This window comes from Streptomyces sp. ISL-87 (genome assembly GCF_018614095.1).
Taxonomy (GTDB): domain Bacteria; phylum Actinomycetota; class Actinomycetes; order Streptomycetales; family Streptomycetaceae; genus Streptomyces.
This window is the reverse complement of the sequence record NZ_JAGGOY010000035.1, coordinates 1-57,671: the sequence shown is the minus strand read 5'-3', so window position 1 is coordinate 57,671 and position 57,671 is coordinate 1. Positions and strand designations below refer to the sequence as shown.

Genomic DNA, 57,671 nt, shown 5'->3' with positions numbered 1-57,671 from the left:
GATGGTCCATGGGCATGACACGGTGGGCGCTCGCGAAAATCGTGCTCTCCACTGGTCCATACCCATTGGTGAGCTCAATTGCCGGATGCGCTTCGAGGAACCTGCGTACGTGGTCGACGGAGAGCCGCTCGCCGCCGACCATCACCTGCGACAGTCCGGCGAGGGCACTGAGGTCCTCGTCGACGATCATATTGAAAACACTGCTGGTCAGCCAGACCGTGTTCACTCCGTCTTCGGAGATGACCCGGCGCAGCAAGTCGGGCGTCAGGAACGGCTCTTCGATGATGACGCTGGTTCCGCCCCGCAGAAGGCTGCCCCAGAGTTCCAGAGCGAAGGCGTCCCAGGGCGTCGCCGCCGCCAGGGTCATGACCGTCCGGCGGTCGAAGCACGCGAACGTGTCGTCGACGAACAGCCGGGAAATCGAGCGGTGCGGGACGACAACACCCTTGGCTCGTCCGGTCGTTCCGGACGTGAAGAAGACACAGGAAGCCTCGTCGGAGCCTACCGCGACCGGAAGGAAGTCGGTGGACCGGCTTGTTCCACCGGCGGATTCACGACCGAAGTCCGTCAAGTCCTCGTCCGGCGGCGTCCACACGGACAGCCCCAGGCCGTTCGCGGGATCGTCGTCGACGACCACCGTCGCTTCGAGGTCGCGGATGACCGACAGAAGACGGGGCTGTGGCCATTGGGGGTCCAACAAGGCAAATGCCGCACCGGACTTGAGGACCGCTAGCAAAGCCGTCACGAGTCTCACGCTGCGCGGCAACAACACCGGAACGAGCGTTCCGGGTCCGATGCCGCGCGAAGCGAGTTCCGCTGCCCACCGAGTCGATGCCTCATCAAGCGCGGCATAAGTCACGTCGCGGCCATGTGCACGCAATGCGACACTGTGCGGCGAACTCGCCGCCACCCGCGCCACCATCTCGTGAAGTCCGCCGTCCATGACCAACTCTGCCGTATCCGTTGAGACTTGCGCCCCGTCATCCGGCGTCATTGATACGCCCCCCGCGGTATAGCAATGTCGGATTTGGTAGTAACTGCCTCATCAAACAAGGCCGTTGATAGACCGATTTAAGTTACAGTAACACTCATGATGCGCGATACCTCCCTCGATGTTGCTGTGGTTGGCATGGCCGCTCGCTTGCCCGGCCCAAGCGACTTCCGGCAGTGGTGGGACGGGATTGTCGAGGGCCAGACGTTCCTGGCCTCGATACCCCGTGACGATCTACTGCGGCGCGGCGTTCCGGCTCACCACGTAGACGACCCCGATTACGTCCCGGTTCACGGCGTACTGGAGGGAGTGGACAGGTTCGACAACGACTTCTTCCGCATAAGCCCGCGCGAGGCGGAGAGGATGGATCCGCAGCACCGACTCGCGCTCGAAGTGGCGTGGCAGGCCCTGGAGGACGCCGGTGTGCGGCCGAACGGCGGCGCACTCCGGACAGGAGTGTTCGCCTCCAGCACCGGAAGCACGTACCTGCGGTGGATCCTAGCCCGACAGCAGCCCGATCCGGGTGCCATGGACGATCTGATCCACGGCACCGAACCGGACTTCCTCGCCAGCCGAATCTCCTACAAACTCGGTCTCACCGGACCGGCCATGGCCGTCCAGACGGCCTGTTCCTCCTCGCTCGTCGCGGTCCACCTCGCCGTCCAGTCGCTGATCAACGGCGACTGCGAGCAGGCCGTCGTGGTCGCCACCGGCATGAACTACCCGCAGGCCGGCTACATCCACCTGCCCGGCGGCGTCCAGTCCAGAACCGGCCGTTTGCGGCCGTTTGACAGCGAGGCCGACGGCGTCGTCGGCGGCTCCGGAGCCGCCTGTGTCGTCCTGCGCCTCCTGAGCGACGTCAACGACGACGAGGTCGAGCCGCACGGTGTGATCCTCGGCACGGCGATCAACAACGACGGCTCTGGCAAGGCCGGTTACTACGCGCCCTCGCTCGAAGGCCAGGAGCGCGCGATCCGTGAGGCGATCCACACCGCGGACATCGACGCCTCCACCCTCGGCTACCTGCAGATGCACGGCACCGGCACCTCGGTCGGCGACCCCCTGGAGTGGAGCGCGGCCAGCTCGGCGCTGACGGCGGAAGGTGCCGTTCCCGGGCAGATCGCGGTCGGCGCGGTCAAGGCGAACGTTGGGCACCTGGACGCATGCGCCGGTCTGGCCTCCCTGGTCACCACCCTGACAGTGCTCAAGACCGGTACGGTGCCTCCCATCGCCGGTTTCCGCGAGCTCAACCCCCTCATCGCCGACCCGACGTCGCCGCTCTTCGTCCCGGACGAGGCGACGCCCTGGACCGCTGCGGAACCCCGCCGGGCCGGGATCAGCGCCTTCGGCATCGGCGGCACCAACGCGCACGTCATCGTGGAGGCCGCGCGCCGGTCGCCCGAGACCGCCGAGGCACCCCGGTCCGACAGCACGGACGGTCCCCTCGTCCTGCCCGTGTCCGCCGCGAGTGCCGTCGCCCTGACCCGTACCACCGAGGCACTCGCCGACTGGCTCGACGCCGAGAAGCCCGCGCTCGCTGAGGTGGCGCGGACCCTGGTGACGGGCCGCGCCGAGCTGAACCACCGGCGGGCCGTCGTCGCGTCCACCGTCCAGGAGGCCGCGAGCCTGCTGCGCCGGCGGCCGGACGAGGCCCCGCAGCCGACGACGACCCCGCCGCTGATCTTCGCCTTCCCCGGCCAGGGGGCGCAGCGCCCCGGCATGGCGAAGGCCTACCAGCAGGTGCTGCCGGGGTTCTCCGCCGCGCTCGACTCGGTGCTCCAGGCCCTGCCGCTCCCCCTGCGGGACCGCGTGAGCCGGGCCCTCAACGACAGCGAGTTCCCGGCGGACCAGCTCGACCAGACCGACCTCGCCCAGCCCGCTGTCTTCTGCCTCCAGGTCGCGGCCGTGTCCGCGCTGCGCGAGCTCGGCGTGAAGCCGTCCGCCGTCCTCGGGCACAGCCTCGGCGAACTGGCCGCAGCCACGGCGGCCGGGGTGCTCGACGTCGGCGCGGCCGTCGCCTTCGTGGTCGAGCGCGGCAAGGCGATGCAGGCGTGCCCGCCGGGCAGGATGCTGGCGCTCGCCTGCTCCGAGAGCCAGGCTCGGGAGCTCATCGCGGGCACGGAGCTGGAGATCGCGGCCGTGAACGGCCCCGAGGCGTGTGTCGTCGCGGGAACGGAGGAGGAGATCCGGCTGCTCTCCGAGCGCGTCGACGCCGGGACGTTCCAGCGCGTCCTGCGGACGACCCGGGGCTTCCACAGCCGGCTCGTCGACCCGGCGCTGGACGCGCTGCGGGACGCCGTGTCCGGGCTCACGAACCTGCCCGCGACATGTGTCTTCGCCTCCGGGCTCCGCGCGGGCGTGTCCGAGGTCGGCGAGGTCCCGGACCCGGTCACGTGGGTCGACGCGGCCCGGTCCGAGGTGCGCTTCGGGGACGCCCTCGCGGCTCTGGCGGTACGTTTCCCGGGCGCGGTCGCCGTCGAGATCGGCCCCGGGCGGCCCCTGGCCTCCCTCCTGGAGGCGGCGGACCTGCGGACGGCCGCGCTCGGCTCGCCCAAGCCGGAGACGTCCGAGCTCGCCCTGCGGACCGGGCTCTTGGACCTGTGGGCCGGCGGATACCCCGTCGCGCTCGCCGACCTCACTCCCCCGGCCCGCGCCGTCCACCTGCCCGCCTACCCGTTCGCCGGGCCCCGGCACGTCCCGCAGGTGGCCGCCGACGCCCCCATCATCACGACGGCGGCTGCCTCCACGGGCACCCCCGCGACCGGTGCGGCCGAGGCCGGGCAGCCGGCCGAGCCGGTCATGACGGACCCCGCCACCCTCGTCCAGACCAGTTGGCGTGAACTCTTCGGTCACGAGAACCTGACCGACTCGACCGACTTCTTCGACGCCGGAGGCGATTCCCTCCTGATCACCCGGTTGGTCAGAAAACTCAACCAGGCCCTCGGCATCCGGATCCCCGTCCGCGATCTGCTGCGCGCGCGGACGCTCAGCGGACACGTCACCGTCGTCGCCGAAGCGCTGCAGAAGCAGAACTGATGCGCTAACCCCCTTACATTTCCGAGGAGTTCCGAACCGCCGTTGCCCGCGCCCCATCGCGCGGGCGACGGCGGCCTCGGACGTGCGCGCGCACTTTCATGAACAAGCATCAAACGGTCTTTTTCGTTCCGCTTCAACTGGCCTTTGCCGAGGTCAAATTGACCGTTACAGTTCGCTCACCCCTATGGTTGAATGCCCCCATGACCGATCAAGATCAAACTGAGCCACGAGTCCAGTTCGGTCGGGGAGAGCTTCTCCGTCAGCCGCAGTTCCGGATCCTGTTGCTCGCCCGAAGCATCTCGTTCTTCGGTGATTCACTCGCCCCGATCGCCATACCCTTCGCGGTGCTCGCCGCCGGAGGCAGCGCGGTCGACGTCGGCATCGTCCTCGGCGCGGGCACCGTGACCAACCTGATCCTCCTCCTGACGGCCGGAGTCATCGCCGACCGCATGCCCCGGCGTCTCCTGCTCATCACGAGCGACGCGCTCCAGGGCGTCGTCATGACGGCGATGTGCGTCGTCCTGCTGACGGACAACTACTCGCTCTGGCTGCTGGTCGTCCTGCAAGTCCTCTTCGGCGCCGGAATGGCGCTCAACATGCCCGCGTTCACGGGCATCCTGCCGCAGGTCGTCGACCCGTCCCACGTCCAGGCGGCGAACGGGCTGCTGTCCGTCACGCAGTCCGCGGCCCAGATCGGCGGCCCGGCCTTCGCCGGCATCCTCGTGGCCGCCGGGAGCCCCGGCATCGCGCTCGGGGTCGACGCCGCCACCTTCTTCGTCTCGGCGCTCCTGCTCCTCGGACTGCGCGTCTCCACCGAACGCGCAGCCGAGCCGATGCGCTTCCTCCGCGACCTGAAGGAAGGCTGGCAGGAGATGACCCGCCGCCGCTGGTACTGGGTCAGCCTGCTGGCCCACTCCGGCTGCAACTTCTCGATCGGCGTCTTCTCGGTCCTCGGCCCCGTCATCGTCAGCGGGAACGGCGGCGCGACGGGCTGGGGCCTGATCAGCACCGCGGGCGCGATCGGCAGCCTCATCGGCGGCGTGGTCGTCATGAGGCTGTGGCTGCGCCGCCCGATCGTCTACGGCAACCTGGCCGTGGTCCTCTACGCGCCGAGCCTGCTGCTGCTCGTCCAGCCCTCGCCGGTCTGGGCCATCATGATCGGCGCCGGAGTCGCGGCCTTCGCCATCTCGATCCTCAACGGCGCCTGGAACTCTGCGGTCCAACAGCTGATCCCGGAGGCGATCCTCTCTCGGCTCTCCTCCTACGACTGGCTCATCTCCTTCGCGACCCTCCCCCTCGGCTACACGCTCGCCGGGCCCCTGTCGGAGGCGTTCGGCCAGTCCAACGTCCTGGTCGGAAGCGCGCTCCTGCTGGCCCTGCCCTGCGCGCTCACCGTCCTCGACCCGACCATCCGCGGGGTCCGCGCCGACCGCAACGGACAGATCATCAAGGGCGAGCCCATCGCCGAGCCCGTCAAGGCAGTTTGAGGAAGGCCGCTCATGGCACCCTTCGCGGTATTCGATCTCGACGACACACTGGTGGACTACGCGGGCTCCATCGACGCCGCCTTCGTCGCCCTCGCCGAGGAGCGCAGACTCGGGCCGGAGGGACTGGAGTTCCTTCGTGCCGAGCAGGAGAAGCCCGGCACCCCCGAGGAGTCCTGGAAGGCGATAGCCGACCGCTTCGGCTTCCCGGAGTCGCCCGAGGAGCTCACCCGCGCCTTCGCCGACCGCCTGCCGGCGCTCTGCCGTCCGTACGAGGGGGCCATAGAGGGCCTGCGCGCGCTGCGCGCGGCGGGCTGGCGCATCGCGCTGCTGACGAACGGCTCGGAGCCCGCGCAGCGCATCAAGATGAGCACCGGCTTCGAGGGCCTCTTCGACGCGCACTGCTTCACCGACGAGGAGACCGCCCGCAAGCCCGACCCCAGCGTGTTCCACCTCGTCGCCGAGCGCACCGGGGCAGAGCTGGAGGGGGCGTGGATGGTCGGCGACTCGCTGAGCGCCGACATCGCCGGAGGTGCCGCCGTCGGCATGCGCACCCTGTGGGTCTCCGGGGGCCGCGCCCCGCGCGCCGGAGGTCCGACGCCGGACATCACCGTGCCGGTGATCGCGGAGGCCTTTCCCCTTCTTCTGCGCCTCGACGCGCATTCCCTGAGCAACTGACCCCTCACCCGACCGACAACCGATGGAGTTCGACAGCCGTGTCATTGCTGGACAGTGAGTTCACCGAAGCGGAAACCCGTGTAGGGCCGATCGTGGTCCGACGGCTGGCCGGATTCATCGGCGCCGAGCTGGAGGGCGTGGACGCCTCCGCGCCGCTTTCCGAAGAGACCGTGGCGACCGTGCGCTCGGCACTGCTCGCCCACAAGGTGATCTTCATGCGGGGCCAGAGCCTCGATTACGAGAGCCTCAGCGCCTTCGCCGGTCAATTCGGCCCGCTCACCCCCGGGCACCCCATTTACCAGGCGCCTGCCGACCAGCCGCACGTGCGCGTGATGGACTCCCGGGGTGACGGCACCCGGGCGAACTACTGGCACACCGACCTCACCTTCATCGAGGCGCCGCCGGCGTTCGCGTTCCTGCACAACATCGTCTGCCCGCCGGTCGGCGGCGACACGATCTGGGCCAACACGGCCGCCGCCTACGAGGCGCTGCCGCCGGAGCTCAAGGCGCTGGCGAACGACATGCGCGTGGTGCACTCCAACAACTCGGACTACACCGAGGCCACGTACGCGCACAACCCGAGGGCCCGCGCCGAGTACATCAGCCACACCATCGAGGCGAACCACCCGGCCGTGCGGGTCCACCCCGAGACGGGCGAGCCGAGCCTGCTGCTCGGCGGTTTCGCGCGGTCCGTCGCCGGTCACCGCCCGCGTGCGGGCCGCGACGTCATCGGCGTCCTGGAGGACTACGCCACCCAGCCGGAGTTCACCGTCCGCTGGAAGTGGCAGGCCGGCGACGTGGCCATCTGGGACAACCAGGCGACCATGCACTACGCCGTCCTGGACTACGGCACGCAGCACCGCAGCGGCATCCGGGTGACGGTGCAGGGCGAGGCTCCCCTCGGGCTCGACGGCCGGAAGGGGTTCGCGCTCTCCTCGCCCCTCGACCCGGGCGCCGCTGCCTGATGCCTCCTGGAGGTCAGCCCGCCGAGGGACGCCAGACGACCTCCAGGGCGAGGAGGCCGTCGACCCCGAGCAGGGGCCGGGGAACGGCCACCTCGTCCATGCACGCCACCAGCGACAGCTGCGAGGCGTGACACAGCACGGCACGACGCTTGGCCTCCCACAGCTTCCCGGTGACCGGGACGCCGCGCGGGAGGTCGAGCCCGTGCCCGTACCGCTGCCCGAGCTCCGTCACCTCGGACGGCCACGCCTCCGGCGAGGTGAGGTACGCGCCTCCCTCGTCGGCGTAACCGGGCAGGGCAGCGGTGTACGGCAGGTCGGCGTAGAAGTACGGGCGGATGCCGCCGTCCGTCCCGAGCGCGGCTATCGCCTGGTCACGGACGCGGGCGTGGTCCGGCTGGTTGATCCCCGCGGGCAGGTAGAGGTCGGCCGTCGCGGCGACCTGGCGGACCAGCTCGTCCAGGCCGACGAGCGGCTCGGTCTTCTCCCGGTAGGGGCCGTCCGGGTTCGCCAGGAGGATCTGGTCGGCGCCGAGCGCCTCACAGGCGAGGGCGTCCTCCCGTACCCGCGTGTCGTAGGCGTCCTCGGCCGTCGGGAATCCGCAGTCGTAGTCCCACTCCGACACCTCCACCCCGGCGGGCGGCCGACCACCGTGCACCGTCACGACGGCGACCGGTCCGGGCGCGGCCTGAAGAACCCCGCCCAGCGACAGGGCGGCATCGTCGAAATGCGGCGACACCACGACCGTTCGATAGCGACTGAGATCCATGCTCGGGGCACTCATCATTTACTCCGGATTCGGTCATCGGCTTTGGACAACTGATTCTACTCACCGCTTCACACACAACAGCGCCTAGGCGAGAGAGAATTGATGAAACTCAGCGTATGCATACCCTATAAGGCGCGACTGGACAATCTCCGTATCGCGCTCGAAGCTCTGGCACACCAGACGATGGACTCCTCCGAGTTCGAGGTCGTCATCGGCGCAATGGAATACACCACCGATCTCACGGAACTGTGCGCCGAGTTCGACGGCCGTCTGGACATCATCACGGTGAACTCGTCGCGGGAATTCCATATTCCGCTGGCGCGCAACCTCGCCATGCGCAGCGCGACCGGAGAGGTCGTCGTCCAGATGGACGCCGACACCCTGCTCCCGCCGTCGGCGCTGCGCGACCTGTACGACCGGCACTTCGCCTTCGGGCAGCAGATCTGCGTGATCGGGCAGGTCGTCGGCTACGCGAACAACGAGGACGGCCAGGTCGAGACTGTCGAACTGCGGTCGTACGGCGACCATCTCGCCGCCCTCGAAGAGCTCGCCTCGGCGCCCGGCTGGCCGGCCGACCCGCGCTTCCAGGTCCCCCACAACATCCCGTGGGCCTTCGCCTGGACCGGTCTCATCGCCGTCCCGAGGGCGGCCGTCGTCGCCCGGAACCTGTACTTCGACGAGACCTTCCGCGGCTGGGGCGTGGACGACCTGGAGTGGGGCTTCCGGGTCTGCGCCAGCGGTCTGCCCATCACCCTGTCCCCCCAGGTGTACGCGCTCCACCTGCCGCACACCCGGGACGCACTGGCCAACCAGCGGACAGAGGAGCGGAACTACGAACGCTTCCTCGCCAAGTGGCCGCGCCGGGAGGTGGAGTTGTGCCGGTTCATCGGTGACACGCGCGCCAACTCGGCATGGCCGGAGTACCTGGACGCGCTGGCCGCCGCCGGTGGCGCCGCGACGCTCGGCGTGGCCGTGGGCACGGTCAAGGGCGAGCGGTCGGCCCGCTTCGGCGTCCCGCTCGACCGGGCCGGCAAGCCGCTGGACGACGGGTACACCACGGGCTTCGACGCCCCCGAGAACGTCACCGTCCTCCCGCTGACCGGGCTTTCGACGCCCTTCCGCACGGAGGAATTCGCGACCGTGTGGCTGGAGGAGTCCCTCCAGCGGCTGCCGGAGCCGTACCGGTCGGGTGTGGTCACGGAGGCGAAGCGGGTGACGCGCTCGGGGGCGTGAGGGCCCGATCAGCGGCGTGATGGCCCGATCAGTGGCGTGGCACCGCGCCCCGGGCGACGGCCCGCCGTACCGCCTGCTCCGGCTCGGGACCGGCACCCAGCCGGTCGAGTCCGAGCAGGACGGCGCCCGCCAGGGGGTCGGTGTCGGTCACGACGACCGTCGAGGAGGGCGAGAACGCCGCGACGCCCTCCTCGATCGCCGACAGCAGGACGGGGTTGCGCGCGGCCAGCACGCTCCCGCCGAGGACCACCGTCGTCCCCCGCTCCGTGACGCCGAGTCGCTCCATGGCCACCCGGGTCATGGAGCAGATCTCCTCGCCCTGCCTGCGGACGAGTTCCGTCGCCACCGGATCGCCCTTCGCGGCGACGTCGAGCAGGACGGGCGTGCAGTGGCGCACGTCCAGGGAGGTGAGCCGGTCGTCGCGCAGCCGGAGGGCCACCTCCCGCATCGAGCCGAGGCCGAGATGGTCGAGCAGGGCCCGGACCAGCTCCGTCGGCTCGCCCCTGCCGTCCTCGGCCCGCATCGCGTGCCACAGGGCGGCCATGCCCAGGTCGTTGCCGCCGCCCCAGTCACCGGACCGGTCCCCGAACGCGAGGAACCGGGCCTGCCGTCCGTCCGCCCCGACACCGGCGCAGTTGATGCCGGTGCCGCAGACCACCGCGACCCCCTCGCCCGGCACGCCGGCGCGCAGCACCGCCAGGGTGTCGTTCCGCACCAGCACGTCGCCCGCCCAGGGCTTCGTCCGCAACAGGGCGGCGAACTCGTCCTCCTCCTCGGGGAGATCAAGATGCGCCATACAGGCACTGACGACGGTACGCTCGTCAGTGCCGCCGACCCGGGCGACGAGGTCCTCCAGGCGATCGAGCCACACGGACCTCGGCTCGTCCTCCCGCATGCCGGCGCCACGGGCGGTCGCCAGGACGGTCCCCCGCGCGTCGACGAGAGCCACGTCCGTCTTCGTTCCCCCCGCGTCTATGCCGATTACCTTGCTGAATTCGGCGGGGTGCTGCAGCGGTTGGGGCACGGAACCATCCTCGTGGGAGTCGCGGGAGATCGATGGCGGTTCCGGCGGACACGGGAAGAGGAAGAAGAGAGAATCCGGAACCACCCACACACTACTGAAGCCGGAAGCCCTTCAGCGAACAACTACCCTTGTGCTGAACACATGTGACTGCCAGTTCGCACCCATCGATGGAGCTTTATGCCCCCGATCAATCTTGGAATCCTGGCGCACGTCGACGCCGGGAAGACAAGTCTCACCGAACGTCTCCTGTTCGAGGCGGGAGTGGTCGACCACATCGGCAGCGTGGACGACGGCACCACCCGTACCGACTCCATGGATCTGGAACGCCGCCGGGGCATCACCATCCGTGCCGCGGTGACCTCGCTCCAGATCGGTGACGTGCCCGTCAACATCCTGGACACGCCGGGGCACCCGGACTTCATCGCCGAGGTGGAGCGGTCCCTGCACGTGCTGGACGCGGCGGTGCTCGTGCTGTCCTCCGTCGAGGGCGTGCAGCCGCAGACCGTCATCCTCTGGCGGGCGCTGCGCCGCATGAACGTGCCCACCGTGCTGTTCATCAACAAGATCGACCGTGGTGGCGCCGACGCGGACCGGGTCGTCGAGCAGATCCGCCGCCGCCTCTCCCCTGCCGCCCTGCCGCTGAGCCGGGCGACCGGCCAGGGCCGTGCGGAGGCACGCGCCGAGGCGCTGCCCCTCGACGACGCGTCCCTGGTGGAGACGGTCGCCGACGTGGACGACACGGTGATGGAGGCGTGGCTGGAGGGCGAGGAGATCGCACCGGAGCAGATCCGCGCGGCGATGCGGCGCGCGGTCCCGGCCGGGACGCTGTTCCCGGTGCTCTGCGGCTCGGCCTTCACCGGCGCGGGGATCGAGGACCTCCAGGATGCGATCACCTCGCTCCTGAAGCCCTCGGAGGAGCACGTGAGCGGGTTCGCGGAGGGGGCCGTGGCGGGGACGGCGGAAGGGGCCGAGGAGGATCCCGAGGAGGGGTACGCCGACGAGTCCACGGGCAGGCCCGGCACCGCCCGGTCGGCCACCGTCTTCTCCGTCGACCACGACGCGCGCGGCAGGCGGGTCTGGATGCGCCTGTGGGGCGGCGAGCTGGCGATCCGCGACACGATCCCGGTGTCGGCGACCAAGGCCGAGCGCGTCACCGAGCTCTGTATCCCCGGTCCGGGCGGACTCGCCGTCGCGCGGCGGGCGTTCAGCGGCGACATCGTCGCGGTACGCGGTCTGTCGACCGCCCGCATCGGACACGTCATCGGCACCCCACCGCCGAGGCTCCCCCCGAAGTTCCCCCCGGCGACGATGGTCGCGGCGCTGGAGCCCGTCGACCCCACCCAGCGCGGCGCGCTGTTCACCGCGCTCAGCGTCCTCGGCGACGAGGACCCGCTCATCGAGCCGAGGCTCGACGAGCTCGACGGCAGCGCGCGCATCCGCATCCACGGCGAGGTGCAGAAGGAGGTCGTCGTCACCGTCCTGGAGGAGCGTTTCGGCGTCCGCACAGTCTTCCGCGACACCTCGGTGATCTGCATCGAGCGCGTGCTCGGCTCGGCGACCGCCGTCGAGGAAATGGACAAGGACGGGAACCCCTACCTCGCCACGCTCGGCCTGCGGCTGGAGGCCGGCGAGACCGGCAGCGGGATCACCTTCCACCCGGGCATCGAGCGGGGAAACCTGCCCGCGGCCTTCATCAGCGCCTGCGAGGAGGGCGTGCGGTGGGCCCTCGAACAGGGCCTGCACGGCTGGCCCGTCACGGACTGCAAGGTGACCATGACGGCCTCCGGCTACTGCCCGCGCCAGAGCCACGCGCACCAGAGCTTCAACAAGGCGATGTCCACGGTCGGCGCCGACTTCCGCAACCTGGCGCCCGTCGTCGTCATGGCCTGCCTCGAGAAGGCGAGGACGCAGGTCTGCCAGCCGATCGAGCGGTTCGAGCTGGAGACGCCCGAGCCGACGCTGCGGATGCTCATGAAGACGCTCGGGCGGCTCGGCGCGACCACGGAGTCCGTCACGGACTCCCTCGGCTACACCCGCCTGGTCGGCTTCATCCCTTCGGCACGCATCTCGGAACTCGCCGCCACCCTGCCCAACATCACCGGAGGCGAGGGCGTGCTGACCAACCGCCCGGACCACTACTCGGCGTTCCAGGGGGACGAGGTGCCGACGCGGCAGCGCGCCGGGACCGACCCCCGCGAGCGAGCGCTGTGGTTCCAGGCGATGCCGCGCTGATCCGGAGAACAGAAGGAGAGGGGGCTCCCCGCCATGACGGCGGGGAGCCCCCTCTCGTTGCCCGGCTGCTCAGCCGGTCAGCTGCTCGCAGAGGTCCGCGAGCGTCGCGCACAGCCGGGACAGGAACTCCTCGCCCGCGGCCACGTCGAACCGCGTGGGATCGAACTCGCACTCCAGACGGCACGTGTCGTCGTCGTACATCATGGCGACGACCTGGAACGTCCCCATGAACGACTTGTACTCGCCGGAGGTCTCCACGGGCGGCAGCCCGTGGGACGGCTGCTCCCACGGCATGTAGTTCACCAGCCACTGCGCCGGACGCCGGGTGAGCGTGTCGTCGCCCGGCCCGCCGAAGGCTTCGAGGAGGTAGTCCCACGGGGTCGTCTGGTGGGGCACCAGACTCATCCAGGTCTCCCGCGCGTGCCGCACGGCGGTCAGCGGGTCGCTCAGGTCCTGGCCGCTCAGCCGCACCGGCATGTTGTCGGAGAAGCAGCCCAGCGTGTCCAGGTGCGCCATCGGGCGACCGGTCATGTTGACCCGGAAGGTGACGTCCGGCTCGGCGCCCATCGCGACGGCCGTGGAGGCCACCGCGCCGAGGACGAGCACGAAGGGTGTCGTACGGAGCTTGGCCGCCGCCCGCTTCAGCCGGGACGCCGGGACCGGCGCCGGCCGCCGCAGGCTCCACACCCTGCCGCTCGGCTCCCCGTCCGGGGCGATGCAGAAGGGCACCTTGAGGGCCTGGTCGGGCGTGGTGTCCTTCAGCCGGGCGGCCCAGAACTCGTGGGACGGCCCGATCCCCTCGGCGGGGTCCGGGAAGGTCTCGCGCTGCCAGCGCACCCAGTCGTGGTGCGAGCCGGACGGCACCTCGGCGCCGGGCATCGGCGCGAGCAGGAGATCGGTGACCGCCTGCTGGCTCAGGCCGTCGGTGATCAGGTGGTCCATGCCGACCACCAGGTACCTGGCCGGGCCGTCCGAGCCGTCCGGGAGGGTGACCAGCGTGGCGTTCCACAGCGGTACGCCCGAGCCGTCGAAGGGCGTGCGCTCGCCCTGGCGGACGAAGGCGTTCAGCTCGTCGGGCGAGGCCAGGTCGGCCGACGTCAGCGGCAGTTCGATCTCGTCCGCGTAGAAGAGCCGTCCCTCGTCGAGCGACAGGTCGACGATCCGCATGGCGTCCTGCCGTGCCGTGATCAGCTCAAGACGGCGGCGGATCTCCTCGTCGGTCAGGTCCTCGCCCAGCGGCAGGGCCATGACGAGGTTCAGCGGCCGTTCGCCGCCGCGCAGGACGGCCCGGCGCAGCCGGCCCTCCTGCTGCCAGGACAGCGGCCCCTCACGGCCGGAGGCCGTCGCCCCGCGCGAAAGCGCCAGGCGACGGCCTGCGTCGTTGCTCACTTCGTACGTCTCCGCTACTACTCGCCCGCGAGCTGGCCGCGCTCGTACAGGCTGGTCGCGTCGGCCTCGGTCAGGACGCCGGAGTAGATGCGGACCGGGCCGACCGAGCCGGGCCACTGGTCGACGTACTCGTCACGGAACCAGGCGTGGCCGAGCTGGACGCTCAGGTCGCCGTTCCACTTCGGCCAGCCCTCCGGGAGCTTCTCCTCGCCGCGGTCGGCTTGGGTCGGCACGTAGATGCGCGCGGCGCCGGCCTCGAGGTCGTACACGCCGACGACGAAAACCCACTGATCGACCTCGGCGGACGTGAGCTCCTTAGAGGAGTGCGCGTGGATCCAGTCGACCGGGCCGTCGTCCGAGCCGTCGATCGGGGAGGCGGTGAAGTTCCAGTGCATGTGGAAGTCGCCGGTGCCCTCACCGCCGTACTCGATGTTCCGCACGCCGAGGTAGAAGGGGCTGTGGTACGAGCCGCTCTGCGCGACGGCGGTCCAGGCGTACCAGTCCTTCGGGAAGGCCGGCTCGGCGCCGGTGAGGGCGCTGTCCAGGCGGAGCCAGGCGGCCACGCTGAAGCTCTGGTCGGTGGCCACGGCCCCGCTCTCGCTGGCGAAGCTCAGCGAGTCGCTGAAGGAGAGGGCACCCGCGGTGCCCTCCGGGCCGCTCACCCAGTTCGGCTCGCCGGCCGTCGTGAGGGTCAGGCCGTTGCCGGAGGAGTCGGCGACGCTGCTGCCCGACCCGTCGGTCATCTCCCAGAAGCCCTTGAGGACGGGGCGGTTGTTGTTCTCGGCGTCAGTCATCGCACTCACATTTCTGTCGTTCAACTCGTTCAACTCGTTCAACTCGTCACGTGATTCGTGTCGTTCATGTGGTCCGTACGGTCCGCGGCCGCGAACAGCCGCCGCAGCCAGTCGGCCCGTGCGCGCCGGGCCGTGTGGGAGACCGTCGCGTCGGGCACCCACTCGTCGAAGCTGTGGAACGCCCCGCCCCAGACGTGCAGTTCGGCGTCGACGCCCTCGGCGCTGAGGCGTGCGGCGTACGAGATGGTCTCGTCGCGCAGTGCCTCGAAGGCGCCGACCTCCACGTACGCGGGCGGCAGCCCGGCCAGGGACGCGGCGCGGGCCGGGGCCGCGTAGGGCGAGACGTCGGGTCCGCCCCTGCGGTCGCCGAGGAGGGCGGTCCAGCCCGTGACGCTCGACGTCGAGTCCCAGATGCCGTGTCCGTCCATCTGGCGGGAGGAGGGGGAGTCGACCCGGTCGTCGGTCATGGGGCAGAGCAGGAGCTGTCCCATGACCGACACCTCGCCGGTGTCCCGTGCCTTCAGCGCGACGCCGGCGGCCAGGGCGCCTCCGGCGCTGGCGCCGGTGACGAAGACGCGCTCCGGGTCGAGCCCGAACCGGTCCGCGTTCTCGATCGTCCAGACCAGGCCCGCGTAGCAGTCGTCGACGGGGGTCGGGTCGGGGTGCTCGGGGGCGAGCCGGTAGTCGATGCTCACCACCGCGATGCCCAGTTCCTGAGCCTGGTCGAGATCGCGGCTGAGCTCGGCGCTCCGGTTGTGCCCGGCGAACATCCCGCCGCCGTGGATGGCGTACGCGACGGGCACCGGCCCGGTCGCGCCCGTCGGCCGCGCGATCAGCACCGAGACCGCCCCCGAGGGGTCGCCGTCGAGGAGCTTCTCCGTCGTGAGCGTGAAGGCGCCGTCCCGGGTGATCTCCGCGTCGGTCAGCCGCGCCTCGGCGACGCGCTTCCGGTCGGTCAGGATGCGGTCGGGCGTGATGGACGACGGGCGTCGGCTCAGGATGTCCCGCAACGGCCCGGCCAGTTCGTGGTCGACCGGCGGGACCCGGAGGTTCTCGGCGGCCGTCATGACGCCGACTCTGGCTGCGGATGGCGGACGTGCAGCGTGCGGAACAGGCAGCGACGGTTGCCGGAGGAGTCCTCGTAGGCCGTACGCCCGTGAGAGAGGCGGGTGTTGTCGAAGATGACGGCCTGGTTCTCCCGCAGCGTGACCGTGCGGCAGTACGGCGATCCCGGCCGGGCCGCCTCGGCGAGGGCCGCGAGGCCGCGCGCGAAGTCCTCGGGGGACACGTCGTCGACCGTCTGGAAGGAGTCAGTGTCGGTCAGGCAGTAGTGGCCGACGAGCCGGTCCTCGATCACCGCGTACACGGGGCCGGTCTTCGCCTCGTCGCTGCCGTTGATGTTGGCGCGTCGCACCAGCACCCGGGGGTTCGCCAGGGTGAGGGCCGCCGGGAGGTCGGTGCGCAGCAGCTCGGCGTAGGCGCCGACCGAGTCGAAGAAGGTGTTGACCCCGCCCTGCACCGCCGGTGTCTGGCAGGACATCAGCGTGGCCTTGATCATGCCCATGGGCTGGAGCGTGCCGTCGACGTGCAGTTCCTGGCCGACGGAGCGGCCGAAGGACGGGTGGTTCCCCGCCTCGGTACCGGCGTTCACGCTGGCCGAGATGACGGAGACCGGCGGGGCGACGCGGTTGCCCAGGGTGTAGAGCTTCGGGACGAAGGGCTCGCCGAGGCCGAGCGCCTTGCAGGCCAGCAGGTGGGTGTCCTCGGTGACCCGCTCGTCGGTGAATTCGACGATCGCGAAGCCGTGGGCGTCGTACTGGCGGGCCAGTTCCTCGCCCGCGGTGCCGGAGAGTTCCGAGGCGCCCCGGACGGTCAGCGGCCGGTCCGGGAGGTCGGCGAAGGCCGGGGTGACGTGCGCGGCGGCACGCGTCAGCTCGGCGGTGAACGCCTCGGAGCCGTACGCGGTCCCGGAGCCGTACGAGATCTCGGTGCCGTGTGTGGTGTCGGTGTCGTGCGTGGTCTCGGTGTCGTGCATGGTCAAGGCATCCCTCGGCTCGTTCACGGAGCGTCCGCCACGTCGTTCGACCGGATGCGGTCCCGCACCGCGAGGGGTGGTGTGCATTGCTGATCACGGATGACGAAGGCCTGGGTGACCTCATCGACGGCCTGGCGCACGTCGCCGCCGTTGTGGTGGATCTCCGCCAGGACGGTGCCTGCCGTCACGTGGTCGCCGATGCGGTGGTTCACGAGGATGCCCACCCCGTGGTCGAGGGGGGCGTCAGCCGAGATCCGGCCCGCGCCGACGCGCAGCCCGGCCCCGCCGATGCGGCGCGCGGAGACCTCGTGGATCCAGCCGTCGCGGTCGGCACGGACCTCCGTGACGTCACGCGCGGCCGGGAGGAGCTCCGGGTCTTCCAGGGAGGCTCGGTCCGCGCCCTGGAGCTCCGCCCAGCGCAGGAACTGTTCGAGCGCGGCGCCGGAGGAGATCGCCTCGGCGACCCGCTCGTCGGCGGCCTCGTCCGACAGCTCCGGGAGGGCGCTCTGGAGCATGACGCGGGAGAGCAGGGCGCAGGTCTCGGAGACTCCCCTGACGTGCTGTCCGCCGAGGACCGCGAGGGCTTCCTTGATCTCCAGGGCGTTGCCGACCGCCCGGCCCATGGGCTGGGTCATGTCGGTCAGCATGGCTTCGCACCGCAGGCCGAGGCGTCCGCCGAGACCGACCATGGTGCGGGCGAGTTCGGCCGCCGCGTCGTAGTCGGCGATGAGGGCGCCGTCGCCGTACTTCACGTCGAGGACGACGCAGTCGGCGCCGACCGCCAGCTTCTTGCTGATGATGCTGGCGGCGATCAGCGGGATGCTCTCCACCGTCGCCGTCACGTCGCGCAGGGAGTACGTGACGGCGTCGCCCGGGGCCAGGTCGTCGCTCTGTCCGGCGATCACCATGCCGGCCTCGGCCGCGACGCTTCGGAGCTCGTCGGCGTCCAGCGCGAGCCGGAGGCCAGGCACGGACTCCAGCTTGTCGACGGTCCCCCCGGCGTATCCGAGGCCGCGTCCGCTGAGCTTGACAACGGGCACGCCGCAGGCGGCGACGACGGGGACGACGATCAGGGTGGCCTTGTCGCCCACCCCGCCCGTGCTGTGCTTGTCGACCACCGGGCGGGCCGGGTCTCCGAGCTGGAGCCGCTTGCCGGTGTCGACGTAGGCGAGGGCGAGGGCGGCCGTCTCGCTGAGGTCCATGCCCATGCAGGCGACGGTCGCCAGCCAGGCCGACATCTGGTGGTCAGCGATCCGGCCGTCGATGAAGTCGTGCACCAGGCGCCGTACCGATTCCTCGGTCAGCGTCCGCCCCTCGCGCTTGGCGCTGATCGCCGCCTGGACGTGGAGCGAGGCTTCGGGATCGATGCCCGCGCTCATATGGACTGCTCCGTGGACTGCTCCGACGCGAGTGCGCGGGTCGCGGTGGTGATCCGCTCGGCGATCTCCTCGACCTCGGCGCTCGTGATGGTCAGCGGCGGGCAGATGAGGACGGAGGCGGCCTGCTGCCGCACCATGAGCCCGTGCTCCTGGCAGCTGACGACGAGGGCGGCCGCGGTGGCCATGTCGGCCATCTCGACGACGCCGACGAGGCCGAGGCCACGGGTGTCCACGACGCCGGGGAGGGTACGGAGCGGCTCGATCAGCTTGAGGAGTTCGCGGCCCCGGTCCTCGGCGTTCTCCACGAGGCCCTCGCGCTCCATGACGCCGAGGGTCGCGATCGCGACCGCGCCGGCGGTGGCGTGGCCGGCGGTGGTGTGGCCGTACCGCAGGCCGCCGATGATCTCGTCGTCGGCGAAGGCCGCGTAGATGTCCTGGCGTGCCGTCACCGCGGAGATGGGGGCGTAGCCGGCGCCCAGGCCCTTGCTCGACACGAGGATGTCCGGTGCGGCGCCCTCGTGCTGGAAGGCGAACATCTTCCCCGTGCGGCCGTAGCCGGTGAAGATCTCGTCGAAGATCAGCAGGGCGCTGGCGTCGTCGCACAGCGCGCGGAGCTCGGTGAGGAAGCCCGGCGGCAGCACGATGCCTCCGCCGACGTTCAGGAACGGCTCGATGACCACCGCGAGGGGGGCGTCGCCGTCGGCGAGGGCCTCGGCGAAGCCGGCCGCGAGCACCTTGGCGGCCTCGGGGGTGCGCAGTTCCGCCGCGGGCAGCGGTAGCGTGACCCGGGTGACCTCGATCGGCTGCTGAAACGGGTGGCCGGTCGGCACGAGCCCGCTGAGCGTCCGGGTGAGGACCGTGGAGCCGTGGTAGCCCTGCGCGAAGGTGATGACGCGGTTGCGAGGGTCGCCGGTGATCCGCCGGTAGCAGGAGGCGATCATCAGGGCGGCCTCGATGCCCTCCGAGCCGCTGTTGAGCAGCAGGGTGCGCGAGAGGCTCTCGGGCAGGTGCCCGGCGAGGACCTCGGCGAGACGGCCGGCGACCGGGTGGTTGGTCGCGGACATGTCGACGCCGTGGAGGGTGCGGAGCTGCTCGGTCGCGGCGGCGATGACGTCCTCGTTGCCGTAGCCGACCGTGGAGTTGAGGGAGGAGGCGTCGATGTACTCGCGTCCCGCGGCGTCCCAGACGCGCGAGCCCTCGCCCCGGACGATCATCAGCCGGTCGCGCTCGACCTCGTTGCGCGACCATGGGTGCCACACGTACTTCGAGTCGCGGACGCGCGCCGCGTCGTTCTCGGTGGCGTCGGTGTGTTGGGTGGTCTGGCTCATGCGTCCTGTCCTTCGCCGTGACCGCCCAAGGTGGCCGCGATGATCTCGTCGGGGGGTGACTCGGAGAGGTAGAAGTGGTCGCCCGCGACGATGTGCTCGACGAAGCCCTCGGGGGCGATCTTCGCCCAGGGACGGATGTCGGCGTCGTCGTCGGCATCGCCGACGACGCAGGTCACGGGGCAGCACAGCAGTGGTTCTTCGCTCATGTGGTACGCGTGGAACAGCTTGCCGTCGCCCAGGGTGTAGGGCAGGACGAGGTCCTGGAAGTCGGGGTCCTTCGCGAGCTCAGGGTCGGTGCCGCCGAGCCGGACGAGCTGCTCGACCAGTTCCGCCGGGTCCTCCGACGGCGGCGGCAGCGGGCCGGGCAGCGGACCGTTGCGCGATCCGGAGGCGAAGAGGTGCGCTACGGGGATGCCGGCCGCTTCCAGGGCCCGTGCCGTCTCGAGTGCGACGGCGGCGCCCATGCTGTGGCCGAATAGGGCCAGCGGCTTGTCGGCCAGCGGGGCGATCGCGTCGGCGATCGCGCGGGCCATCTCGACCAGGTCCTCGGCGAGCGGGTCGTCGAAGCGGTGCGCCCTGCCGGGGTAGGCCACGGCGTGCACCTCGGCCTGCGGGAGCAGCGCGCCCCAGCCGGCGTAGAAGGACGCCGATCCGCCGGCGTGCGGCAGACAGATCAGTCGGACGGCGGTCTCCGGCCGGGGCGTCACGCACCGGAGCCAGTCCTGCGTGACGGTCATATGCGGTCTCCCTCCGACCGTACCCGGCGCCGCGCCTGCCGCCGGACGCGGTCACCACGGTCAGTCATTCCGGTGTCGCCCCCCTCTAGGAGGACCTTTGCCTGCGCGGTGGCCGTCGTGTGCCGGAAAAGGGACACGACGGTTGCGTGTCGTCCCGTATGGCGTTCGAGCGCGCCCTGCAACTTCATGAGGGTCAGCGAACTGCCGCCGAGATCGAAGAAATTGACGTCCGGAGGAACGGTCTCGACGCCGAGGACCTCGCGCCAGGCCGCGATGACCCGCTCGGTCAGGTCCTCGCAATTCTGCCGTTCCTCATTCGCCTTCTCGCTCTCCTTCGCCCCGGTTTCCCGGACGCTCCGTTCCAGGAGCGCCAGGTCGACCTTTCCGTTGGTCGTGACGGGGAAGCGCGCGTGAAGGTGAATGCGGTCGGGCCGGTACTCGGCGGGCGAGACCTCCGCGGCGGCCTTGCGCACGGCCGCCTCGTCGGCGCCCTCGTCCAGCCGCAGATGTGCGATGAGCGTGGCGCGTTCGGCATCGGTGAGGACCGCGGCGTCCGCGACGCCGTCGACAGCGCGCAGAACCAGTTCCACGGCTTCGAGCTGCAAACGCTGGCCGCGCAGTTTCACCTGACGGTCGACGCGGCCGAGGAACTCCAGCTCGCCTCTCTCGTTCCGGCGCACCAAGTCGCCTGTACGGTAAAGGCGTTCATTCGGTTCGCCCCACGGGTCCGCGAGGAAGGCGGCTTCGGTGGCGGCCGGGCGGTTCAGGTATCCGCGCGTCACTCCGGGACCGGCGACGCACAACTCTCCGGGCTCGCCTTCGGCAACCGGCTTCTGCTGCTTGTCGAGCACGTACAACCGGGTGCCGGGGACGGCCTGTCCGATCGTCGAAGGGGCGGGCTCCGTGTACCGGCGGAAGGTCGCCCAGACCGTGGCTTCGCTCGGGCCGTATTCGTTCACCAACTCGGCGCCGGGAACGGCCTCGAAGTGCCGCTGAATCAGCGAATCGTCCAGCGCTTCGCCGGCCACTGTGACCGACCGCAGGGATGTCAGATTCCCCTGCCCGGAGGCCGCGGAGTCGATGACCATGCGGTACATCGCGGGAATCATCAGCGTATGCGTGACATCGAATCCGCCGATGAGGGCGGCCAGTTCGGCCGGGTCGCGACGCTGCTGATCGGATGCGACGACCAGGCATCCACCGGAGGTCAGGGTGCCCCAGATGCCCGCCACCGACGAATCGAAGGCGAGGGGCGACACCAGAAGGAAACGGTCGATGTCCGGATACACCGATCGGCGGGCCGCCGTGGAGTAAGCGAGCTGGCCGTGGCTGACCAGGACGCCCTTGGGCTCACCGGTACTGCCGGAGGTATAGACAACGTATGCCACACCGTCGGGCTCGGGACTCTTCCATTCCGGCTGTCGCCGGTTCGCCGCCGCCATGGATTCGGATACGACGGGCACGCCGGAATTCGCCGAATACGGCAGCGCCTCCCCCATATCAGACAAGACGGCCACGGCCCCGGAATCCTCGACGATCGCGCGGATGCGCGCCTCGGGCTGCGAGGCGTCGACCGGAACGTATGCCGCACCGGCGGCCATGACGGCGGCCACCGACACAATCATCGACAGCGTCGGCGGTTGCACCACGACGACACGGTCGCCGGGGCCCACTCCTATGGCGCTTAGTTCTGCTGCGAGCGTTCCGGAGCGCTCAAGCAGCTCCTCATAAGTAAGTTGCCCCGATTCACCCACGACGGCGAAAGAAGCCGGATTCCGTACGGCAACCGCCCTCAAGGTGTCGAGAACCGAGTCTGCACTGGCGCAGCCCTCGGGAAGCCTGCTGTCGGCCATGGTGGTCACACCCCCGTTACGATCCACACTGCCAATCCAGATCGTAGCGCGCAAGATCCAGAGGGCATAGCCGCAATCTGCTCGATCTGAAACTGCTTGAATACATGGCTCTTGACGAAGCGTCAGCAATCCGAAGAAGGATGCACGGCCGCCGCGAGGACACGAACGAACGCGCATCAGCGTACTGTTCGAGGTCAAGGACTACCCTGAAGCCGCAGGTTCCGCCACCAGCGGCAGTGTCAACGCCGCATCCCCATGCGATACTTCAAAGCCTCACGCAGGTCGGCTACCTTCTCACCGAGCGAACGCATTGAGGTTTCCGCCCAGTTGAGCGGACCGGAACCTTTGGTCGAATCGACCGGTCCAAGTCGGCGCCCAAGTCGCAGGTTTGACATGACTCCTGCCAAGGATCCGCCGATCACCTACGTCCAACAACTATGGCCCAAATGCTACTTGGGGGAAGCATGGAGATCGGCAAGGCGCTGCCCTACGGATCGTGGCCGTCACCGGTCACCCCGAGGGGCGTCGCGGCCGCCTCGGCCTCGCTCGGCGACGGCGCCCAGTACGTCCTGGGCCGGCCGTGGTGGGCGGAGAGCCGCCCCGACGAGGGCGGCCGGGTGACGGTCTGCCGCCAGTCGCCCGACGGCAGCACCCAGGAACTGCTCGCCGCGCCGTGGGACGCCCGTTCCCGTGTGCACGAATACGGCGGCGGCGCGTGGACGGCGGTCGGCGAGACCCTGGTCTTCGTCCAGTACGACGACCAGCGGCTCTACCGCCTCACTCCGGGCGGATCGCCGGAACCGATCACTCCGGCCGTCGACCCGGCGCTCTCGGTGCGTTTCGGCGACCTGTCCGCGAGCCATGACGGATCTCACGTCATCTGCGTGCGGGAGACGCTCGCGGCGCAGGACGTGGTCCGCGACATCGTGTCCATACCGGTCGACGGCGACGGCGGTGACTCCCGAAAGGTCGAGCACCTGGCCGGCGGCTCCCGGTTCGTCGCCTTCCCGCGTCAGTCGCCCGATGGCTCCCGTCTCGCGTGGATCTCCTGGGAACATCCGCAAATGCCCTGGGACGGGACGGAGTTGCGGATATCCGAGCGAGACGAGCACGGCGGGTACGGCGCTCCGCGCGTCGTCCTCGGCTCGACGACGGAATCGGTTCTCCAGCCGGAATGGCTGGACGACGGATCGCTCGCCGTGATCAGCGACCGGTCCGGCTGGTGGAACCTCTACCGGCTCACCCTCGGATCCGACGGCCCCGAAGCCCCGCACCCCGACCGGCCCGAAGCCCTGCACCCCGGCGAGCACGAGGTCGGCGGCCCCCTCTGGAAGCTCCGCCCCCGCTGGTTCGGCGTGCTTCCCGGCAACCGCCTCCTCGCCGTCCGCACCCGGGGCGTCGACACCCTCTGCCTCGTCGACCTCGCCACAGGCACCGTCCGCGACCTCGACCTGCCCGGTCTGGAGACCGTGACCCTGGTCGACGTCGAGGCCGAAGGCAGGCGCGCCCTGATCGTCGGCGGCGGCGCCCGCGAGCCCCGGGGACTGCGCCAGGTGGACCTGGAGACCGGCGCGGTCACCCCGGTGCGGCTGCTCACCGAGGGCTTCCCGTCCGCCGCGTACCTCTCCCCCGCCCAGCCGAGGACCTTCGTCGACGAGCAGGGCCGCGAGGTCCACGCCATCGTCTACGCGCCTCACCACCCGACGGTCCAGGGCCCGGCCGACGAGCAGCCCCCGTACGCCGTGATGGCGCACGGCGGTCCGACGGCCCGGTCCACCGTCCTGGGCACCGCGAGCATCGCGTTCTGGACCAGCCGGGGCGTCGGCGTGCTCGACGTGAACTACGGCGGCTCCACCGGCTACGGCCGTGAGTACCGCGAGAGACTGCGGGACATGTGGGGTGTCGTCGACGTGGCCGACACCGCGCTCGCGGCCCGCCGTCTGGCCGAAGCCGGAGAGGCGGACCCGAGGCGCCTGGCCGTCCAGGGCCACAGCGCGGGCGGCTGGACCGTCCTCGCCTCCCTCGGCACGACCGACGTCTTCGCGGCGGGCATCTCCTCCTGCGGAGTCACCGACGCCCGGCTGATGGCCGAGCACACGCACGACTTCGAATCGCGCTACCTCGACGGCCTCATCGGCCCCCTCCCGGAGACGGACAAGCTGTACGAGGAGCGCTCGCCGCTCGCCCACGTGGCCGGCGTGACCGCGCCCGTCCTCCTGCTCCAGGGGCTCGACGACCCGATCGTGCCCACCCCGCTCGCCGAGGCCTTCCGGGCCGAGCTCGAACGCCACGGCGTGCCCCACCAGTACGTCGCGTTCGCGGGCGAGGGCCACGGGTTCCGCCGCGCCGACACGGTGGCCCGATGCCTCGAACTGTCGCTGGACTTCCTGGGGGACGCGCTCGGTTTTGTCCCCGCGGCCGCCGGAAGCCCGGCCTGATCACCGTACCGCCCGGGGCGAGCCACGAGCGCTCCGCTCCGGGACCGGACGGTAGTACGCCCGCCGCCCGGCCTTCCGCCGCAGCGGCACGACGAGAAGAGGAAAAGACCATGCCCGACCTCCGCGAAGAACTGACCGACGCCCCCTACACGCCCCCCGCCGACCCGCTGGAGAAGCAGGTCGCGGAGATCATCGCCTCGGTGCTCGACATCGACAAGGTGGGGCGCGAGGACAGCTTCTACGACCTCGGCGGCGGATCGATGCAGGCGATCCGGATCTGCGCGCGTGCGGAGCAGGAGACCGGCCTGACCGTCGACCCCCTCACGCTCCTCGAAAACGACCGGCTGGTCGATTTCGTCGCGGAGCTGCGCGGCGCCAACTCCACGGCTGCCACGGAGAGCTGACGCGATGTCGACGCGGCTTCCCCTTCATCTGGCCGTCCGACGTCTCGCCTCGGCGAACCCCGACGCCATCGCACTGGTCCACGACACCGAGCGCGTCTCCTACCGCACGCTCGCCGAGGCGGGCGACAACTACGCACGCCTGCTGTCCTCTTGGGGCGTCCGGCAGGGTGACATCGTCGCGTTGATGCTCCCCCGGTCGGCCCAGCTGGTGGCCGTGCAGCTCGGCGTGCTCGCGTGCGGGGCCGCGTACACCGGAATCGATCCCCGGTGGCCGGCCTCGCGGGTCTCCTCGATCCTCGACCAGCTCGACGCCCCGGTCGTCGTGGGCCGCACGCCCGGCGACATCGAGGGCCGTCCCGTCCGGGTCATCGCCCCGGAGTCCGTCATGTCCGCCGCCGCGGACCCGGCCCCGTACAACTCGCCCGAGGTGTCGCTCGACGACGCCGCGACGGTCTTCTTCACCTCCGGCACCACCGGCGTCTCGAAGGGCGTCGTCACGACGCACCGGGCGGTCACCCGGATGTTCGGGACGGCCGGCCTCGACGGCTTCGGCCCCGGTCACGTGACCCCGCAGGCGGCGCCGCTGCCCTGGGACATGTACGCCTTCGAGCTCTGGGGCCAGCTCTCCACCGGCGGCACCAGTGTGATCGTCGGCGAGGACTACCTCATGCCCCGCCGCCTGCGGGCGCTGGTCGCGGACGAGGGGGTCGACACGCTGTGGCTGACGACCTCCCTGTTCAACCTCTTCGTCGACGAGGACGTCGACAGCTTCGCGGGCCTGAAGCAGCTCTACGTCGGCGGGGAGAAGCAGTCGCCCGCGCACGTGGGCCGCTACCTCGAGCGCTTCGCCGACGTCCCGATCTGGAACGGGTACGGGCCGGCGGAGAACTGCATGCTGACGACGCTGCACCGAATGGGCCCGGCCGACCTGTCGGTGCCGGGCGGCATCCCGCTCGGGCGGATCGTGCCCGGCACGGACGTCGTCGTGGTCCGGGACGACGGCAGCCCCGCCCCCGCCGAGGAGACCGGCGAGATCCTCGTCACCGGTGGCGGGCTGGCGCTCGGGTACGTGAACGACCCCGTCCTGACCGGGACGAAGTTCATCGAGATCGAGGTCGACGGCGAGACCCGGCGCGCGTACCGCACCGGCGACATGGGCCTGTTCGACTCGGATGGAGTGCTGCACTACCGCGACCGCATCGACCGCCAGATCAAGCTGAACGGCAACCGGCTCGAACTCGGCGACATCGAGAGCGCCGCCCGGCGCGTCGAGGCCATCCGCACCTGCGCGGCGGTGGCGGTCAGGGACGACAACGGCCAGGTCCAGCACATCGCGCTGTACTACAGCACCGACGCGGACCACGCCGGCCTCACCCCGCGCGAGCTGCGGAAGCAGCTGGCGACGATGCTGCCCGCGTACGCGATCCCGACCGCGATGGAGCGCCTCGACGCCCTGCCGATCAGCGCGAACGGCAAGGTCGACCTGCGGGCCCTGGGCGAGCGGGGCCGCCGGTGACCGACGAGGCCTATCCGCTGACGTTCGAGGAAGAGTCGATCTGGATCTCGGAGCAGCTCTTCCGGCAGCGCTCGCCGTATCTGGAGACCTGGGCCCAGCGGATCGAAGGACCGCTGGACCCGGAGGCGCTGCGGCGGGCTTGGGAGGCCTTCGTCCTGCGGCACGCGGCACTGCGCACCCGCTTCCTCCTGGAGGACGGCGGCACGGTCCAGCGCTTCGCGCCGGAGCCGCCGAGCGAGATGGAACGGGAACAGTGGCCGGGCGGTGAGCTCGAAGCGGTGCTGCGGGAGGCCGGGCGCCGTCCGCTGGACCTCACCCGCTCGCCGTACCGGGCCACGCTCTACGAGCGCTCCCCGCTGGACCACGTCCTGCTGGTCCAGGTGCACCACATCATCGTCGACGACGTATCGCTGTCGGTCCTGAACGAGGAGCTCGGCGCGCTCTACACCGCGCAGGTCACCGGAGAGGCGCCCGCGCTTCCTCCGCTCGCCAGGGACCCCGGCGCCTACGCGGTCGCCCAGCGCGCCGCCGGTGTCTCCCCGGCGGCGCTGGACTTCTGGGCGGACTACCTCGCGGACGTGACGCCGCTGCCGCAGCTCCCGCCGTACCCCCGTCCGCTGCCTCCCCGGCGGGGACCCGGCACCGACATGGTGAGCGTGGTGCTGCCCGCGGAGACGCGCAAGGCGGTACGGGACACGGCCAGGGCGCTGCGGACGACGCCGCACGTGGTGTTCGCCGCGGCGATGGCCATGACGTTTTCGGCGACGGTGGAGGTCGAGGACGTCGTCCTCGGCACGCCGACCTCGCGCCGAGGCGCGGCCGAGCTCGACCGGATGTTCGGCTGTCTGACGGACCTCATGCCGCTCCGCGTGCACGTGCCTCGGACGATGTCCTTCGCCGAGGCCTGCGCCACGACGAAGAAGAACGTCCTCACCACGCTCCGGCACCGTCAGACGCCGTACGCGGCGATCAGCAGCAACCTCCGGTCCGCGCAAAGCCTGCGCTCCAGCGACAACCTCGCCCGGGTCGTCCTCGTCATCGACGACGACCCGGGCGAGCTCGTCCTCCCCGGGCTGCGGTGCGAGCGCGTGTACGTCGGTGCCGCCTGGCCCAAGTTCGACTGGTGCCAGTACGTCGTCGAGTCCGGCGACGAGTACCTCGTACGGGCCGACTACGCGACCGGCTGCTTCACGCCGGCGGAGGCCGAGCGGATGCTGGCCCAGTGGGCGACCGTGGTGACGGCGGTGACCGCCGACACCACGGTGACTCCGGGACGGCTCGGAGAGCTCCTCGGCTCTCCCGCTACGACGCCATGACCCTCAGGGCATCGCCCAGCCGGGCGATGCCCTGACGCAGGTCCGCCTCCCGGGCGCTGAGGCTGATCCGCACGCACCGGCGGCCGTGCTCGACGGCCTCCGGCGACGTGGTCCCCGCGAAGAAGTACGAGCCGGGGACCACGAAGGTGTGCCGGTCCTTCATGAGGTCGTAGAGCCGCAGGTCGTCGAACCACGGCTCGTCGATGTGCAGCCACGAGAACATGCCGCGCGTGCCCTCGTGCAGGTACCAGCGCAGGTCCGCGGGAAGGTCCTCGCGGAACAGCTCGGAGGCCAACTCCCAGCGCGCGGTGTAGAAGGGCTGGATAGTCCCGGAGACGATCTCTCCCAGCTCGTCGCCGCTCTTCAGGGCCTGCGCCACCGCGTACTGGGCGAGGCGGGGGGCGTGGAGGGCCGTGTTCCCGAGGAACGCGACCATGTCCTTGACGACCTCGGCCGGTCCGATCGCGATCCCGAGGCGCTCGCCGGGCAGCCCCGCCTTGGAGAAGCTGAAGCAGTTGAGCACACCGTTCTCCGGGGGCGGCGGCGTGTGGGTGACCGCGATGCCGGGGAACGGCTCTCCGTAGGCGTTGTCCACGATGGTCAGCGCGTCCTGCGCACCGGCGACCTTGATGATCGTGTCGAGTTCCGCCTGGGTCAGCGAACGGCCCGTGGGGTTGCTGGGATTCGACGCGAGGAAGACGCCGGCACCCTGCGTCTGCTCCACCGCCGCCGTGTCCAGCACGTAGCGGAAGCGGTGGTCGCCGGAGTGGACGACGTCGCTGGGTATGCCCACCAGGCTCTTGTGCAGGCTCGACGCCTCGTAGCCGGTGTAGTCCGGCAGCGCGGGTAGGACCAGGGACCGTTCACCGGCCGTGGACTGCCCGGTGTAGAGCGCTCCGGCGATGAAGCAGAGCATCTGGCTGCCGGGGCCGACCATGACGTTGGAGGCGTCGATGTCCCAGCCGAGGCGCTGGTTGAAGTACTCCACGACCGCGTCGAGGAGCACCGGAAGCCCCCGGGACGGCCCGTAGCTGCAGCTGAGCCCCTCGAAGTCGGCGTCCAGCGCCTGCCGCACGTGCCGCTGCCAGAAGGCGGTCAGCTCGGGGAGGGGCGCGGGGTTGCCGATGCCGAGGTTCAGCCAGTTGTGGGGCGAATGGCTCGTCACCGCCGCGATGTCGTCCATGATGACGCGCAGCCCCGACATGGAACACATCTTGTCCCCGATGGACGACCTCATCGCACAACCTGCTCTCGGCTCGGTTCGGCTTGCTTCATCATGTGGGCCTGGACACGAGCGGCCTGATCGAACACGGCGAAGTGCCCGCCGTCCAGCTCCAGTTGATTGAAGTCGGACGTGGTGTGCAGATTCCACGGCCCCATCTCAGCGACCCCCGCCCCGCTGTCATGGAGGGCCGGGAAGGCGGTGATGGGCACGTCCAGCGGCTCGTCGCCGGGGAACTCGTACGACTCGTTCAGATGGAAGTCCGCGGCCAGCAGCGGCTGCAGGTGCCGTAGCAGCCCGTCCTCCTCCAGCACCGCCTCCGGGGTTCCCCCCAGTTTCCGGAGGGTCTCGCGCAGGGCGTCGACCGACGCGTTCCCGAGATTCGTCCGGGGCATGGGGATGTGCGGCGCGCGACGGCCCGCGACGAAGAGGTGCCGGGGCATCGGCGCGCCGAGACGGCGCAGTTCGCGCGCCAGCTCGTACGCGGTCAGGGCACCGGTGCTGTGCCCGAACAGCGCGAAGGGACGGGGCACGGTGTCGAGCAGGACGGGCGCGAGGTCACGGACGAAGGCGGCCACGTCGTCGTACGCGGCCTCCGCACCGCGCCCTTCCCGACCGGGCGGCTGGACCGGACAGACCGACAGCCCCTCGGGGGCCGTCGAGGCCCAGGACCGGTAGGAGGAGGCGCCGGCTCCCGCGTGCGGAAGGCAGACGATGTGCAGCGCGCCCTCGCGTACGGGATAGGGGAACCAGGGATTTCTCGGCATGGGCCCCCCTCACGCACCGTCGTCGAAGTAGCCGCAGCGGGGAAGGGCAGGGGTGGGGCCGTGCGGCACGGCAGGATCGTCGGTGTAGATCTCCAGCCGGATGCCGTCGGGATCGGCAAAGAACAACTGCCCCGCAGAGGCGGCATCTTCACTGCTGCCGTCATCATCCCGAAGAGCCACACCGGCCGTCCGGAGACGCTTCTCCGCCGCCCGCAGGTCGTCGAGGGTGGCCGCCTCGAAGGAGAGGTGATGCAGACCGGGCCGGTTCACCGGGAACGCGCCGGAGGACTGCTCCCACAGAGTCAGCAGGACGACACCGTCGGATCCCATGAGCGCATAGCGATTCACTGGTCCGGTCGATTGCCGAATGACGTCGAACCCCAGGGACCGCCGATAGAAGTCGACGGAACGTTCGAGATTCGTCACGTTGAGTCCCGCACTGCCAGTACTGAGCGCCGTCATGTCCACCTTTCGTGCGCTGTAAGAACCACCGGCGCGTACGGAATGCCCTGCGCGCGTCGTGAACCGACGGAGCGGGACTGCCGCGGCCGGGGGCGATGCGCCACGGATTCGGAGAGGAACGTCACTGCGCCCGCGTCCGAACAGGGGTGTGCTTTCGGACCGCCCCCCTGCGCATACGTTCGCGATCATATGACATGCGAGGTTGCCACGCTGGGTCGCGAACCCCCGAATTTCCACGACATCCGCCCTGCGGCTGCCGGTTCGACCAGCGACAACAATAACTGAGTTCATTTACACGACACTTACAAGACCCCACACCCAACCACTCCATCGTCCCCCCACACCCCCATGTCTCGAACTATCCGAAATCATTGGCCTCGATCTTTCGTGACGGTCCGTCGGCTTCTTCGGCGGGCCGTTTCGGCTGTCTGGCCTGATCGCGGGTATGGCGGTGGCCCGGCTGTCGCGTCGGGTGGGCGCCGGGTTCCACGGCTCCGGTCGGGGTGGTGCTGGTTGCGGGGACGGGAACTGCTGGTCAGCCGGGGTTCGGGAGGGCTTCGAGCCGTGCCAGGGCGTTGGTGATCACGTCGGTCCAGGACCAGTGGCGGGCGAACCTCAGGTGCCGGCGGCGGGCGGTGGTGACGAGTTGGGCGGCGGCGGAGAAGAGGCGGCGTCGGAGGCGGCGGGGCTCCCACCTACGGGTTTCGCCGGTCAGGGCGAGCATGGGCATCCATGCGAGCAGGTCGAGGGCGATCTGGACGATCTCCAGCCAGATCTGGTTCTGCGCGGTGTCGTGCAGGGGCAGGTTGCGCAGGCCGGTGGCGCGGGCGGCACGGATACGGTCTTCTGCGCGTGCTCGCTGGCGGTGCCGCAGCTCCAGTGACGCGATCGGAAGGTCGATGGTGTTGGTGGCGAAGGCGGTGAGCCGCAGTCCGTCGGCATCGGTGATGCGCAACTGTGCGCCGGGATGGGGCCGTTCCTTGCGGACGATCAGCCGCATTCCCTTCGGCCAGCCCTTGAGGCAGTCCCCGGTGATCTCGGCGACCCAGGCCCCGTCCCGGATCGCGCCGCCGGGCTCGACTGCCGCAGTCCAGGCCGGGGCGGGGACCTTGAGTACGGCCTGGTGAATCTGCTCGGTGATGGTCATGCAGACCGAGTACGACAGCCACCGGCCGCGCTGGGCCAGCCAGGCGACGAACTCGTGGGTGCCGCCCCCGGAGTCGGTACGGACCAGCGTCCGTCGGCCCCGCCGGTACTTCTTCGGCAGCTGGGCCAGGGCCAGTCAGGCCGTGGCGATGTGGTCGGCGGCGGTGTTGCTGCCTGCGTTGCCGGGCCTGAGCAGGCCGGCCACCGGCTCCCCGCTGCCGCCGCTTCCGTGATCGACGAATCCCATCAGCGGACGGTGCCCGAAGGTCTTCTTCCAGGTCGCGGTGGCGTCCTGCTTGTCGGAGTGGGCCAGCACGAGCACCCCGTCCAGGTCCAAGGTCACCTGCCCTGAGGCGTCCGGGGCCGCGTTCTTGGCCACGTTCCAGACGTGCTCACGCGCTTCGGCCCGCGCGGACCGTATCGCGGCCAGCGCCTTCGGCCCGGCTGCGGCGAGGGTGTCTACGAGGCGGGAGACGGTGGGGTCGGAGGCTACCGGCCCGAACACGGCCGGCTCGGCACGCAGCATCCCGACATCCGCGAGGCAGTCCCCGCCCAGCGCGACCGCGAGCGCCACGTCCAGCAGGATCTTCCCCGGCTCGTGCACCACCCTCGGACGACGCCACGGCGCAAGCGCCGCCGATACCGCCCGGTCCAGTCCGGCCTTGCGAACCGTCTCGACCAGCAGCACGGCCCCGGCCTGGGACACCACGGCCCGGCCACCGCCCTCGATGCGGACACGCGGGTATGACCCGATACGCTTCTTCACCTGAGAAGTGCCTCCGGCGATGGCAGGAACAAGGACCTCGACAATCCTCATTCTTGCTGGTCAGAGGCACTTCTCGCTTACGGGACCACCCGTCGGACAGCCCGCTTCATGAAAGCGCGAGGTTAGCGACTTAACAGACGCGCTTGTGCCGTTCTGTTCCTCCGCCTAGTCTGCGCGGGCGAGTTGATCTAAATACGCCAGTCGCCACCGGACGGCCGATAGGAGAGTCGATGAGCATGCCGGGAGCCTCTGTGAGCGACTGGGGTCCCTGGCTGGAACGCGCGTTGGAAGCGGCGAGAGCCGGGACGGACGCTCTCCGGTCGGCCCACGCGGAAGCCAGGATCATCGAGACGAAGTCCGCGCCGGGAGACTTCGTCACCACGGCCGACGTCGCCTCCAACGAGGCGATCCTCAAAGTCATCGACGCCTCCGGCACCCAGGTCGGCCTGGTCTGCGAGGACCACCCGGACCGCCCGAGCGACACCGGGCTGCGATGGGTCGTCGACGCCGTCGACGGGACCGGCAATCTCGCCCTGGGCATCCCGCACTTCGTCGTCAGCATCGCCCTCGAAGAGCGAGTCGAGGACGGCTGGGAACCGCGCGTCGGCGTCGTGCACGACCCGAACCGCGACGAGGTGTTCTGGGCCGTGGACGGCGGCGGGGCCTGGCTGGGGGACACACGACTGTCGATACGCCCCCCGTGCCCCGCCGACGATGCCGTCGTGGCCACGGAATACGCGTACACCGCCGAGGGCCGAACCCGTCAGGCGCGCACCCTCACGGCACTGCTGCCGGCCGTCCGCAGCGTGCGGTCGACAGGAAGCTCGGCCCTCAACCTGGCGTGGGTGGCCGCGGGCCGCCTCGACGCGTTCCTGGAGGACGAGCTGGAGCGCTGGGACTGGGCCGCCGGAGCGCTCATCTCCCGCGAGGCGGGGGCGGAATGCACCCCCTGGGGCACCGGAGTCCTCTGCGCCGGACCGGCCTTAGCCGCCGAGCTGCGGGCACTGATCACCACCGAAAAGTTCTGAGAGATGTCCGACGCACTGCGGATCGCCGTCGTGGGGTACGGCCAGGTGGCCCGTCTCCACGCCGAAATCACCTTGGCGGAAAGCCAGATACTCCACCGCGTAGTGGGCCGCGACCCCGACCGGACCGCCGCCTTCGCCAAGGAATTCGACATCGCCCACCACGGGACCTCACTCGACGAGGCGCTGACAGACGACGCGGTCGACGCCGTGATCCTCGGATCGCCGAACGACGTGCACGCCGACCAGGCACGCCGCTGCATCCTGGCCGGGAAGCCGGTACTCGTCGAGATCCCGCTCGCCATGTCGGCCGGGGGGGCACACGAGCTGGCGGACCTCGCCCGGGCCCGCGGCGTCACCGTCATGGTCGCGCACACGCACCGCTACCTCACCGGCCTGCGCGGCCTCCTCGGCGACGTGGCGGCGGGCACCCGGCGCTTCGACAGCGTGCTCGCCCGCTATCTGATCCTGCGCCGGGACCGCGTCGGGTCGAGCGGCTACGTCCGCTCGTGGACGGACGACCTGCTGTGGCACCACATGAACCACTCGACGGACATGACCCTGGGACTGCTCGGCATCACGGACGCGTCCACCGTCGACGTCCAGGTGGCGCACACCCGCCCCGACCCGACATCGGGCAAACCCCTGGACATCACGCTGACGATGACGACGGAGGACGGCCGCGTGGGCACGGTCGTCGGCTCGTACACCAACGAGACCCCGCAGGTCTGCGACTACTACCTGGCGGGGGCGGGCCGGACCGTCTTCGTGGAGATGAACGTCGTCCGGGACCGCGACGGCGTCGCCTACGACCCGGACGAGCACCCCGAGGACGAGGAGGACCGCGTGCTGCAGAACCGCGAGTTCTTCGCGGCGACGAGGGCCAACCGCCCGGCGGCGATCAGCCCCGACACCATCCTCCCCGCCATGGACGTCCTCCAGCGCGCCCAGGACCTGATCAGCTGACCGGCTTCTCCCAGACGGAGACGTGCTGGACGCTGTCCTCGGTGAAGGGCCGACGCGTCCAGCCGTCCCGGCGGTCACGCAGCCGCAGCCCGGCGAGCTGGGCCATCAGGTCCAGCTCGGCGGGCCAGACATACCGAAACGGAATGCTCCGGGCTTCGCCCCGCCCGTCCTCCGTGATCTCGATGTAATGGCAGGTCGCGCCCTGGGGGACGGCCGTAGACGGTATAGGCCCACTCCCTCGGCCCGGCCCGGAACGGGACGAAGTTCTGCCCCGCGGGAATCTTCCGCAGCTCGAGCACCAACACCTCGACGACGAAGCATCCGCCGGGCGCGAGATGCGCGGCGGCGTTGCGGAAACAGGCGACCTGAGCCTCCTGGCTTGTCAGGTTCATGATGGTGTTGAAGACGAGATAGGCGAGGGAGAAGCCGCCGTCACGCTCGATATCCACGGTCGTGGCGAAGTCCCCGATCGAGACCCCGATTCGCTCTCCCCCGGGCTTGGCGAGCATGCGATCGACCATGGCCCGGGACATGTCGATCCCGTGCACCGACACCCCCCGCCGCGCCAAAGGCAAGGCAATCCGCCCGGTCCCGACTCCGAACTCCAAAGCCCGCCCGTCACCGGCGAGTTCAGCCAGAATGTCGACGGTCCGCCCGATGACCTCCTCCTGAAACTCGGGACCACGACCATCGTCGTACCGCTCCGCCACCTGCTTCGAGAAGTAGCCGTCCGCGTCGATCATCAGCCGACCGTATCGCCTCGACGACAACCGAACCAGGCCCACACGCACGCCCGTTGGTGTGGCAGCCCGCCCGGGAGGACGAGGGGGCACGGGGCGAGGGCGGGCGCGGTCCTCGGCGGAGGCGGACTCATGCTGAACACCGCCTCATCGGATCTGCTCCGCCGGAGCTGCGTCCCTCGCCCGCCACACCGGCGTCGACGGCTACCGCGTCCGGACGATGCCGACAACCGGCGCGCCCGTCGGGAGGCGGCGACAGCGCCACCTCCACCCGGCCGTCGCCGGACAGCAATGTCGTCGGGCGCCTCATCTGGGGCGAAGATGCACCCGGCTCCTTCGTCAACGTTGTCTGCGTGACCTTCAGCGCCTTCGACCCGGCTCAGGAGCAGTTCGAGTCGGAACAGGGCGCTGTTGAACACGCTGAGCTGGAAGGCTGGGACGGCGCTCTGGACGTGGCCGACGGCCAACCACCTCCCGCGGCCGATGACAACATCGCGGGTGTCTCCTACAGGTATGTGGGCTTGCCCAAGGTGGATGGGCTGGGGCGCCCGACTCGGGAGCGCAAAACGCGCCTTGACCTAAGCAAGGAGTTCGCCAATAGCGTGGAGGAGGTCGTCGCCGCCGGCCGCGTCCAAAGCTGGATCAAGGCGCTTGAGGCGTTGGGCAGCGACCCGTACTTCTTCGAGGCTCCGGTCCGATCCTTCGCGCAGGCTCTGCTGGAGCGGGGCGTGTTCGGCCGTACGAGCGACCGTGACACTGCTTTGGAGATCTTCTCCAACCTCAGCTCGGGGCATGCGATTGTCCTGCTGACGATGACGCGTCTGGTGGAAACCGTCGCCGAGCGGTCGCTGGTGCTCCTCGACGATCCTGAAGGACATCTGCATCCCCCGCTTCTGGCGTCCTTCGTCAGGGCCCTGTCCGACCTGCTCACCGACCGCAATGCGGTCGCAGTCCTGGGCACCCACTCGCCGGTGGTGCTGCAGGAGGTCCCGCGCTCCTGTGTCTGGAAGGTCAGCCGCCAGGGCACGATGCGGCCCGAGCGGCCATCGATCGAGACCTACGGCGAGAACGTCGGGGTTCTTACCCACGAGATATTCGGCCTCGAAGTCCGGCGGTCCGGGTTTCACGCCGAGATCGAGAAGGCAGTCCAGGAACTGGGCACGTACGAGCAGGTCCTGGCCCGATTCGGCGGTCAGCTCGGCGGGGAGGCGAAGGGCCTCGTACGGATTCTGCTCGCCTACCACACGTCGCAGGGGCGCCGCTGATGTGGCCGCTGGAGCCGCCTAGGGTCACCGCCCGTCAAAGCTACGAGGCGTGCGTGGCCGGCACCAGGAACGCGTCCCGCCAGGCACGACTTCTGGCCGCCGCGACAGCATCGAGGAGGCGGGCGAGCAATTCCGGTGGGCGGCCCAGCGAGGCTCCCTGCACACCTTGGAGTGCGCGGCCTTCGCTCTACCGAATCTCTCAGCGGCCGAAGCCGTGGCGTGGATCTACGAGAACGGCATGCTCGGTACAAAGAGCGGTCGAGCCATCTACGAGCAGCTGAGAGCGGCCCCGCAACATGATCGTTGCCCTCTGTGCGGACACGGGGTCGTCAGGACCCTTGACCACGTCCTGCCGAAGAAGTCGTTCCCTGCGCTGTGCGTCGATCCCTTGAATCTGGTGCCCGCCTGCGCCGACTGCAACCACGCCAAGGGCGACGCCCTCCCGACGAGCCTTGAGACGACTCCCCTGCACCCCTACCTCGACCGCATCGACGATGACCACTGGCTGGACGCAAGGATCGTGGACGACAGCCCACTTTGGCTCGAGTTCTTCATCAGCCCCTCGCCATCCTGGGATCAAGTCCTCGCTGACCGAGTGCAGTACCACTTCGCACTCTTTGGACTGTCCAGGCTCTTCGCCATCCAGGCCAACCGCACCCTGAGCGGCATCCTCAGCCTGCTCACCACTCTGCGTAATGTTGGCGGGGCCCAGGAAGTGCGCAACTACTTGGCGAACGAGGCCACCACACGCCTCGCTGACCGGCCCAACGGCTGGGAAGGAGTCACTTACCGGACTCTGGCGAGCAGCGACACTTTCTGCAACGGCGGCGTCATACCCTGACTCCGGAGTATCAGCACACAGGCTGTCTGGTGTTCGCGCCGACTGTCAGTCCCCCGTCGACAGCAGTGCCAACAAGCCGAACCGGCCACGCCTCGCTGAGCGGGACCGCCGCGCCGGGGATCAGGCACGGGCACAGCGAAGCCGGCGACGAAAGCCGTAGCCTGCGCCGCAATGGATGCCCCTGGCGCAGGCATCAGGCGACGTTGCCGCCCGACTTTTCAGGGTGCCGTCTTCAAGTCAGGAACCGGTGCCATCAGCCTGGTGATCAACTGGTCACGACCCCAGTGATCACGATGGGCTACAGGAAGCTGCCAACCGACGTGCCAAAATGCGCGCTCGTGCGCTCCCTGCCGCGCCGTAACTTATTGGGCCATCCTGGTGACATGGCGACCCTCCCGAAGGCTCCATGCCCCTCTTGCTCCGTTCCGCACGCCTTGCTGCCTACCAAACGAATCGGGTACGGATCGGTCAAGGACCACAAGATCGAGCCCCGGGCACTGGTGCTGTGTCCGGGGAGTATGGTCCACGTCGCTTACGCCGAGGCGCGAGCGTGGCAGCTCGAGTTCGAGCGCGTGCAGCAGGAGGCAGCGGCGCCGGCCGTGGTGGAAGAAATGCTCTTCGAGGGATGAGGATCGGAGAGCCACACCCATGCAGCTCGTCGCGGTAGCAACGAGGGGCTCGCGAATGTCATCAGGCCCCGGCGCCCCACCGGCACTCGAACGCCCCCTCGCCCCAGATGACGGCGGCTGCCGTGAGTGACCGACAGGCGTCGATGAATGGCAACGCTCAACCTGAGCGTCGGGTTGCCGTGGCCGTTGTGGTTCACGAGGGTCAAGTGCTGCTCGTACGGCGACGAGTTGAGGAGGGCGAACTCTCGTGGCAGTTCCCTGCGGGCAAAGTCGAACCGGGCGAGTCCTGCGAGGAAGCCGCCGTCCGCGAGACGAAGGAGGAGGCCGGACTGGACGTGGTGGCCGTGGTTCCGCTGGGCGAGCGGGTCCATCCCATCACCGGCTGGCAAGTGTCGTACACGGCCTGCGAGGTGGTCGGCGGGGCCGCGCACGTGGCGGACGCTGACGAAATCGCCGAGGTCGCATGGGTGACCCTGTCGGAAATCCCGCAGTACATCCCGTACGGACTCTTCGAGCCGGTCCAGCGACACCTGGACGTCGTCCTTCGATCTTGACCACGCCAACCAGGACGAGAATGCCTCTGCACCCCGGAGCAGCAGCCCATGGGCGCGGTGCCCTCTCACGGCGACCCGCACCCTGGTGGGCTCCAGGACCTCTGGACGCGGCCGCTCGATTCCTCAGCGAGGGCGCCCCTGAGGCATCCGGTCACCTCAGAGCCGTAGGCCGCCGGCGGGCGCACGACGTTCGTCACAGCCTGGCGGAGGGGACTGAACAGGCGAGGGCGCTGTCACTTGTGCACAAGATCCGCCACGCACACTCCATCCACGGATCACACGCCCCGGCCGAGCCCGAAGGCCCGATCGTAGGAGCCGGCGGCGCAGTGGCGACCACCACTGTCCTTGGCAGGCAAGGGGACTCGACCAGCCAGCGGCCAGATCTAACTACTCGTCAGTAAAGTCAGCAAAAGGTCAGCATTCGTTCGACCAAACTTGGTAACAGCCTGCAACACATGAGAGTCGACCGCCGGTGTCGAAGGCTCTCGCACCATGCCCGGCGGCCTCCCCTGCAAAGTCAAAACCGGGAGGCCAGGAGCGAGCACCGCCCCTGGCCCTCGCCCCACACAGAGCAGCAGGTCAACGCACCCTTCCCCTCGCTTTCAGGTGCGTCGGCGGGAGTTCGGGAGCCGGAATCGGAGGGCCGTCAAAGCCCTTCACCTCACCGAATCGCGTCCCGTTCATCCAGTCTTCGCGAGCCCTCGCGATATCATCGTGTGACCGTCCGATCCAGTTCCAGAACATGACGATCTCCTCCTCGAACGGCTCGCCGCCCAGGAGCATCAGGCCCGCGTCCGAGAGCGCACGCAGTGGGAGTTCGGTGCGGCCGGAGCCCAGGTAGAGCATCGAGCCGGGGAGGACCGGGACGCCGTCGACGTGGGCCTCGCCCGACATGGACAGGACCGCGTACTCGAAGTCCGGGTCGAGCGGGAGCCGGGTCTCGGTGTCCGCCGCCAGTGCCAGGTCCGCGCCGACGATCGGGGAGTACGTGGATCCGGGCGAGGTCGCCGTGTCCAGGGTGCCCAGGATGACCGTCGCGGTCAGGCCGGGGGCGGTCACCTGCGGGAGCTCCGCGTGGTGCTGGAAGTGCGGTTCCACATGGCGGTGTGCGTCCGGGAGGGCCACCCACAGCTGGGCGCCGTGCAGGAAGCGGGCGTGCTGGCGCGGGCTCTCCTCGGAGTGGCTGATCCCGCGGCCGGAGGTCATCAGGCCCAGCTCGCGCGGGCGGACCGTCGCCAGGCTGCCCACGCTGTCGCGGTGCAGGACCTCGCCCTCGTGGAGCCAGCTCACGGTCTGGAGCCCGGCGTGCGGGTGCGGCGCGACCTGCATCCCGGGCTCGTCCGCGATGTCGTCGGGGCCGTAGTGGTCGACGAAGCACCAGGCGCCCACCATGCGGCGGCCCAGGTTCGGCAGGAGTCGGCGGACCTCGGTGGACTCCCCGAGTTTGACCGTACGCGGGCTGAGGAGCTCCCGTACGGGCTCGGCCACGACGAAACCGCGGCCGCCGCAGACGGAGAGAGCGGGCTGGCGATCGAGATTGCTCATGCCGCACAACTTAGCCCTGCCGCCCCCGCTCCGTTTCCTGGAATGTCCAGCCGTATCCGCGTGTTGGAGGCACCGGAAAGCACCGGACATCTCACCTGGACGGCGGAAGGGACGCGATGAACGCGCCTACGACGTACTACGAGCACGGGACGGCAGCCGAGCGCTGGGCGCGCGCCGGGCTCTTCTTCGAAGCGAAGGAGTACGCGCCCGTCGCACGCATCCTGGAGACACTGGCCGCCGAGGCCCCCGAGCAGCTGGCGCCCCGGCTGCTGCTGGCCCGCGCCTACTACCACTCCGCCCGGCTCTCCCGCGCCGAGCACGAGCTGCGCGTCATCCTGGAGCGCTGGCCGGTGGAGGACTACGCGCAGCTATTGCTCGGCCGGACACTGGAGCGCCAGGGCCGGGCCGCGGAGGCGGCCCCGCACCTGCGGATCGCCGCCGCCATGGCCGGAGAGTTCCCCGAGTAGGGCCGAGCGGGGCCGAGTGGACGGGGCCCCGGCCCCGCTCATGCGTGCCCGGGGCGTGCGCTCGGTTAGCCTGGGGGCAATATGAACCGTCTGACCACGCCTTTCGGCTCCTACGAGCTCACCCGTTTCCCCGAGGACCCGCGCGACCGGCTCCGTGCCTGGGACGCCGCCGACGAGTACCTCCTGCGCCACCTCGATGCCGGTACGGGGGAACGCGGGCCGGTGGACCCGGCCGGCGCTGGGCAGATCACCGTGCTCGGGGACCGCTGGGGGGCGCTGACGACGGCGCTGGCCGCCTACCACCCGACGCAGATCACCGATTCCTCCCTGACCCGCTCCGCCACCGCGGCGAATCTGGACCGCGCCGGAATCGGGACCTCCAAGAGCACGGTGACGCTGCTGACCACGCAGGACGCCCCGCCGGAGCGGATCGACGTGCTCCTCGTGCGGGTGCCCAAGAGCCTGGCGCTCCTGGAGGACCAGCTGTACCGGCTGGCCCCGCACGTGCACGCGGGCACCGTGGTGGTGGGCACCGGCATGATTAAGGAGATCCACACCTCCACGCTGCGCCTCTTCGAGAAGATCCTCGGCCCGACCAAGACCTCGCTCGCCGAGAAGAAGGCCCGGCTGATCTTCTGTACCCCTGACGCCCCCGGGGCCGTTCGCCCCACGGCCGCCGACCCGTGGCCAGTGACGTACACCGTGGACGAGGACGGCGGCTCGGGCGCCGGGCTGACCGTCGTCAACCACGCCGGGATCTTCTGCGCCGACCGGCTCGACGTCGGCACCCGGTTCTTCCTCCAGAACATCCCGACCAACACCGACGGGGCCCGGGTCGTGGACCTGGGCTGCGGCAACGGCGTCGTCGGCACGGCGGTCGCGGTCGCCGACCCGAACGCGGAGGTCGTGTTCGCGGACGAGTCGTACCAGGCGGTCGCCTCGGCCCGGGCGACGTACGAGGCCAATGTCCGGGGCGGCGGCGACCGCGCCCAGTTCCTCGTCGGCGACGGCGTCGCGATGCTGCCCGCGGGGTCGGTGGACCTCGTGCTGTGCAACCCGCCGTTCCACTCCCACCAGGCGACGACGGACGCAACGGCGCTGCGGATGTTCGCGCAGACCCGCAAGGCGCTGCGGCCGGGCGGCGAGCTGTGGGTGGTCGCCAACCGTCACATGGGCTACCACACGCACCTCAAGCGGCTCTACGGCAACAGCGAAGTCGTCGCGAGCGAGCCCAAGTTCGTGGTGCTGCGGGCCGTCAAGAGGCATGAGCGGCCGTAGGCCATGTGACCTGCCAGTACGTCCTACACTCGGCCGCGTGAGCAGCCAGGCACAGAGTGATGACACGGGCGCGGGGCGCTACCGCCGGGAGGAAGTGGCCCGGGCGGCGGGCGTCAAGGTGCGCAACCTGCGCTACTACCAGGAGCGCGGGCTGCTGCCGCCGCCGCGTCGGGAGGGCCGGATCGCCTGGTACTCCGACGACCACCTGACGCGGCTCCGGCTGATCAGCGACCTGCTGGGTCGGGGCTACACCGTCAACGGCATCGCCGAGCTGCTGCACGCGTGGGAGGAGGGTGGCGGCCTGTCCCAACTCCTGGGCCTGGAGCGGGCGATGACCCGGGACTGGGTGCAGGAGGAGCCGGTCACGATGACGCTGGCCGAGCTGCGCGCGCTGTTCGGGCCGGCGGCCACGGCCGAGGACACCCGGCGGGCCGCGGGGCTGGGGTACGTACGGGTCGACGGGGACCTGGTCACGCACCAGAGCCGGCGCCTGCTGGAGGCGACGCTGACACTGGTGCGGCAGGGCGTGCCGCTGGCGGAGATCCTGGACGCGGGGGACTTCGTACAGACCCAGGCGGCCGCGCTCGCGGACCGGTTCGTCGGGCTGTTCCGGCGGCATGTGATCGGCCCGGAGGGGTTGGAGCCACTTTCGGCCACGCAGCTGGATCACATCTCGGAGGCGGTGGCGGCGCTGCGGCCGGTGGCCGGCGAGGTCATGGCCGCCGAGTTCGCGCGGGCGATGGCCCGGCGGGTGGAGGCCGAGGTCGCCGAATTGCTGCGTACGGAGCAGTAGGAGTCGGCCGAAAAGGGGCACTCGCACAACCTTGCCAACCACCATTGGCACTCTTACATTCAACTCGTCGGTAACAACGGTGCACAGCCGATATAAGGGACGATCTCATGGCAGATTCCCCGCACTTACACGACGGCGGCGGGCGCGTGCGTTGGCGCCGTTTCGCCGTACTGACCGTGCCCGCCGTGGCCGTGACCGCGGGCCTCGGTATCGCCCTCGCACAGGGCGCGCTCGCCGCCTCCTTCGCCGTGTCGGGACAGCAGTTCAAGGTGTCGGCGAAGAGCCTGGAGGGCGAGGGCTTCGCCCAGTACGGCAGCGTCGACGTCAACGCCCGCGAGGAGCTCATCCCGGTGGCGGTCACCGCCATCAAGGAGGCCAAGCTCCACAGCCTCTGCCAGTCGGTGGTCACCTCGCTCCCGGTGATCGGCGACATCTCGCTCAACCTCACCGCCGGCCAGAAGACCCCGGTCGAGGCCAGCAACCTGTTCGTCGACGCGACCCAGCTCTCCGGCGACGCGGTCTTCAGCAACATCGAGATCGGTCGCGACGCCTCCACCCTCGACAAGGGTCCGGCGGAGGCGCAGGGCATGCAGGACCTGTTCGCCCAGCAGGCGGACACGGTCAGCATCACCAACCTCCAGCAGACGGCGTGGGCGACCAACGCCGGCACCTTCAAGCTCTCCGGGCTGAACATGAACATCAGCAAGGGCAAGAAGGAATGCTTCTGAGCCTCCGGCGGTGGGGGCGGTGGAGGCAGTGGAGGCGCAACAGACCTTTCTGGGGCGGGCTGTTCGCCATCCTGGCCGGGGCCTGGATCTGCGTCCTCCCGCTGGCACCACTGAAGATCATGCTCCAGCAGGGCGTGGCGGGAATACCGTCCGTCCTGATGGGGATCGTCATGATCGTGCTCGGCCTCACCGCCTGGTTCTCTCCCCCGCAGCGCAGCCTCGCCGGTGTCCTCACCACCCTCATCGCGACCGCCGCACTGGTCCTGTCGAACCTCGGCGGGTTCCTGATCGGCACCCTGCTCGGCATTCTCGGCGGCGGCCTGATGTTCGCCTGGCAGCCGCACACCGGGCGGCGCACGGGGGACACCGCCTCGTCCCCCGCCGCCGAAACCGCTCCCGCCCCCACCCCAGCTTCCACTGGGCACCACGATCCCCAAGGAGCACAGCCATGAGCCGCTCGCGTACCGCGCTCGCCCTCGGGATAGCCGCAGCCGGAGCCCTGTCGGTGGCCTCGGCCACCGCCACCGCCACGCCGTTACCGCTGGCCGGGTCGACCACCGTCACCCCGGCCGGCCACGCATTCCAGGCCACCCTGAGCGGGAAGGCCACCCTCAAGGCCGGCTCGGTGACGGTGACCTGCACGGTCTCCGTCGCCGCCGGTACGGTGCCGGCCGCCCCCGGCAACCAGAACCCGGCCGGACCGGTCTCGTCGCCGATCTCGGCGCCGACGTACAGCTCCTGCACCTCCAGCACCTGGGGCGTGACCCCCACGGTCACCACCAGCGGCGCCTGGACGGTGTCGATGCAGAACGGTTCACCGGTCACCGCCACCATGACCGTTCCGGTCGGCGGGCTGGTCGTGCACACGACCGGCCTGGCCAGCTGTACGGTCACCGCGGCGCCCACCGCCCCGGCGAACGTCGGCGGCACCTGGGCCAACGGCACCCCGTCGAGCCTGACCTTCACCAACGCGACCGTGCCGGTGACGGTCACCGGCGGATTCGGCTGCCCGACGAGCGCGACCTCGTCGACGTTCAACGCCGTTTACAAGGTCACCGACACCACCGACCCGGCGCAGCAGATCACCGTCGGGCCCTGATCCCGGCCCCGCACGAGGAGGCCCGCCGGCCCCGGAGCGATCCGGGACCGGCGGGCCTCCCCCGTGGGCGGGGTCTCAGCGGTGGGCGGGGTCTCAGCGGTGGGCCGGGAACTCCACCACCTGCTGGTACGTAGGCCGGTTCTGCCAGTTGATCTGGGGGTGGCTCAGCCCGCCGACCGGACGCTGGACGATCGAGTCCGCACACCACTGGTTCCCGGCCGCGCAGGTCCCGTCCGCCGGGTAGACGGCCGCGGGGGTCGCCGCGGCCGCCTGCTTCAACGTACCGGCCAGTGCGTCACGGCAGGCGGAGAGCACGCCCCCGCCGCAGTACACCTGCGACGGCGGATCGGCGACCGGGCGCCCCAGCACCATGCGCAGGTCCTCGTCGGCGTAGCTCCACCAGCCGTACTGAAAGGCCGACCCGGCATGCGAACCGGTGGGCCCGTGGCCCGCGTTGGGTGCCTCGTCGATGGTGAGCGAGGCGCGCAGGGCATCGTAGAGCGGGGTCCCGAGCCCGGGCTTGAACTCGGCCTCGATCAGCAGCGGCCACCAGGCGTCCATGATCCGGATGGCGTCCGCGTGCGCGTACGTCTTCGAACCCTGCGCGGTCTCCTTGCGCTTGGCACCGCTCGCCTGCCAGGCGGCCAGCTTGTCGGCCGCGGCGGTCACCGCCGGGTCGGTGCCGGGCTGGCTGCGCAGTACGGCGAGCAGCTCGGGCAGCAGGTTCTCGGCGCGCAGGTCGGTGACGGCAGCCTCGGCCATGGCCTGGGTGAGCTTGGCCCGGGTCACCCCGCCGGCCGCGACGAGCGGCTTGACGCGGCGGTCCAGGAGGTCGCCCCGGTGCACGGCGCCCATGCCGAAGCCCGCCGAACTGTAGTCCTTGGCCTGCTTGTTGTTCCAGGAGATGTAGTAGTCCTGTCCGATGGACTGCGGATGCTCCGCGGGCGGAGTGTAGGCGGCGGTGTTCGCGGCCGGGTCGAAGCCCTGCCACTCGTACTGCTGCCCGGCGTGCACCGGCAGCGCGGCGTCGACGCCGGCCGGGCGGACCGGGTTCAACCCGCTGTTGTAGTAGGCGGCTTCGCGCGAGTCGGCGTAGAACCAGTTGAAGGCGTAGCCGATGTGCTGCGCCGCCTGCTGGAAGGTGCGGGCGTCCTTGACGTACGAGGGGTGGTTCAGCATCTGGAAGCCGATGATCGAGTCGGCCTCGTGGCGGTACGTCGAGCGCAGCGCGGCGTAGGCGACGGGCTTGCCGCCGACGGCGGCCCGGTGGGTGACGATGCCGTAGTTGGTACGCCAGACCTGCATCCGGTAGGAGCCGGCCGGGGTGGAGTCGGCGACGGTGGACTTCCAGGCGTTGGTCTGCTCCAGCTTCTGCATGGGGGTGCAGGTCCCTCGGTAGAGGTAGTGCGCGCTGGCCTTGGTGGGAGCCCCGCCGCCCGGTTCGCAGAGCTCGAGGGCGAAGGTGTCGGTGATGTCCTGTCCGGCGGAGGTGGCGCTCCAGGCGTAGTCCTGGCCCCGGCCGAGCTGGACGTACATGCTGACGCCCGCGAAGGAGGCGCCGCGGGCGCTGATGCCGGGCCCCTGGAGTTCCTGGAGCATGAGGAGTTGGGGCGCGAGGTAGCCGGTCTGCGGGCCGAAGACGGCGATCGGGTGGCCGCTCGCGGTGTGCGCGCCGGAGACGAGCAGGGCATTGGACATGCTCTGCTTGACCGGCTTCGGGGGGTTGGCGGCGGCCGTGGTGGTGGCTGCGCCCGTACGGTCGTAGACGAGTTGCTCGGCGGTGACCGAGCCGGCGTCCGGGAGCGCGGTCCCCTGCGGGTTCGCGGGCTTCTGGGCGTACGGGAAGCTCGTCCCGTCGTGGACGGTGAGCACGGCCTCGGGGTCCTCGCGCTGGCGGAAGGACTCCCAGACGCGGGTGCCCTCCTCCAGCCCGTACTTCTGCTGCGCGGAGAGCAGGGACAGTGCGGCCTGCACCTCGCCGCCGCCACCGCCGCCGAACAGGCCGCCGACGACGGAGGCGAGGGCGATCAGGTCGGTGACCTTGAAGGGCTGGATCTCACCGGCGTTGGTGATGGAGTCGATGTGGCCGGTGAGGACGTACTCGCCGGGGAAGTAGCGGCCGTCCTTGGACTGCGTGCGGTAGGTGTTGATGCCGTCCACGTACGCCTGGGCGTCCTCCATCGCGAGCCGTCCGCGCTCGCCCTGAGTGGTGCGGATCCGGTCCACCTGGGCCTGGAGGTCGGCCTCGGTGTACGGGGCCTGCGGCCAGAACTGCTGCTCCAGGCCCTGGTTGGCGAGGGCGCCGCCGGCGAAGGGGGTCAGATTGCCGCGTCCGACGTGCCGGAAGAGGTCCATCTGCCAGAGGCGGTCCTGGGCGCGGCGAATCCCGCGCCGAAGGAAGTGCCGTAGCGGGTGGTCCCCTTGATGTGGGGGACGCCGGTCTTCTTGTCCCGGGTGATGGTGACGTCGGGGCGCGGGCTGCTGGTCGACTCGACCTGATCGGCGGGGACCCCGAACGAGGCGTCGTTGAAGAAGTCGTTGACCTTGGCGTCGGTGAGACCGGGATAGCCGGCCACCAGGGAGTCGTAGCACGCCAGTTGGTCGGAGGCGTGGGCGGGCATGGTGCCGAACGCCTTGTGCAGCAGGATCTGGGCGAGGGTGGCGTTGCCGTTCTGGCCGGGCGGCAGAATGTCGCCGCACTGGCTGCCGCAGCAGTCGGCGACGGGCAGCGGTACCGGGTCGTCCGCGCCGGCGGCGGCCGCGGCGACCGTCGGGGCGAGCGGGGAGAGCAGGGCGGCGCCGAGTGCTATCACCGTGGTGGCGACGGCAGTTCTCAGGCGGGCGGCGGGTCGTCGCATACGTGCTCCTCCGTGGGGGGCAGGAACCGGTCACGGGGAGGGTACTGGCGGGGACTACCGCTCAGTAAGATGAACGACCGTCACTTTTCACGGGGTTGGCGTTGACGTCGGAGTCCACGTCTTCGCCGACGTGATGACGGCCGCGTCGCGGACAGCGGTGGATCGGCCCTTGTGAACGCGCAGGGCACACCGCTCACCTGACGTGGGGGGCCCGGGGGAAATTCCGTTGCCCGGGGCGAGGGAGGTGGGCGAGGCTCCGTGACATGTCGCCACAGACCACCGAGCAACCCCAGCCCGAAGAGCCCCGGACCGAAGAGCCCCGCACCGAACAGCCCCACGCCGAAGAGCCCCGGACGCGGCGGGACGTCGCCGACCTCTTCGCCGGTGGACGCCTCAAGGCGATCCCGCGCAAGGCCGCCCGACGCGAGCAGCTGCTCGTCCACCTCTCCGGAACACTCTTCGCGCCGGACCGGGACTACACGGAGCCCGAGGTGAACGAAGCGCTGCGCACGGTCCACGAGGACTGCTCGGCGCTGCGGCGTTATCTGATCACCTCGGGCCTCCTCACCCGGACCCGGGACGGCAGCAGCTACCGGCGGGCCACGACCACCCGGTAGTGGGTCGTCAGCCGCCCGTCCTCGCCCAGCACATGGAACGCGACGGCGGGCGGCTCGTCGAGGTGGACGTGCGGGTCGGTCCCGCTCTCCGCCTCCCACGGGAGCCGGAGCGTGGACACCACACCGGGCGCCACCAGCAGCGGCCGCCCGGCGAAGGTGGTCGCGGCCGCGGTGTGGGCGTGCCCGCACAGGAAAGCCGTGAGGTGGGGGTGCCGCTCGGCCAGCGCCGCCAGCCGCTCCTCCCCGAACTGCCGGATCTCGTCGACGTACGGGGTGTGCAGAGGGACCGGCGGGTGGTGGAAGCCGACCAGGACCGGGGTCTCCGGCGGCGTGTCGCCGAGTACGCCGTCCAGCCAGGCCAGCGTGGACTCCTCCAGGAACCCGTGGTGTTCACCGGGGACGGAGGAGTCGCACACCGCGAGCACGAAGCCGTTCCCGCGCAGCACCTGGTCCACCGGCGCCACGGACGGGCCCGCCTCCCCCAGCAGACCCTGCCGGAAGGCCGCACGGACGTCGTGGTTGCCGGGGCAGACGACGAGCGGGTGCCGGGAGCGCAGCAGCCTCCCGGCCTCCTCGTACTCGGCGGGGGCTCCGTTATCGGCTATGTCCCCGCTCACCAGGACCGCGTCCAAGTCGTACGGCAGGCCGTCCAGGTACTCCATCACGGCGCGGGTACGGTCTGCGGCCCGCGCGTCGCCGTCGAGGTGGATGTCGCTGAGGTGTGCGATGACAATCACGGACGATGGCCCCTTCGTTCGGTGGTCCGGCCATTCAACAGGGCGGGGGCTGGGGCACCCAGGGCCAATCCGCCGCGGGCGGCCTGCCCCTACGGACCCGCCTCGGCTTCGGCTTCGGCTTTGGTCCGTCACCTTCCTGCTCGGCGTCCTGCTCGTCCTGGTCGTGCACGGCGAGGCGGCGCCGACCGCGTTCACGGCCGAGGAACTGAGCTCCCTGGTCGGGGTACTCGTCACGGCGCGGGAATCCGGTTTCGACCCGATGGTCTTCTTCGCTACCCCCGATACGTCTCCAGCAGCCTGAGCCAGATCTCACTGATCGTCGGGAATGCCGGAACCGCGTGCCACAGCCGCTCGATCGGAACCTCCCCCGCGACCGCGATCGTGGCCGCGTGCAGCAGTTCGGCCGCTCCCGGCCCGACGAAGGTGGCGCCGAGCAGGATCTCGCGGTCCAGGTCGACGACCATCCGGGCCTGGCCTCGGTACCCGTCGGCGTACAGGCCGGCGCCGGAGACCTTGCCGAGGTCGTAGTCGACGGCGCGCACCCGGTGCCCGGCCCGCTCCGCCTCGGCGAGGGTCAGCCCCACCGCCGCCGCCTCCGGGTCGGTGAACACGGCCTGCGGAAGGGCCCGCGTATCCGCCGTCGCCGCGTGCGCGCCCCAGTGGCCCGTGTCGAGCGTCGGGGTTCCGGCCGCGCGGGCGGCGATGGCGGCGCCCGCGATCCGGGCCTGGTACTTGCCCTGATGGGTGAGCAGAGCGCGGTGGTTGACGTCGCCGACGGCGTACAGCCAGTCGTGCCCGTTCACCCGGCAGCTGTCGTCGACCGCGATCCAGTCCCCGGGGGTCAGGCCCACGGTGTCCAGGCCGATGTCCTCGGTCCGCGGCGCGCGGCCGGTCGCCATCAGCAGCTCGTCGCCCTCCAGGGTCTCGCCGCCTTCGAGCACCACCGTGACGGGCCCGGTCGAGCCGTCCCGTACGACCGCCTCGACCGTGACCCCCGTACGGACCACCGCGCCGGCCTCGCGCAGCGCCTCGGCGACCAGCTCGCCCGCGAAGGGCTCCATCCGCGGCAGCAGCCCGGACCCCCGGACGAGCACGGTGACCTGCGAGCCGAGGGCCTGCCAGGCGGTGGCCATCTCCGCCGCCACCACCGAACCGCCGACGATCAGCAGCCGGCCGGGCGCCTGCTGGGCGGAGGTGGCCTCGCGGCTGGTCCAGGGCCGGGCCCCGGCGATTCCGGGCAGATCCGGGATCACGGCGCGGCTTCCGGTGGAGACGACCACCGCGTGCCGGGCGGAGAGCACGTGGTGCTCGCCCTCGGGGCTGGTGACGGCGACCTTGCGGATCCCGTAGAGGCGGCCGTGGCCCCGGTAGAGATGGGCGCCGATCGAGTCGAGCCAGTCGAGCTGGCCCTCGTCCTGCCAGTCGCCGGTCCAGTAGTCGCGGTGGGCGAACACGGCTGCGGTATCCAGCGGGCCGTCCACGGCTCCCGCGAGGCCGGGCACCCGGCGGGCGTCGGCCCGGGCGAGCACCGGGCGCAGCAGCGCCTTGCTCGGGACGCAGGCCCAGTACGAGCACTCCCCGCCCACGAGCTCGCTCTCCACCACGGCCGTGGTGAGCCCGGCGGCGCGGGTCCGGTCCACGATGTTCTCGCCGGCCGGTCCCCCGCCGAGCACCACGACGTCGTACTCCACGGCACCAGTCATACGGTCCAGTGTCACCGCAGGCCCAGGGCCGTGTCGCGCAATCTCAGGCGTCCGGCGTGCCGGATTCCCCGCCGTCCGTCGATGCGGCCTGGTCGGCGGCGATCTTGGCGCGCACCTCGTCCATGTCCAGCGCGCGGGCCTGCCCGATCAGGTCCGTCAGGGCCGCCTCCGGCAGCGCGCCGGGCTGCGCGAAGATGGCCACCTGGTCCCGGACGATCATCAGCGTGGGGATCGACGTGATCTGGAAGGCGCCGGCCAGCTCCGGCTGCGCCTCGGTGTCCACTTTGGCGAAGACCAGGTCGGGGTTGGCCTTCGCGGCCTTCTCGTAGACCGGGGCGAACTGCAGGCAGGGCCGGCACCACCCCGCCCAGAAATCGATCAGCACGAATGCGTTCTCGCTGACCGTCTGGTCGAAGTTCTCCTTGGTGAGCTCGACTGTAGCCACGGTTGTCCAGACCTCCTGAGTGCGTGTGGTGCTGCTCGGTGAACGAACGACCCGCCCCAGGCATTCCTGCCGGGGCGGGCCGACCTGGGCCTGGCGTCCGGAGCCGCCCTAGTGCCGTGGCCGGAANNGAGGTGCCGTGCCGGGCGTCGGGACCCGGCAAACCTTGCCGGCCACGGCACTAGAAAGGGTGGCCGGCGGGGGTGGTGCGGGTCGTGGTCCAGCGGAGTTCCGTGAAGGCGTCCAGGTTCGCCTCGCCGCCGAAGCGGGCTCCGGTGCCCGAGGCGCCGACTCCGCCGAACGGGGCCACGGCTTCGTCGTTCACGGTCTGGTCGTTGATGTGGGCGATCCCGGTCGGGATCCGCTCCGCCAGGTCCAGCCCGCGCGCCGCGTCGCCGGTCACGATCCCGAGCGAGAGCCCGTAGGGGCCCGCCGAAGCCAGCGCCACCGCCTCCTCCTCCGTCGCGAAGGACCGTACGGGCGCCACCGGGCCGAAGACCTCCTCCGCGTAGACGGGGGTGTCGTCGGCGACGCCGGCCAGCACGGTCGGGCGGTAGAAGAGCTCCCGGTGGGTGCCGCCCGCGACGAGCTTGGCCCCCTGCTCGGTGCTGGCCTCGACCAGGGCGTGCACCCGCTCCAGTTGGGTGCGGTCGATCAGCGGGCCCAGGTGTACCCGCTCGCGGTACGGGTCCCCCACCGCCAGCTCCTCGGCCCGCGCGGCGAGCCGCTCGACGTACTCGTCGTAGAGCGAGGCGTGGACAAGGTGGCGCCCGGCGGTCATGCAGATCTGGCCCTGGTGGAAGAAGGAGCCCCAGGAAGCCTGTGCGACGGCGGCCTCGATGTCGGCGTCCCGCAGGACGACGAGCGCGGAGTTGCCGCCCAACTCCAGGTGCGCTCGCTTGAGGTGACGGCCCGCCAGTTCTCCGACGGCCCGGCCGCTGGCCGTGGATCCGGTGAACGACACCACCCGTACCCGGGGGTCGGCGACGACCGCGGCACCCGTCTCGGCGCCGCCGGGCAGCACGTGCAGCAGCCCCGCCGGCAGACCGGCGGCCGCGAACACGGCGGCGAGGGCGAGGCCCCCGCACACGGCGGTACGCCGGTCCGGCTTGAGCAGCACCGCGTTGCCGAGCGCGAGCGCCGGCGCGACAGAGCGGATCGCCAGGATCAGGGGGGCGTTGAACGGGGCGACGACACCGACCACCCCGGCCGGGACCCGGCGGGTGAAGGAGAGCCGGGGCGCCTCGCTGGGCAGTACCTGCCCGGCCGGGCGCGAGGCCAGCGCGGCGGCCTCGTAGCACTCCTGGGCGGCGACGTGCAGCTCGAAGTCGCCCTTGCCGGGTATCGATCCGGACTCGCGCACCAGCCAGTCCCGCAACTCGTCGGCGTGCGTGGCGAACAGGTCTCCGGCGCGGCGCAGCACGGCCGCCCGCTCCAGGTGCGTGGCCCGCGCCCAGTCGCGCTGCGCGGCCTGGGCCCGTATCGCGGCCTCCGCCACATCGGCGGGCGCGGCGAGGTCGAGGGTGGCGAGGCTACGCCCGGTCGCGGGTTCGACGACCGGGGCGGTACCGCCGGTGAGAGTGGGTCCGTCCTGCCAGAGCGTCGGGTCGAGGAGCGGCATGGCGCGGGGCCTCCGGTGGGGATGGGCGGGGCGTGGCGGGGGGCGGCAGCACGCGCCATCGTGCCAGACCGGAGGCTCCACTTCTGTTCAGTTATTGGGCAGTTGACGGGGGTCCGTGACCGGAAATGATCGACGGCCCTCCATCGGGCTGCCGGGCTCCGGCAGGCCCCGCCGGGTCCGGTTCAGCGCTCCAGGACCAGCGCGATGCCCTGCCCGACGCCGATGCACAGCGCGGCCATACCCGTACCGGAGCCGGCCGCCGCGAGCTGGTGCGCGACCGAACCCGCGAGCCGGGCACCCGAGGCGCCGAGCGGGTGGCCGATCGCGATGGCCCCGCCGCGCGGGTTCACCACGGCCGGGTCCAGCTCCGGCCAGGACGCGAGGCAGCCCAACGCCTGTGCCGCGAAAGCCTCGTTGAGCTCGAACGCGGTGAGGTCGGCCAGCTCGCGGCCGGCCTTGGCGAGCGCCCGCTGGACGGCGTCGACCGGGCCGAGCCCGAACAGCTGCGGCTCGATCCCGGTGACCGCGGAGGCACTGATGCGGGCGAGCGGCTCCCGGCCGGTGGCCGCCAGCCCGGCCTCGTCCGTCAACAGCAGGGCGGCGGCGCCGTCGTTGAGCGGGGAGGCGTTCGCGGCCGTGACCGTGCCGGTGCCGTCCGTCCGGAAGGCGGGCTTGAGGCGGGCCAGCGCCTCGGGGGTGGAGCCCTCCCGGATGCACTCGTCGCGCACCAGGCCGACGCCCGGGTACGGGACGACCTCGTCGTCGAACAGTCCGGCGGCCCAGGCACCCGCGGCGTTGCGGTGGCTCTCCAGGGCGAAGAGGTCCTGCGCCTCGCGCGTGATCCCGTACTTGTCCGCGATGAGCTCGGCGCCCTCGCCGAGCGATCCGGTCCACTCCGCGGGCATCCGCGGGTTGGTCATCCGCCAGCCGAGGGTGGTGGACCACATCTCCTGGTGCCCGGCGGGGAAGGCCCGCTCGGGCTTCTGCACCACCCAGGGTGCACGCGACATCGACTCCACACCGCCCGCGATGGCGACGGAAGCGTCACCGAGCGCGATGGCCCGGGCCGCCTGGATCACGGCCTCCAGGCCGGAGCCGCAGAGCCGGTTGACGGTGACCCCGGGCACGGTCACCGGGAGCCCGGCCAGCAGTACGGCCATACGCGCGACATCGCGGTTGTCCTCGCCCGCGCCGTTGGCGTCCCCGAAGACCACGTCGTCGATGCGCGCCGGGTCCAGGTCGGGTGTACGGTCCACCAGCGCGCGGACCACATGGGCCGCCAGGTCGTCCGGCCGGACCCCGGCCAAGGCCCCGCCGAACTTGCCGATCGGGGTGCGGACGGCGTCGACGACGTACACGTCGCGGACGGTGCGGATGCTCATGGGGGCTCTCCTGCGCGGATCCGTACGGGCGGCGGCGATCCGGTGCCGGTGTCGGCACCCGGACACGACGCCGGGCGCGCCCGGTGGGGCGCGCCCGCAGTCTCCGTCTCCTCGTCACCGCCTGTCAACGGCTCAACGGCTCAAGGGCCGGATGCGGGCTACGGCCCCGGTGGCGGATGCGGGCTACGCCAGGGTGACATCAGGTCGAATCCCGGCGGATGGCCACGGCAGCCATCAGGTCGTGCCGCTCCGCGATCTCGGACGGCTCGCGCACCGCCCGGTCCACCAGGGAGGCAAGGTGGTCCCCGGTGGGCATCTTGATCTGCACCGTGCTCAGCCGGGGCCTCAGCAGCCGGCCGATGAGCAGGTCGTCCGCCCCCATGACGGCCACGTCCTCCGGGACGCGCAGGCCCTCGTCCTGGAAAGCGCGCATCAGCAGCATCGCGTACTCGTCGTTGTACGCGAAGACCGCGTCCAGGCCGAGCGAACTCCAGCGGGCCGCGAGCGCCGCGGCCGATTCCTCGGTGTAGGCCATCGGCAGCGCTTCGACCTCGGCACCGGCGGTGGAACGGGCGCCTGCCAGCCGGGGGGCGGAGAACAGCTCCAGCCCCTCCTCCTCGGGGACGACGACGCCGATCCGGCGGTGGCCCCGCTCGACCAGGTGGGCGGCGGCCCGCGCGCCGACCTCCGTCTGGTCCATGACCAGCGCGTGGGCGCCCGGCACGCTGACCGGGCCCAGCGTTATCACCGCGCGGGCGCCGGCCCGCTTGAGGGTGGCGACATTGTGCGCGGACAGGGTGATCTCGCCCAGGGAGATCACCGCGACCGGGCGTAGCTCGGCCCAGGCGCGCGCGGCCTCGTCCCCGGTGAGTCCGAGGCTGCCGTACTGGACCACGGTGTAGTCGAGGCGGCGCAGGGCCCACTGGAGCTCGTTGAGGAAGGCGCTGTAGAGCGGGCCGATCGGCACGTGCGAGGTGGGCAGCAGCACGATCCGAGTGTGTCCGGCGCGCAGGCTGCGGGCTGCGGCGTGCGGGACGTACCCGAGCTCCTCGGCGGCCTCCCGGACCTTGCGCCGGGTCGGCTCGCTGATGCGGACGGCTTCCGCGTTGTTCAGGACGTACGAGACCGTCGCGCGCGACACGCCGGCTAGGCGGGCCACGTCGGCGCTGGTCGGCACGGGGGACGGCGACTTCGATGACTGAGACATTGCCGTGGCATCTTTCCAGACCGGTTGCGCCCGGGGGCTAGCGAATGGCCGGAAACGAATGCTACACAGTAGTTACACGAGTCACTGACACGTGTCACCGCAATGTCGCACCCGGTTCACCGGATGTGTCGTTTCAGGTGTCCCGTGTGGCCGTGTGGCTGTGTGGCCGCGCGTCCCAACGTGCCGACACCGCCATGTACAGCCTGTACATCGGCGTCGTCGGCATCCTGCTCGCACTCCAGGTCGAACACATCGACCCGGCGAAGAAGGTCTCGAACTTCGGCCTGATCGCGGGGGTTTCGGCGATCTTCGCCACGGTCTTCAATCCGGTCGCCGGCGCCCTGTCCGACCGCAGCCGACGGCGCAATCCCTGGATCCTGGGCGGCGGGCTCGCCGCCATCCCAGCGGGTACTTCGCCGTGAGCGGCTACCAGCTGTACATCCTCCAGGATCACACGGTGCTGCCCGAGGCCATGGAGCCGGAGGCGGCGGTGGCCGTGATGATGCCGCTGACCAGCGTGGCCATGGTCGTCTCCACGGTCATGGGCGGCTACCTCTCCGACCGGTTCGACCGCCGCAAGCTCTTCGTCGGCGCCTCCGCCGCACTCTCGGCGATCGCCCTGGTGATCCCGGCCGTGTCGGCCAGCTGGACGGCCATGCTGGCCTTCGCGGTGGTCAACGGGCTCGCGTTCGGCTGCTACATGGCAGCGGACACCGCGCTGGTGACCATGGTGCTCCCGAAGGCGGAGGACGCGGCGCGCGACATGGGCGTACTGAACATCGCCAACGCCGGACCGCAGATCATCGCGCCGTTCATCGCCTCACTGATCGTCTCCATCAGCGGGGGTTACACCGCGCTGTTCATCATCGCGGCGGTCCTGGCGGTCGCGCGTGCGCTCGCGGTGAAGCCGATCCGCGGCGTGCGCTGATCTCCGCCTCATCAATACTTCAACCCCTCTTCGCCACAACCTCGTTGAGAAAGGCATCACCGTGCAGCTCCACACCCAGTCCTGGGGCGCAGGCGACCGCATCGCCCTGCTGATCCACGGCATCATGGCGGACCACCGGACCTGGCGCCGGGTCGGCCCCGCCCTCGCCGACCGCGGCTACCGCGTGATCGCCGTGGACCTTCGGGGCCACGGCGCCAGCGGCCGGGGCGAATACAGCCCGGAGACCTTCGCGGATGACCTGGTCGAGACGCTGCCGGCGCGCGCCGAGCTGGCCATCGGCCACTCGCTGGGCGGTCTGACCCTGTCGTACGCGGTGGACCGGCTGAGGCCGCGGCGCGCGGTGTTCTCCGACCCGGCGTGGCACCTCGGGCGCACCGCCGAGGGCATCGGGCCGGAGATGTTCGCGCAATTCAAGGCGACGGCGACCAAGGAGCGGGTCCAGGCGATGAACCCGCGCTGGGAGGAAGCGGACGTCGACATCGAGATGGAGACCCTGGCGGTCTGGGACGAGGCGACCGCTCTGAGCCTGGCTCCGCTGGTCGGCTCGGACCTGCTGCCGGCCGCGCCGGTGGTCCCTTCGCTCGTGCAGCTCGCCGACCCGAGCTTCCTGATCTCGCAGGAGCGGGCAGCGATCCTGAAGGGCCGTGGATTCGAGGTCCGTTCGGTGGCCGGAGCCGGGCACACCATCCACCGGGACGACTTCGACGGGTTCATGGCTTCGCTGGAGGGCTGGGTTTAGGGAGGGCTGGGTTTAGGGAGGGCTTCGACTGGCTTCGACCCGATTCACCGGCCCTGTTCATTGGGGGACCGCCCCGCTACTGTCTTCCTACTCAGCGGTAACGGGGAGGTCCGGTGTCGGTTCCGTCGGGTTCCATGCCTGTTGGCCTGGTGGAGATGGCGACCGCCCTCGCAGACGGCAGCGTGTCCGCACGTCAGTTGACCGAGCGTGCCCTGACCCGGATCGCTGCTTCCCAGCCCGGCCTCAACGCCTTCCGGACCGTACGCGCCGAGGCCGCGCTCGCCGAGGCGGACACGGCCGACCGGCGGCTGGCCGCCGGTGAGCGGCTGCCGCTGCTGGGCGTACCGCTCGCCGTCAAGGACGACATGGACGTGGCCGGGGAGTCGACCCCCTTCGGCTGCGCCGGGGACTTCCCGACGAAGACGGCCGACAGCGAAGCGGTACGAAGGCTCCGTGCGGCCGGCGCGGTGGTGCTCGGCAAGACCCAGACCCCGGAGCTGGGCCAGTGGCCCTTCACGGAGGGCCCCGCCTTCGGCGACACCCGCAACCCGTGGAACCGGGCCTACACCCCAGGCGGTTCCTCGGGCGGCTCGGCGGCCGCCGTGGCCGCGGGGCTGGTCCCTGCGGCACTGGGGTCCGACGGGGCGGGTTCGGTACGGATCCCCGCGGCCTGGACCCACCTGGTGGGTGTGAAACCGCAGCGCGGCCGCATTTCCACCTGGCCTGAGCCCGAGTCTTTTCACGGCCTCACGGTCAACGGCGTGCTGGCCCGCACCGTCGCCGACGCGGCCCTGCTGCTGGACGCGGCCAGCGGCCCCAACCCCGGCGACCTGCACCGTCCTCCGCGCATCTCGGCCGTCGAGGCGGCCCGACGCACGCCGCGCCGCCTGCGCATCGCCATGTCCTTCGGGATGGCCTTCACGGCGACGGCCAAGTCCCTGGATCCCGAAGTACGTTCGGCGGTGGAGAGAATCGCCGGGCGCCTGGAGTCGCTGGGCCACGAGGTGGTTCCGGAGGACCCGCGGTACGGCCTGATCGGGCTGACCTTCATGCCCCGGGCCACCGCGGGCATACGTGACTGGGCGTCCCGGGTGCCGGATCCCGAGCTGCTGGACCCGCGCACGCGGGAGGCGGTGCGCACGGGGCGGCGGCTGAGCGGACTGCCGCTGAGGGTGTCCCGACGGGCAGAGGGAACATTGCAGCGGCGGGTCGGGGAGATCTTCGACCGCTTCGACGTGGTCCTCACGCCGACGACGGCCACCCCACCCCTGCGGATCGGAGCACTGGCCGGGCTGGGAGCGCTGGACACGGACCGGGCGATGATCGCCGCCTGCCCGTACGCCTGGACGTGGAACGTCCTGGGCTGGCCGGGAGTCAACATCCCGGCGGGCCTGACGCGCAGCGACCTCCCGATGGGGGCTCAACTCCTGGGGCCGGGCCACTCGGAGCCCCTGCTGCTGTCCCTGGCTGCACAGCTGGAGGCGGCGGAGGGCTGGGCGGGGCGATGGCCGGCGGGGGCGGGGGC

General features: G+C 70.7%; 48 protein-coding genes and 3 pseudogenes (1 of these 51 running past the window's edge). 27 read left to right on the top strand and 24 right to left on the bottom strand.

Annotated features, from left to right (window positions below; all coding sequences use genetic code 11):
• Positions 1-922 carry the 5' end (the start) of an amino acid adenylation domain-containing protein gene (locus tag J7I97_RS13635; RefSeq protein WP_251058785.1) on the bottom strand. It extends 2,165 nt beyond the left edge of the window, so only the first 922 of its 3,087 coding nucleotides appear in the window; it begins with the start codon at positions 920-922; the stop codon falls past the left edge of the window.
• Between the two features lie 168 nt (positions 923-1,090).
• Between J7I97_RS13635 and J7I97_RS13630 the strand changes: the two genes are divergently transcribed.
• The 4 genes from J7I97_RS13630 (at position 1,091) to J7I97_RS13615 (ending at position 7,154) form a co-directional block, all read left to right on the top strand.
• Positions 1,091-4,027 carry a type I polyketide synthase gene (locus J7I97_RS13630; protein WP_251058775.1) on the top strand — a complete coding sequence of 979 codons (2,937 nt, stop codon included), beginning with the start codon at positions 1,091-1,093 and terminating at the stop codon, positions 4,025-4,027.
• 98 nt (positions 4,028-4,125) lie between these two features.
• Positions 4,126-5,514: an MFS transporter gene (locus J7I97_RS13625; protein ID WP_308378347.1), complete on the top strand. Its 1,389-nt coding sequence runs from the start codon at positions 4,126-4,128 to the stop codon at positions 5,512-5,514.
• Positions 5,515-5,526: 12 nt separating this feature from the next.
• A complete protein-coding gene (locus tag J7I97_RS13620; RefSeq protein ID WP_214934411.1) occupies positions 5,527-6,189 on the top strand; it encodes an HAD family hydrolase in 663 nt (220 codons plus the stop codon).
• Positions 6,190-6,227: 38 nt separating this feature from the next.
• On the top strand, positions 6,228-7,154 hold the full coding sequence (locus J7I97_RS13615; RefSeq protein ID WP_214934408.1) for a TauD/TfdA family dioxygenase: 927 nt from the start codon (positions 6,228-6,230) through the stop codon (positions 7,152-7,154).
• Positions 7,155-7,167: 13 nt separating this feature from the next.
• Here J7I97_RS13615 and J7I97_RS13610 read toward each other — a convergent pair whose 3' ends face one another.
• Complete coding sequence (locus tag J7I97_RS13610) at positions 7,168-7,920, bottom strand: PIG-L deacetylase family protein (RefSeq protein WP_214934405.1); 753 nt, start codon at positions 7,918-7,920, stop codon at positions 7,168-7,170.
• A gap of 102 nt (positions 7,921-8,022) precedes the next feature.
• Between J7I97_RS13610 and J7I97_RS13605 the strand changes: the two genes are divergently transcribed.
• Positions 8,023-9,153 carry a glycosyltransferase family 2 protein gene (locus J7I97_RS13605; protein WP_214934403.1) on the top strand — a complete coding sequence of 377 codons (1,131 nt, stop codon included), beginning with the start codon at positions 8,023-8,025 and terminating at the stop codon, positions 9,151-9,153.
• Positions 9,154-9,181: 28 nt separating this feature from the next.
• Here J7I97_RS13605 and J7I97_RS13600 read toward each other — a convergent pair whose 3' ends face one another.
• Positions 9,182-10,177 carry a BadF/BadG/BcrA/BcrD ATPase family protein gene (locus J7I97_RS13600; RefSeq protein WP_308364072.1) on the bottom strand — a complete coding sequence of 332 codons (996 nt, stop codon included), beginning with the start codon at positions 10,175-10,177 and terminating at the stop codon, positions 9,182-9,184.
• A 177-nt stretch (positions 10,178-10,354) separates the two neighbouring features.
• Between J7I97_RS13600 and J7I97_RS13595 the strand changes: the two genes are divergently transcribed.
• Entirely contained in the window at positions 10,355-12,409 is a 2,055-nt protein-coding gene (locus tag J7I97_RS13595) for a translation factor GTPase family protein (protein ID WP_214934400.1), read from the top strand.
• A 69-nt stretch (positions 12,410-12,478) separates the two neighbouring features.
• Here J7I97_RS13595 and J7I97_RS13590 read toward each other — a convergent pair whose 3' ends face one another.
• Genes J7I97_RS13590 through J7I97_RS13555 form a run of 8 tightly spaced genes read right to left on the bottom strand, consistent with a single transcriptional unit; the run spans position 12,479 to position 21,924 of the window.
• Positions 12,479-13,798: a condensation domain-containing protein gene (locus J7I97_RS13590; RefSeq protein ID WP_214934397.1), complete on the bottom strand. Its 1,320-nt coding sequence runs from the start codon at positions 13,796-13,798 to the stop codon at positions 12,479-12,481.
• A 17-nt stretch (positions 13,799-13,815) separates the two neighbouring features.
• Positions 13,816-14,592 (bottom strand): LamG-like jellyroll fold domain-containing protein, encoded by a 777-nt coding sequence (locus J7I97_RS13585; protein WP_214934394.1) that lies wholly within the window; start codon positions 14,590-14,592, stop codon positions 13,816-13,818.
• Positions 14,593-14,630: 38 nt separating this feature from the next.
• Complete coding sequence (locus J7I97_RS13580) at positions 14,631-15,659, bottom strand: alpha/beta hydrolase (RefSeq protein WP_214934391.1); 1,029 nt, start codon at positions 15,657-15,659, stop codon at positions 14,631-14,633.
• The gene (locus tag J7I97_RS13575; RefSeq protein WP_214934388.1) at positions 15,656-16,627 is read right to left on the bottom strand and encodes a TauD/TfdA family dioxygenase; all 972 of its coding nucleotides are present in this window, start codon (positions 16,625-16,627) and stop codon (positions 15,656-15,658) included. The genes J7I97_RS13580 and J7I97_RS13575 overlap by 4 nt, the downstream gene beginning before the upstream one ends.
• Before the next feature lie 23 nt (positions 16,628-16,650).
• Positions 16,651-18,006, bottom strand: a complete 1,356-nt coding sequence (locus J7I97_RS13570; RefSeq protein ID WP_214934385.1) for a thymidine phosphorylase — start codon at positions 18,004-18,006, stop codon at positions 16,651-16,653.
• A complete protein-coding gene (locus J7I97_RS13565; RefSeq protein WP_214934382.1) occupies positions 18,003-19,334 on the bottom strand; it encodes an aspartate aminotransferase family protein in 1,332 nt (443 codons plus the stop codon). Before J7I97_RS13565 ends, J7I97_RS13570 begins: the two co-directional genes overlap by 4 nt.
• Complete coding sequence (locus J7I97_RS13560) at positions 19,331-20,071, bottom strand: thioesterase II family protein (RefSeq protein ID WP_214934379.1); 741 nt, start codon at positions 20,069-20,071, stop codon at positions 19,331-19,333. Before J7I97_RS13560 ends, J7I97_RS13565 begins: the two co-directional genes overlap by 4 nt.
• Positions 20,068-21,924, bottom strand: a complete 1,857-nt coding sequence (locus J7I97_RS13555) for a non-ribosomal peptide synthetase (protein ID WP_251058782.1) — start codon at positions 21,922-21,924, stop codon at positions 20,068-20,070. The genes J7I97_RS13560 and J7I97_RS13555 overlap by 4 nt, the downstream gene beginning before the upstream one ends.
• 464 nt (positions 21,925-22,388) lie before the next feature.
• Between J7I97_RS13555 and J7I97_RS13550 the strand changes: the two genes are divergently transcribed.
• The 4 genes from J7I97_RS13550 to J7I97_RS13535 all read left to right on the top strand — a co-directional run bounded on the left by J7I97_RS13550 (position 22,389) and on the right by J7I97_RS13535 (position 27,598).
• Positions 22,389-24,362: a prolyl oligopeptidase family serine peptidase gene (locus J7I97_RS13550; protein ID WP_214934372.1), complete on the top strand. Its 1,974-nt coding sequence runs from the start codon at positions 22,389-22,391 to the stop codon at positions 24,360-24,362.
• Between the two features lie 110 nt (positions 24,363-24,472).
• Complete coding sequence (locus tag J7I97_RS13545; RefSeq protein ID WP_214934369.1) at positions 24,473-24,766, top strand: phosphopantetheine-binding protein; 294 nt, start codon at positions 24,473-24,475, stop codon at positions 24,764-24,766.
• 4 nt (positions 24,767-24,770) lie between these two features.
• Positions 24,771-26,282: an amino acid adenylation domain-containing protein gene (locus J7I97_RS13540; RefSeq protein WP_214934366.1), complete on the top strand. Its 1,512-nt coding sequence runs from the start codon at positions 24,771-24,773 to the stop codon at positions 26,280-26,282.
• Positions 26,279-27,598, top strand: a complete 1,320-nt coding sequence (locus tag J7I97_RS13535; protein ID WP_214934363.1) for a condensation domain-containing protein — start codon at positions 26,279-26,281, stop codon at positions 27,596-27,598. The genes J7I97_RS13540 and J7I97_RS13535 overlap by 4 nt, the downstream gene beginning before the upstream one ends.
• On the opposite strand, the gene J7I97_RS13530 is transcribed toward J7I97_RS13535, so the two are convergent.
• From J7I97_RS13530 to J7I97_RS13515, 4 genes and pseudogenes are all read right to left on the bottom strand, one after another.
• Positions 27,585-28,802 (bottom strand): aminotransferase class I/II-fold pyridoxal phosphate-dependent enzyme, encoded by a 1,218-nt coding sequence (locus J7I97_RS13530; RefSeq protein WP_214934360.1) that lies wholly within the window; start codon positions 28,800-28,802, stop codon positions 27,585-27,587. The genes J7I97_RS13535 and J7I97_RS13530 overlap by 14 nt on opposite strands.
• Positions 28,803-28,831: 29 nt before the next feature.
• Entirely contained in the window at positions 28,832-29,587 is a 756-nt protein-coding gene (locus J7I97_RS13525) for a thioesterase II family protein (protein ID WP_214934357.1), read from the bottom strand.
• A gap of 9 nt (positions 29,588-29,596) precedes the next feature.
• Positions 29,597-30,013 (bottom strand): VOC family protein, encoded by a 417-nt coding sequence (locus J7I97_RS13520; protein WP_308378346.1) that lies wholly within the window; start codon positions 30,011-30,013, stop codon positions 29,597-29,599.
• Between the two features lie 571 nt (positions 30,014-30,584).
• Positions 30,585-31,961, bottom strand: a pseudogene (locus J7I97_RS13515) (IS1380 family transposase).
• A gap of 230 nt (positions 31,962-32,191) precedes the next feature.
• On the opposite strand from J7I97_RS13515, the gene J7I97_RS13510 reads away from it, so the two are divergent.
• Both J7I97_RS13510 and J7I97_RS13505 read left to right on the top strand, forming a co-directional pair.
• Complete coding sequence (locus J7I97_RS13510; RefSeq protein WP_214934351.1) at positions 32,192-32,989, top strand: inositol monophosphatase family protein; 798 nt, start codon at positions 32,192-32,194, stop codon at positions 32,987-32,989.
• Positions 32,990-32,992: 3 nt separating this feature from the next.
• The gene (locus tag J7I97_RS13505; protein ID WP_214934346.1) at positions 32,993-33,952 is read left to right on the top strand and encodes a Gfo/Idh/MocA family protein; all 960 of its coding nucleotides are present in this window, start codon (positions 32,993-32,995) and stop codon (positions 33,950-33,952) included.
• Here the strand turns inward: J7I97_RS13505 and J7I97_RS13500 are convergent.
• Positions 33,945-34,695: pseudogene (locus tag J7I97_RS13500) on the bottom strand (class I SAM-dependent methyltransferase). The gene J7I97_RS13505 and the pseudogene J7I97_RS13500 sit on opposite strands and share 8 nt — an antisense overlap.
• A gap of 350 nt (positions 34,696-35,045) precedes the next feature.
• Between J7I97_RS13500 and J7I97_RS13495 the strand changes: the two are divergent.
• The 4 genes from J7I97_RS13495 to J7I97_RS13480 all read left to right on the top strand — a co-directional run bounded on the left by J7I97_RS13495 (position 35,046) and on the right by J7I97_RS13480 (position 37,981).
• On the top strand, positions 35,046-35,957 hold the full coding sequence (locus J7I97_RS13495) for an AAA family ATPase (protein ID WP_308369397.1): 912 nt from the start codon (positions 35,046-35,048) through the stop codon (positions 35,955-35,957).
• Between the two features lie 49 nt (positions 35,958-36,006).
• A complete protein-coding gene (locus J7I97_RS13490) occupies positions 36,007-36,798 on the top strand; it encodes an HNH endonuclease (RefSeq protein WP_214934343.1) in 792 nt (263 codons plus the stop codon).
• A 383-nt stretch (positions 36,799-37,181) separates the two neighbouring features.
• Entirely contained in the window at positions 37,182-37,427 is a 246-nt protein-coding gene (locus J7I97_RS13485) for a hypothetical protein (RefSeq protein ID WP_214934340.1), read from the top strand.
• A gap of 143 nt (positions 37,428-37,570) precedes the next feature.
• The gene (locus tag J7I97_RS13480) at positions 37,571-37,981 is read left to right on the top strand and encodes an NUDIX hydrolase (protein ID WP_214934474.1); all 411 of its coding nucleotides are present in this window, start codon (positions 37,571-37,573) and stop codon (positions 37,979-37,981) included.
• 579 nt (positions 37,982-38,560) lie between these two features.
• Here the strand turns inward: J7I97_RS13480 and J7I97_RS13475 are convergent.
• On the bottom strand, positions 38,561-39,526 hold the full coding sequence (locus J7I97_RS13475; RefSeq protein ID WP_214934336.1) for a pirin family protein: 966 nt from the start codon (positions 39,524-39,526) through the stop codon (positions 38,561-38,563).
• Between the two features lie 116 nt (positions 39,527-39,642).
• Between J7I97_RS13475 and J7I97_RS13470 the strand changes: the two genes are divergently transcribed.
• From J7I97_RS13470 to J7I97_RS13445, 6 genes are all read left to right on the top strand, one after another.
• On the top strand, positions 39,643-39,993 hold the full coding sequence (locus J7I97_RS13470; RefSeq protein ID WP_214934332.1) for a tetratricopeptide repeat protein: 351 nt from the start codon (positions 39,643-39,645) through the stop codon (positions 39,991-39,993).
• A 90-nt stretch (positions 39,994-40,083) separates the two neighbouring features.
• A complete protein-coding gene (locus J7I97_RS13465) occupies positions 40,084-41,271 on the top strand; it encodes a methyltransferase (RefSeq protein ID WP_214934471.1) in 1,188 nt (395 codons plus the stop codon).
• A 37-nt stretch (positions 41,272-41,308) separates the two neighbouring features.
• A complete protein-coding gene (locus J7I97_RS13460; RefSeq protein WP_308364150.1) occupies positions 41,309-42,064 on the top strand; it encodes a MerR family transcriptional regulator in 756 nt (251 codons plus the stop codon).
• Between the two features lie 107 nt (positions 42,065-42,171).
• Positions 42,172-42,792, top strand: coding sequence for a DUF6230 family protein (locus tag J7I97_RS13455; protein ID WP_214934329.1), 621 nt, complete (start codon positions 42,172-42,174; stop codon positions 42,790-42,792).
• The gene (locus J7I97_RS13450) at positions 42,783-43,244 is read left to right on the top strand and encodes a DUF6114 domain-containing protein (protein WP_251058773.1); all 462 of its coding nucleotides are present in this window, start codon (positions 42,783-42,785) and stop codon (positions 43,242-43,244) included. The genes J7I97_RS13455 and J7I97_RS13450 overlap by 10 nt, the downstream gene beginning before the upstream one ends.
• On the top strand, positions 43,241-43,891 hold the full coding sequence (locus J7I97_RS13445) for a hypothetical protein (protein ID WP_214934323.1): 651 nt from the start codon (positions 43,241-43,243) through the stop codon (positions 43,889-43,891). The genes J7I97_RS13450 and J7I97_RS13445 overlap by 4 nt, the downstream gene beginning before the upstream one ends.
• A 93-nt stretch (positions 43,892-43,984) precedes the next feature.
• Here the strand turns inward: J7I97_RS13445 and J7I97_RS13440 are convergent.
• A pseudogene (locus J7I97_RS13440) lies at positions 43,985-46,749 on the bottom strand (penicillin acylase family protein).
• 263 nt (positions 46,750-47,012) lie between these two features.
• Here J7I97_RS13440 and J7I97_RS13435 point away from each other — a divergent pair.
• Positions 47,013-47,366: a DUF2087 domain-containing protein gene (locus tag J7I97_RS13435; RefSeq protein WP_214934320.1), complete on the top strand. Its 354-nt coding sequence runs from the start codon at positions 47,013-47,015 to the stop codon at positions 47,364-47,366.
• Here J7I97_RS13435 and J7I97_RS13430 read toward each other — a convergent pair.
• From J7I97_RS13430 to J7I97_RS13405, 6 genes are all read right to left on the bottom strand, one after another.
• The gene (locus J7I97_RS13430; RefSeq protein ID WP_214934317.1) at positions 47,339-48,103 is read right to left on the bottom strand and encodes a metallophosphoesterase; all 765 of its coding nucleotides are present in this window, start codon (positions 48,101-48,103) and stop codon (positions 47,339-47,341) included. The two genes, J7I97_RS13435 and J7I97_RS13430, sit on opposite strands and share 28 nt — an antisense overlap.
• A gap of 272 nt (positions 48,104-48,375) precedes the next feature.
• Positions 48,376-49,806 carry an NAD(P)/FAD-dependent oxidoreductase gene (locus tag J7I97_RS13425; protein ID WP_214934314.1) on the bottom strand — a complete coding sequence of 477 codons (1,431 nt, stop codon included), beginning with the start codon at positions 49,804-49,806 and terminating at the stop codon, positions 48,376-48,378.
• 43 nt (positions 49,807-49,849) lie between these two features.
• Entirely contained in the window at positions 49,850-50,251 is a 402-nt protein-coding gene (locus J7I97_RS13420) for a thioredoxin family protein (protein ID WP_308364139.1), read from the bottom strand.
• A 178-nt stretch (positions 50,252-50,429) separates the two neighbouring features.
• Positions 50,430-51,869 carry an aldehyde dehydrogenase family protein gene (locus J7I97_RS13415; protein ID WP_214934311.1) on the bottom strand — a complete coding sequence of 480 codons (1,440 nt, stop codon included), beginning with the start codon at positions 51,867-51,869 and terminating at the stop codon, positions 50,430-50,432.
• Positions 51,870-52,051: 182 nt separating this feature from the next.
• Positions 52,052-53,251: a thiolase family protein gene (locus J7I97_RS13410; protein ID WP_214934308.1), complete on the bottom strand. Its 1,200-nt coding sequence runs from the start codon at positions 53,249-53,251 to the stop codon at positions 52,052-52,054.
• A gap of 199 nt (positions 53,252-53,450) precedes the next feature.
• The gene (locus J7I97_RS13405; protein WP_214934305.1) at positions 53,451-54,458 is read right to left on the bottom strand and encodes a LacI family DNA-binding transcriptional regulator; all 1,008 of its coding nucleotides are present in this window, start codon (positions 54,456-54,458) and stop codon (positions 53,451-53,453) included.
• A gap of 146 nt (positions 54,459-54,604) precedes the next feature.
• Here J7I97_RS13405 and J7I97_RS38445 point away from each other — a divergent pair, with 146 nt between their 5' ends.
• The 4 genes from J7I97_RS38445 to J7I97_RS13390 form a co-directional block, all read left to right on the top strand.
• Positions 54,605-54,880: a hypothetical protein gene (locus tag J7I97_RS38445; RefSeq protein ID WP_251058772.1), complete on the top strand. Its 276-nt coding sequence runs from the start codon at positions 54,605-54,607 to the stop codon at positions 54,878-54,880.
• A complete protein-coding gene (locus J7I97_RS38440) occupies positions 54,877-55,386 on the top strand; it encodes an MFS transporter (RefSeq protein WP_308369398.1) in 510 nt (169 codons plus the stop codon). Before J7I97_RS38445 ends, J7I97_RS38440 begins: the two co-directional genes overlap by 4 nt.
• 61 nt (positions 55,387-55,447) lie before the next feature.
• On the top strand, positions 55,448-56,146 hold the full coding sequence (locus J7I97_RS13395; protein ID WP_214934303.1) for an alpha/beta fold hydrolase: 699 nt from the start codon (positions 55,448-55,450) through the stop codon (positions 56,144-56,146).
• A gap of 134 nt (positions 56,147-56,280) precedes the next feature.
• The coding region (locus J7I97_RS13390; RefSeq protein WP_214934300.1) for an amidase at positions 56,281-57,671 on the top strand (1,391 nt) is incomplete at its 3' end.

Coding starts and splice junctions, on each gene's coding strand:
- J7I97_RS13630 (WP_251058775.1), top strand. CDS start 1,091: ATGATGCGCGATACCTCCCTCGATGTTGCTGTGGTTGGCATGGCCGCT.
- J7I97_RS13625 (WP_308378347.1), top strand. CDS start 4,126: ATGAACAAGCATCAAACGGTCTTTTTCGTTCCGCTTCAACTGGCCTTT.
- J7I97_RS13620 (WP_214934411.1), top strand. CDS start 5,527: ATGGCACCCTTCGCGGTATTCGATCTCGACGACACACTGGTGGACTAC.
- J7I97_RS13610 (WP_214934405.1), bottom strand. CDS start 7,920: ATGGATCTCAGTCGCTATCGAACGGTCGTGGTGTCGCCGCATTTCGAC.
- J7I97_RS13605 (WP_214934403.1), top strand. CDS start 8,023: ATGAAACTCAGCGTATGCATACCCTATAAGGCGCGACTGGACAATCTC.
- J7I97_RS13595 (WP_214934400.1), top strand. CDS start 10,355: ATGCCCCCGATCAATCTTGGAATCCTGGCGCACGTCGACGCCGGGAAG.
- J7I97_RS13585 (WP_214934394.1), bottom strand. CDS start 14,592: ATGACTGACGCCGAGAACAACAACCGCCCCGTCCTCAAGGGCTTCTGG.
- J7I97_RS13580 (WP_214934391.1), bottom strand. CDS start 15,659: ATGACGGCCGCCGAGAACCTCCGGGTCCCGCCGGTCGACCACGAACTG.
- J7I97_RS13575 (WP_214934388.1), bottom strand. CDS start 16,627: ATGCACGACACCGAGACCACGCACGACACCGACACCACACACGGCACC.
- J7I97_RS13570 (WP_214934385.1), bottom strand. CDS start 18,006: ATGAGCGCGGGCATCGATCCCGAAGCCTCGCTCCACGTCCAGGCGGCG.
- J7I97_RS13565 (WP_214934382.1), bottom strand. CDS start 19,334: ATGAGCCAGACCACCCAACACACCGACGCCACCGAGAACGACGCGGCG.
- J7I97_RS13560 (WP_214934379.1), bottom strand. CDS start 20,071: ATGACCGTCACGCAGGACTGGCTCCGGTGCGTGACGCCCCGGCCGGAG.
- J7I97_RS13555 (WP_251058782.1), bottom strand. CDS start 21,924: ATGGCCGACAGCAGGCTTCCCGAGGGCTGCGCCAGTGCAGACTCGGTT.
- J7I97_RS13550 (WP_214934372.1), top strand. CDS start 22,389: ATGGAGATCGGCAAGGCGCTGCCCTACGGATCGTGGCCGTCACCGGTC.
- J7I97_RS13545 (WP_214934369.1), top strand. CDS start 24,473: ATGCCCGACCTCCGCGAAGAACTGACCGACGCCCCCTACACGCCCCCC.
- J7I97_RS13540 (WP_214934366.1), top strand. CDS start 24,771: ATGTCGACGCGGCTTCCCCTTCATCTGGCCGTCCGACGTCTCGCCTCG.
- J7I97_RS13530 (WP_214934360.1), bottom strand. CDS start 28,802: ATGTCGGGGCTGCGCGTCATCATGGACGACATCGCGGCGGTGACGAGC.
- J7I97_RS13525 (WP_214934357.1), bottom strand. CDS start 29,587: ATGCCGAGAAATCCCTGGTTCCCCTATCCCGTACGCGAGGGCGCGCTG.
- J7I97_RS13510 (WP_214934351.1), top strand. CDS start 32,192: ATGAGCATGCCGGGAGCCTCTGTGAGCGACTGGGGTCCCTGGCTGGAA.
- J7I97_RS13505 (WP_214934346.1), top strand. CDS start 32,993: ATGTCCGACGCACTGCGGATCGCCGTCGTGGGGTACGGCCAGGTGGCC.
- J7I97_RS13485 (WP_214934340.1), top strand. CDS start 37,182: ATGGCGACCCTCCCGAAGGCTCCATGCCCCTCTTGCTCCGTTCCGCAC.
- J7I97_RS13480 (WP_214934474.1), top strand. CDS start 37,571: ATGAATGGCAACGCTCAACCTGAGCGTCGGGTTGCCGTGGCCGTTGTG.
- J7I97_RS13475 (WP_214934336.1), bottom strand. CDS start 39,526: ATGAGCAATCTCGATCGCCAGCCCGCTCTCTCCGTCTGCGGCGGCCGC.
- J7I97_RS13470 (WP_214934332.1), top strand. CDS start 39,643: ATGAACGCGCCTACGACGTACTACGAGCACGGGACGGCAGCCGAGCGC.
- J7I97_RS13455 (WP_214934329.1), top strand. CDS start 42,172: ATGGCAGATTCCCCGCACTTACACGACGGCGGCGGGCGCGTGCGTTGG.
- J7I97_RS13450 (WP_251058773.1), top strand. CDS start 42,783: ATGCTTCTGAGCCTCCGGCGGTGGGGGCGGTGGAGGCAGTGGAGGCGC.
- J7I97_RS13445 (WP_214934323.1), top strand. CDS start 43,241: ATGAGCCGCTCGCGTACCGCGCTCGCCCTCGGGATAGCCGCAGCCGGA.
- J7I97_RS13435 (WP_214934320.1), top strand. CDS start 47,013: ATGTCGCCACAGACCACCGAGCAACCCCAGCCCGAAGAGCCCCGGACC.
- J7I97_RS13425 (WP_214934314.1), bottom strand. CDS start 49,806: ATGACTGGTGCCGTGGAGTACGACGTCGTGGTGCTCGGCGGGGGACCG.
- J7I97_RS13415 (WP_214934311.1), bottom strand. CDS start 51,869: ATGCCGCTCCTCGACCCGACGCTCTGGCAGGACGGACCCACTCTCACC.
- J7I97_RS13410 (WP_214934308.1), bottom strand. CDS start 53,251: ATGAGCATCCGCACCGTCCGCGACGTGTACGTCGTCGACGCCGTCCGC.
- J7I97_RS13405 (WP_214934305.1), bottom strand. CDS start 54,458: ATGTCTCAGTCATCGAAGTCGCCGTCCCCCGTGCCGACCAGCGCCGAC.